At 70.3% G+C, this 56884-nt stretch carries 54 protein-coding genes, 2 tRNA genes and 1 pseudogene (2 of these 57 running past the window's edge); 31 read left to right on the forward strand and 26 right to left on the reverse strand.

All coding sequences use genetic code 11. The features are described from left to right. Nucleotides 1-427, forward strand: the final stretch of a protein-coding gene (locus ACFY9V_RS02075; RefSeq protein WP_391158770.1) for a helix-turn-helix domain-containing protein. 1028 nt of this gene lie to the left of the window's left edge; the window shows 427 of its 1455 coding nt (coding positions 1029-1455); its start codon lies off the left edge, out of view; its stop codon occupies nt 425-427. Nucleotides 428-483: 56 nt separating this feature from the next. On the opposite strand, the gene bla is transcribed toward ACFY9V_RS02075, so the two are convergent. Next, a complete protein-coding gene (gene bla / locus ACFY9V_RS02080; protein WP_391158773.1) occupies nt 484-1473 on the reverse strand; it encodes a class A beta-lactamase in 990 nt (329 codons plus the stop codon). Between the two features lie 303 nt (nt 1474-1776). Between bla and ACFY9V_RS02085 the strand changes: the two genes are divergently transcribed. Together ACFY9V_RS02085 and ACFY9V_RS02090 are read left to right on the forward strand one after the other, a co-directional pair. Further along, nucleotides 1777-2751, forward strand: a complete 975-nt coding sequence (locus tag ACFY9V_RS02085) for a LysR family transcriptional regulator (RefSeq protein ID WP_391158775.1) — start codon at nt 1777-1779, stop codon at nt 2749-2751. Beyond that, entirely contained in the window at nt 2748-3662 is a 915-nt protein-coding gene (locus ACFY9V_RS02090; protein ID WP_391158777.1) for a serine hydrolase, read from the forward strand. Before ACFY9V_RS02085 ends, ACFY9V_RS02090 begins: the two co-directional genes overlap by 4 nt. 72 nt (nt 3663-3734) lie before the next feature. Here the strand turns inward: ACFY9V_RS02090 and ACFY9V_RS02095 are convergent, their stop codons facing one another. The 3 genes and pseudogenes from ACFY9V_RS02095 to tgmA form a co-directional block, all read right to left on the reverse strand. After that, the gene (locus ACFY9V_RS02095) at nt 3735-4706 is read right to left on the reverse strand and encodes a methyltransferase (protein WP_391158779.1); all 972 of its coding nucleotides are present in this window, start codon (nt 4704-4706) and stop codon (nt 3735-3737) included. After that, nucleotides 4703-5263: pseudogene (locus tag ACFY9V_RS02100) on the reverse strand (MvdC/MvdD family ATP grasp protein). Before ACFY9V_RS02100 ends, ACFY9V_RS02095 begins: the two are co-directional and overlap by 4 nt. A 4-nt stretch (nt 5264-5267) precedes the next feature. Continuing rightward, nucleotides 5268-5537 carry a putative ATP-grasp-modified RiPP gene (tgmA, locus tag ACFY9V_RS02105; RefSeq protein ID WP_391158782.1) on the reverse strand — a complete coding sequence of 90 codons (270 nt, stop codon included), beginning with the start codon at nt 5535-5537 and terminating at the stop codon, nt 5268-5270. A gap of 155 nt (nt 5538-5692) precedes the next feature. Between tgmA and ACFY9V_RS02110 the strand changes: the two genes are divergently transcribed. The 3 genes from ACFY9V_RS02110 to ACFY9V_RS02120 all read left to right on the forward strand — a co-directional run bounded on the left by ACFY9V_RS02110 (nt 5693) and on the right by ACFY9V_RS02120 (nt 8206). After that, nucleotides 5693-6760, forward strand: coding sequence for a hypothetical protein (locus tag ACFY9V_RS02110; protein WP_391158784.1), 1068 nt, complete (start codon nt 5693-5695; stop codon nt 6758-6760). Nucleotides 6761-6825: 65 nt separating this feature from the next. Then, nucleotides 6826-7422, forward strand: a complete 597-nt coding sequence (locus ACFY9V_RS02115) for an ElyC/SanA/YdcF family protein (RefSeq protein WP_391159541.1) — start codon at nt 6826-6828, stop codon at nt 7420-7422. Between the two features lie 28 nt (nt 7423-7450). Further along, complete coding sequence (locus ACFY9V_RS02120) at nt 7451-8206, forward strand: WbqC family protein (RefSeq protein WP_391158787.1); 756 nt, start codon at nt 7451-7453, stop codon at nt 8204-8206. Between the two features lie 15 nt (nt 8207-8221). Here ACFY9V_RS02120 and ACFY9V_RS02125 read toward each other — a convergent pair. Continuing rightward, a tRNA-Ala gene (locus ACFY9V_RS02125) sits at nt 8222-8294 on the reverse strand. 106 nt (nt 8295-8400) lie between these two features. On the opposite strand from ACFY9V_RS02125, the gene ACFY9V_RS02130 reads away from it, so the two are divergent. Further along, nucleotides 8401-8964 carry a DNA-binding protein gene (locus ACFY9V_RS02130; protein ID WP_355336678.1) on the forward strand — a complete coding sequence of 188 codons (564 nt, stop codon included), beginning with the start codon at nt 8401-8403 and terminating at the stop codon, nt 8962-8964. 17 nt (nt 8965-8981) lie between these two features. Further along, nucleotides 8982-10352 carry a protein kinase gene (locus ACFY9V_RS02135; RefSeq protein WP_391158790.1) on the forward strand — a complete coding sequence of 457 codons (1371 nt, stop codon included), beginning with the start codon at nt 8982-8984 and terminating at the stop codon, nt 10350-10352. A gap of 106 nt (nt 10353-10458) precedes the next feature. Here the strand turns inward: ACFY9V_RS02135 and ACFY9V_RS02140 are convergent, their stop codons facing one another. From ACFY9V_RS02140 to ACFY9V_RS02160, 5 genes are all read right to left on the reverse strand, one after another. Next, nucleotides 10459-11850, reverse strand: coding sequence for a hypothetical protein (locus ACFY9V_RS02140; protein ID WP_391158793.1), 1392 nt, complete (start codon nt 11848-11850; stop codon nt 10459-10461). Then, a complete protein-coding gene (locus tag ACFY9V_RS02145) occupies nt 11847-13976 on the reverse strand; it encodes a VWA domain-containing protein (RefSeq protein WP_391158795.1) in 2130 nt (709 codons plus the stop codon). The genes ACFY9V_RS02140 and ACFY9V_RS02145 overlap by 4 nt, the downstream gene beginning before the upstream one ends. Nucleotides 13977-14205: 229 nt before the next feature. Beyond that, complete coding sequence (locus ACFY9V_RS02150) at nt 14206-14346, reverse strand: DLW-39 family protein (RefSeq protein WP_223187219.1); 141 nt, start codon at nt 14344-14346, stop codon at nt 14206-14208. Nucleotides 14347-15491: 1145 nt separating this feature from the next. Next, a complete protein-coding gene (locus tag ACFY9V_RS02155) occupies nt 15492-15998 on the reverse strand; it encodes a deaminase (RefSeq protein WP_391158797.1) in 507 nt (168 codons plus the stop codon). 36 nt (nt 15999-16034) lie between these two features. Continuing rightward, nucleotides 16035-16871, reverse strand: coding sequence for a GntR family transcriptional regulator (locus tag ACFY9V_RS02160; protein WP_391158800.1), 837 nt, complete (start codon nt 16869-16871; stop codon nt 16035-16037). Nucleotides 16872-17417: 546 nt separating this feature from the next. Here ACFY9V_RS02160 and ACFY9V_RS02165 point away from each other — a divergent pair. The 14 genes from ACFY9V_RS02165 (at nt 17418) to ACFY9V_RS02230 (ending at nt 28205) form a co-directional block, all read left to right on the forward strand. Beyond that, nucleotides 17418-17684, forward strand: a complete 267-nt coding sequence (locus tag ACFY9V_RS02165) for a DUF6284 family protein (RefSeq protein ID WP_391158802.1) — start codon at nt 17418-17420, stop codon at nt 17682-17684. Then, entirely contained in the window at nt 17681-18451 is a 771-nt protein-coding gene (locus ACFY9V_RS02170) for a DUF2637 domain-containing protein (protein ID WP_391158804.1), read from the forward strand. The genes ACFY9V_RS02165 and ACFY9V_RS02170 overlap by 4 nt, the downstream gene beginning before the upstream one ends. Beyond that, a complete protein-coding gene (locus tag ACFY9V_RS02175) occupies nt 18448-19089 on the forward strand; it encodes a diguanylate cyclase domain-containing protein (RefSeq protein ID WP_391158807.1) in 642 nt (213 codons plus the stop codon). The genes ACFY9V_RS02170 and ACFY9V_RS02175 overlap by 4 nt, the downstream gene beginning before the upstream one ends. Beyond that, the gene (locus ACFY9V_RS02180; RefSeq protein ID WP_391158809.1) at nt 19089-19475 is read left to right on the forward strand and encodes an RRQRL motif-containing zinc-binding protein; all 387 of its coding nucleotides are present in this window, start codon (nt 19089-19091) and stop codon (nt 19473-19475) included. The genes ACFY9V_RS02175 and ACFY9V_RS02180 overlap by 1 nt, the downstream gene beginning before the upstream one ends. 29 nt (nt 19476-19504) lie before the next feature. Beyond that, nucleotides 19505-19897, forward strand: a complete 393-nt coding sequence (locus ACFY9V_RS02185) for an ATPase (RefSeq protein WP_391158811.1) — start codon at nt 19505-19507, stop codon at nt 19895-19897. An 88-nt stretch (nt 19898-19985) separates the two neighbouring features. Further along, a complete protein-coding gene (locus ACFY9V_RS02190) occupies nt 19986-22262 on the forward strand; it encodes a cell division protein FtsK (RefSeq protein WP_391158813.1) in 2277 nt (758 codons plus the stop codon). A 244-nt stretch (nt 22263-22506) separates the two neighbouring features. Next, on the forward strand, nt 22507-22707 hold the full coding sequence (locus tag ACFY9V_RS02195; protein ID WP_391158815.1) for a hypothetical protein: 201 nt from the start codon (nt 22507-22509) through the stop codon (nt 22705-22707). Next, nucleotides 22704-22898, forward strand: a complete 195-nt coding sequence (locus ACFY9V_RS02200; RefSeq protein ID WP_391158817.1) for a hypothetical protein — start codon at nt 22704-22706, stop codon at nt 22896-22898. The genes ACFY9V_RS02195 and ACFY9V_RS02200 overlap by 4 nt, the downstream gene beginning before the upstream one ends. Nucleotides 22899-22919: 21 nt before the next feature. Further along, entirely contained in the window at nt 22920-23522 is a 603-nt protein-coding gene (locus ACFY9V_RS02205) for a hypothetical protein (protein WP_391158819.1), read from the forward strand. A gap of 4 nt (nt 23523-23526) precedes the next feature. Further along, entirely contained in the window at nt 23527-23931 is a 405-nt protein-coding gene (locus tag ACFY9V_RS02210; RefSeq protein ID WP_391158822.1) for a hypothetical protein, read from the forward strand. 88 nt (nt 23932-24019) lie between these two features. Further along, nucleotides 24020-24880 (forward strand): DNA primase, encoded by an 861-nt coding sequence (locus ACFY9V_RS02215; RefSeq protein ID WP_391158825.1) that lies wholly within the window; start codon nt 24020-24022, stop codon nt 24878-24880. Between the two features lie 2 nt (nt 24881-24882). Next, complete coding sequence (locus ACFY9V_RS02220; RefSeq protein WP_391158827.1) at nt 24883-26358, forward strand: ATP-binding protein; 1476 nt, start codon at nt 24883-24885, stop codon at nt 26356-26358. Between the two features lie 483 nt (nt 26359-26841). Then, nucleotides 26842-27006, forward strand: coding sequence for a helix-turn-helix domain-containing protein (locus ACFY9V_RS02225; protein WP_391159543.1), 165 nt, complete (start codon nt 26842-26844; stop codon nt 27004-27006). A gap of 2 nt (nt 27007-27008) precedes the next feature. Then, entirely contained in the window at nt 27009-28205 is a 1197-nt protein-coding gene (locus tag ACFY9V_RS02230; RefSeq protein ID WP_391158828.1) for a tyrosine-type recombinase/integrase, read from the forward strand. Between the two features lie 55 nt (nt 28206-28260). On the opposite strand, the gene ACFY9V_RS02235 is transcribed toward ACFY9V_RS02230, so the two are convergent. The 9 genes from ACFY9V_RS02235 to dnaA form a co-directional block, all read right to left on the reverse strand. Beyond that, nucleotides 28261-28337: transfer RNA gene (locus tag ACFY9V_RS02235), tRNA-Ile, on the reverse strand. Between the two features lie 83 nt (nt 28338-28420). Further along, a complete protein-coding gene (locus tag ACFY9V_RS02240; RefSeq protein ID WP_391042007.1) occupies nt 28421-29035 on the reverse strand; it encodes a DUF3566 domain-containing protein in 615 nt (204 codons plus the stop codon). A 3-nt stretch (nt 29036-29038) separates the two neighbouring features. Beyond that, entirely contained in the window at nt 29039-31690 is a 2652-nt protein-coding gene (gene gyrA / locus ACFY9V_RS02245) for a DNA gyrase subunit A (protein ID WP_391042009.1), read from the reverse strand. A gap of 41 nt (nt 31691-31731) precedes the next feature. Next, the gene (gyrB, locus tag ACFY9V_RS02250; RefSeq protein ID WP_355336774.1) at nt 31732-33732 is read right to left on the reverse strand and encodes a DNA topoisomerase (ATP-hydrolyzing) subunit B; all 2001 of its coding nucleotides are present in this window, start codon (nt 33730-33732) and stop codon (nt 31732-31734) included. Between the two features lie 325 nt (nt 33733-34057). After that, a complete protein-coding gene (locus tag ACFY9V_RS02255; protein WP_391042011.1) occupies nt 34058-34672 on the reverse strand; it encodes a DciA family protein in 615 nt (204 codons plus the stop codon). Further along, on the reverse strand, nt 34669-35799 hold the full coding sequence (recF, locus tag ACFY9V_RS02260; RefSeq protein WP_391158831.1) for a DNA replication/repair protein RecF: 1131 nt from the start codon (nt 35797-35799) through the stop codon (nt 34669-34671). Before recF ends, ACFY9V_RS02255 begins: the two co-directional genes overlap by 4 nt. A 52-nt stretch (nt 35800-35851) precedes the next feature. Continuing rightward, nucleotides 35852-36799, reverse strand: a complete 948-nt coding sequence (gene gnd / locus ACFY9V_RS02265; protein WP_355336773.1) for a phosphogluconate dehydrogenase (NAD(+)-dependent, decarboxylating) — start codon at nt 36797-36799, stop codon at nt 35852-35854. Between the two features lie 63 nt (nt 36800-36862). Next, the gene (gene dnaN, locus ACFY9V_RS02270; protein WP_355336671.1) at nt 36863-37993 is read right to left on the reverse strand and encodes a DNA polymerase III subunit beta; all 1131 of its coding nucleotides are present in this window, start codon (nt 37991-37993) and stop codon (nt 36863-36865) included. Nucleotides 37994-38804: 811 nt separating this feature from the next. After that, entirely contained in the window at nt 38805-40745 is a 1941-nt protein-coding gene (gene dnaA / locus ACFY9V_RS02275) for a chromosomal replication initiator protein DnaA (protein ID WP_391158832.1), read from the reverse strand. Between the two features lie 380 nt (nt 40746-41125). Between dnaA and rpmH the strand changes: the two genes are divergently transcribed. The 9 genes from rpmH to ACFY9V_RS02320 all read left to right on the forward strand — a co-directional run bounded on the left by rpmH (nt 41126) and on the right by ACFY9V_RS02320 (nt 47726). Then, complete coding sequence (gene rpmH / locus ACFY9V_RS02280) at nt 41126-41263, forward strand: 50S ribosomal protein L34 (protein ID WP_003975051.1); 138 nt, start codon at nt 41126-41128, stop codon at nt 41261-41263. Between the two features lie 19 nt (nt 41264-41282). Beyond that, nucleotides 41283-41681 (forward strand): ribonuclease P protein component, encoded by a 399-nt coding sequence (gene rnpA, locus ACFY9V_RS02285; RefSeq protein WP_391158835.1) that lies wholly within the window; start codon nt 41283-41285, stop codon nt 41679-41681. Then, nucleotides 41678-41995: a membrane protein insertion efficiency factor YidD gene (yidD, locus tag ACFY9V_RS02290; RefSeq protein WP_188282916.1), complete on the forward strand. Its 318-nt coding sequence runs from the start codon at nt 41678-41680 to the stop codon at nt 41993-41995. Before rnpA ends, yidD begins: the two co-directional genes overlap by 4 nt. Next, complete coding sequence (gene yidC, locus ACFY9V_RS02295) at nt 41995-43176, forward strand: membrane protein insertase YidC (protein WP_355336772.1); 1182 nt, start codon at nt 41995-41997, stop codon at nt 43174-43176. Before yidD ends, yidC begins: the two co-directional genes overlap by 1 nt. 13 nt (nt 43177-43189) lie before the next feature. Then, the gene (locus ACFY9V_RS02300; protein ID WP_355336668.1) at nt 43190-43708 is read left to right on the forward strand and encodes a R3H domain-containing nucleic acid-binding protein; all 519 of its coding nucleotides are present in this window, start codon (nt 43190-43192) and stop codon (nt 43706-43708) included. An 88-nt stretch (nt 43709-43796) separates the two neighbouring features. Beyond that, on the forward strand, nt 43797-44534 hold the full coding sequence (gene rsmG / locus ACFY9V_RS02305; protein ID WP_355336667.1) for a 16S rRNA (guanine(527)-N(7))-methyltransferase RsmG: 738 nt from the start codon (nt 43797-43799) through the stop codon (nt 44532-44534). A gap of 276 nt (nt 44535-44810) precedes the next feature. Then, nucleotides 44811-45935, forward strand: a complete 1125-nt coding sequence (locus ACFY9V_RS02310; protein ID WP_355336666.1) for a ParA family protein — start codon at nt 44811-44813, stop codon at nt 45933-45935. Then, a complete protein-coding gene (locus ACFY9V_RS02315) occupies nt 45932-47032 on the forward strand; it encodes a ParB/RepB/Spo0J family partition protein (protein WP_391158838.1) in 1101 nt (366 codons plus the stop codon). The genes ACFY9V_RS02310 and ACFY9V_RS02315 overlap by 4 nt, the downstream gene beginning before the upstream one ends. Nucleotides 47033-47108: 76 nt before the next feature. After that, entirely contained in the window at nt 47109-47726 is a 618-nt protein-coding gene (locus tag ACFY9V_RS02320) for a GNAT family N-acetyltransferase (RefSeq protein WP_355336664.1), read from the forward strand. 150 nt (nt 47727-47876) lie between these two features. On the opposite strand, the gene trxA is transcribed toward ACFY9V_RS02320, so the two are convergent. The 7 genes from trxA to ACFY9V_RS02355 form a co-directional block, all read right to left on the reverse strand. Continuing rightward, nucleotides 47877-48206: a thioredoxin gene (gene trxA / locus ACFY9V_RS02325; protein WP_355336663.1), complete on the reverse strand. Its 330-nt coding sequence runs from the start codon at nt 48204-48206 to the stop codon at nt 47877-47879. A 55-nt stretch (nt 48207-48261) separates the two neighbouring features. After that, nucleotides 48262-49245, reverse strand: coding sequence for a thioredoxin-disulfide reductase (trxB, locus tag ACFY9V_RS02330; RefSeq protein ID WP_355336662.1), 984 nt, complete (start codon nt 49243-49245; stop codon nt 48262-48264). A 135-nt stretch (nt 49246-49380) separates the two neighbouring features. After that, nucleotides 49381-50277, reverse strand: coding sequence for a hypothetical protein (locus tag ACFY9V_RS02335; protein ID WP_391158840.1), 897 nt, complete (start codon nt 50275-50277; stop codon nt 49381-49383). After that, nucleotides 50274-50945: an RNA polymerase sigma factor SigM gene (sigM, locus tag ACFY9V_RS02340; protein ID WP_355336660.1), complete on the reverse strand. Its 672-nt coding sequence runs from the start codon at nt 50943-50945 to the stop codon at nt 50274-50276. Before sigM ends, ACFY9V_RS02335 begins: the two co-directional genes overlap by 4 nt. Nucleotides 50946-51031: 86 nt before the next feature. Continuing rightward, nucleotides 51032-52759 (reverse strand): protein kinase family protein, encoded by a 1728-nt coding sequence (locus tag ACFY9V_RS02345; RefSeq protein ID WP_391159545.1) that lies wholly within the window; start codon nt 52757-52759, stop codon nt 51032-51034. An 831-nt stretch (nt 52760-53590) separates the two neighbouring features. Further along, nucleotides 53591-56170 (reverse strand): murein biosynthesis integral membrane protein MurJ, encoded by a 2580-nt coding sequence (gene murJ, locus ACFY9V_RS02350; RefSeq protein WP_391158842.1) that lies wholly within the window; start codon nt 56168-56170, stop codon nt 53591-53593. Between the two features lie 26 nt (nt 56171-56196). After that, nucleotides 56197-56884: the 3' portion of a DUF6049 family protein gene (locus ACFY9V_RS02355; protein ID WP_391158845.1), read on the reverse strand. 1670 nt of this gene lie beyond the right edge of the window; only the last 688 of its 2358 coding nucleotides appear in the window; its start codon lies off the right edge, out of view; the stop codon is at nt 56197-56199.

Consider the following 56884-nt stretch of genomic DNA (forward strand, 5'->3'; position numbering starts at 1 on the left):
CACCGTCCAGGGCACCGGCTCCGAGACCGTCGTCCTGGAGGCCCTGCACGTACGGATCGTCTCCAAGGCCGCGCCGCTCGCCTGGAACGACTACGCGATGGCCGTCGGCTGCGGCGGCAATGTCGGGACGGCGGACTTCGGCGTCGACCTCGACAAGGGCAGCCCGCACCTCACCCCGGAGAACGGCCAGCGCGACTTCCCGTACAGCGTCAGTGAGTCGGACCCCGAGGTCTTCCGCGTCACCGCCACCACCAAGGCGTACGACGTCCGCTGGGACCTGCTCCTGGACTGGTCGAGCGGCACCCGCCACGGCACCCTCCACATCGACAACAAGGGCGTCCCCTTCCGTACCAGCGCCGACGTGAACCGTCCCGGCTACGACTACCCGCCCGGCTACACCGACTGGATCAAGCGGGAGGGCGGCTGAGGCGAGGCGGGGGACGACGCGGTGACGTACGGACACGGGTGACGCGGGTGAGACCGTTACCGCGTCAGTGCTCCGAAGGCGACTTCGGCCGCCCGGGCGATGAGCGCGTCGTCGCGGGTCGCGTCCTCGGCCGCGCGGCGGGACAGGACGGCGAGGACGATCGGCGCGCCCCCGCCGGGCGGCCAGGCGATGGCGATGTCATTGCGGGTGCCGTACCCGCCGGTGCCGGTCTTGTCGCCGATCCGCCACCCGCGCGGCGCACCGGCCCTGATGGTGTGGTCCCCGGTCGTGTTGCGCACGAACCAGTCGGTCAGCACGGCGCGCTTGTCGGCGGGGAGGGCCGTCCCGAGGACGTACGCGCGCAGGTCGGCGGCCAGGGTGCGGGGCGTGCTGGTGTCGCGGAGGTCACCGGGGACGGCGTCGCTGAGCGCGGGTTCGTACCGGTCGCAGCGGGTGACGTGGTCGCCGAGCGCGCGCAGGGCGTCCTGGAGCCGCCGGGGGCCGCCGAGTTCGCGGAAGAGAAGATTCGCGGCGGCGTTGTCGCTGTACCGGATGGCCGCGTCGCACAGGTCGCGCACGCTCATTCCGGTGGCCACGTGCTTCTCGGTGATCGGTGAGTTGCTGACGATGTCGCCCCGGCCGTAGCGCACGACGCGGTCGAGCCGCCGCAGCGAGTTCTTCTCCAGAACGGCTCCGGCGAGCAGGGCCTTGCAGGTGGAGGCGTACGCGAAGCGTTCGTCGGAGCGGTGCGCGACGGTACGGCCGCTGCCGGTGTCGAGCGCGTGGACGCCGAGGGTGGCGTCGAACTTCTTCTCCAGGTCGGCGAAGGCGCGCCGCGTGGCGGGGTCGGCGGCGTTCGTCGCGCCCGGAGCGGGTCGCGTGGGCCCGGTGGGCCGGGTCGCGGGCGGGGACGTCGTCGTCGGCCGGGCGCCCGACCGGGTCGGGGCGGACGTTCCGGAGCCGCCGCAGCCGGTGATCGGCACGGCCGCGATCCCGGCGAGGGTGGCGAGCGCGGAACGGCGGGAGACAGGAGCGCGGGTGTCCATGGGGTGCGGGACTCCGTTCTGAGGGGGGTGGGTTCGCAGTTCTGAGGGGGGTGGGTTCGCAGTTCTGAGGTGGGTGGGTTCGCAGTTCTGAGGGGGGTGGGTTCGCACCCGGGGGGCCGCCGGTCGGCTCAGGAGGTGAGCCGGTCCTGGTGGCCGCAGACGGCCCACGGCGTCGGTGCGGGGGCACACCGTACGGTCGGCCCCTCGTCCCGGAGTCAAGCCCGCGACCGGGCCGTATGTCGAATATGCTCTTGATGTCGGATCGATTCACAGGCCGTATCGGCCCACGCCAGGGGGCACGGATTGCTGACGGAACGGCATCTGGAAATCTTCGTCGCGCTGGCGGAAGAGGGACACTTCGGGAGCGCCGCGCAGCGGGTCGGCATCACGCAGCCGCCGCTGTCGCAGGGCCTGCGACGGCTGGAGTCGCTGCTCGGCGTCCGCCTCTTCGACCGCGAGCGCGGGGTGTCCCTCACCGAGGAGGGCGCCCTGCTGCTGCCGCACGCCCGCCGGGCGCTGGCCGCGCTCGCGGAGCTGCGCGAGACCGGTGCACGTGAGCAGGCCGACGGCCGCCGTCTGCGCCTCGGGCTGGCCCCCGAGGTGCCCGCGCCCCTCGCGGCCGACGCGGCGGCCGAGGTCGCGGGCGCGCCGGTACGGACCGGTGAACGGACGCGCATCGGCGTGACGACGGCGCCGACGGCCGTACTGCTCAACGACCTCGCCGCCGGGCGGCTGGACATCGCCGTGATCCGGCACCCGTCCGTGCTGCACGGTCTCACGGCGGGCCGGGTGATCCTGCTGCCGACCTGGCTCCTCACCCCGGCCGGTCCGCACGTTTCTCACGGCGACGGTCACGGTGACGATGGCGGTGCCGGTGGCGGTGGCGCGCCGCCGCGGCTGCCCGTCGCCGTACGACCGCGGGCCGAGGCGCCCGCGGCCCACGACCTGTTCGTGGACACCCTGGCCAGCCGTGGCCGCCGGGTGGAGACGGTGGTGGTCTCCGACGAGCGCGCCGGGCTCGCACTGGTGGCGGCGGGCCAGGCGGTGCTGGTCACGGCGGACGACACGCTGACGGCCTCGGGGGTGGAGCGGCGCGCGGCGGCCGATCCGCCGCTTCCGCTGCGACTGCGGGTGGCCTGGAATCCGCGGCGGCCGGGGGCGGGGGAGACCGCGCGGACGGCGCGGCGGTTCGAGGAGAGCCTGGCCCGTGGCGTCGCGGCCCCTCACACCTCTGGGCACTCTCCGCACGGCGCCCCGGCCCGGCGGGTGGCGCCGTGAGCGGCACCCGGCACACGAGCGGGGTCGAGCGGGCCATCCGCGCCCTGTTCGACGACGCGGGCGTCCGCGGCTGGCTGCACGTGGCGGATCTGCGCCGCCCGTCCGACCAGGTGACGATCGACCCCGGCGAACGGCTGCCCATCGCCTCCGTCTACAAGGTGCCGCTGATGGCCGCCTTCTGCCGCCTCGCGGACGCCGGGCTGCTCGACCCGCGCCGCCCGGTGACGCTGGAGCCCGACGAGCGCGTCCCCGGCGCGACCGGCGTCTCCGTACTCCGCGACCCCGTCACCATGTCCCTGCGCGACCTGGTCGTCCTGATGATGACCATCTCCGACAACGCCGCGGCCGACGCCGTCCTCCGCGCGGTCGGCCCCGACGTGGTCGACGCCATGTGCCGCGAGCTGGGCATGCCCGACACCCGCGTCCACGGCGGCGCCGCCGGCACGTTCAGCCGCCTGGTCGCCGAGACGGGCGCCGCCTCCCTGGACGCGGCCCTCGCCCGCGTCGCCGACAACGACTCGGTCGCACCCCCTGGCGTGTACGACCCGGCCTTCACGGCGTCCGGCACCCCCGCCGACATCGCCGTGCTGCTCCGCGCGATCTGGACCGACGAGGCCGCCTCCGCCGCCCGTTGCGCCTTCATGCGCGACGTCATGCGCCGACAGCCCTGGACCCACCGCCTCGCCTCCGGCTTCCCCTACGACGACATCACCGTCTACGGCAAAACCGGCACCTTCGGCTCACTGCGCCACGAGGCGGGCGTCGTCGAATTCCCCGACGGCACCGCCTACACCGCCGTCGTCTTCACCCAGGCCGCCCGCTCCGACACCAAACTCCCGCGCGCCGACGCCGTCATCGGCACGGCGGCGCGACTGGCGGTGGAAGCACTACGCGCCACCCGCACCACCTGACCGCCCCCGGCCCCCAGGTACGACGGTGGGCCTTCGCGGTGTGGACGACTCGGCGGAGATCCTCACCACGCCTCAGGCGAGGACGTGTTCCCAGTTCAGGGCTGGCGTCCCTTCGATCCAGTAGCGGTGGGACGCCTGGGTGATGCGGAGCCGTACCGAGTTGATCTCAGGGTGTCCGGCGGCCTGCCAGGCGACGAGCGCGCCCTCGATCCTGTCCCAGAGAGGTACGGGGCCGCCCTGCCGGACCGTCCACCGGCCGTCCTGGGCGGTGAATTCCGCGAAGGACTCCCGGTCGGGGTCGAAGAGGTACAGCAGGCCGGTCCCGTCGCTCCGGACGGCGCGGACGAGATGTGCGCCGGGTGCGGCGAGTTGAGCGAGGAAGGCCGGCATCCAGTCGTCGAGGAGGGTCGGTGGCACCTTCGTCTTCCGCTCGCTGTCCACGTAGGCGGTGCGGGCGGACAGGTCGCCTGCCACCGGCACGACGGCTTGGGCACGTGCCTGCATGAACGACGAGCGGCCCAGGCCGTCGCCGGTGACGGTCCATGCGGAGAAACCGAGCGATTCCAGCGCGGTGTCCGCGCGCTCGGCCACCTCCGGATCGACCTCGACCGTGGTCACGTTCTCCGCGCCGAGGCCGTGGCACATCAGGGCGGAGGAGTAGCCGGTACCGGTGCCGATTTCCAGGACCCGGTGGCCGGGCTCCAGGTCCAGATTCTCGATCATCCGGACGACGGTGGCTGGGGTGGTGGAGGAGGAAGTGGGCACCCCGGCAACGGACTCGGCCGACTGGTCGGCGGTCAGGTGGCCGTCGAGCTGAGTGGTGAGGGTGTCGCGACCGTACGCGGTCCTGAGCCACTCGGTGGGCTCGGTGCCGGCCGCCGTGACGGGTTTCCAGAGGCCGCCCTCGTCGAGGAACACCCCGGGGCGGAGGAACACCTCGCGGGGTACGGCTTCGACGGCCGCGCGCAGCCAGGGCGAGATGAGGTCGCCGTGTCGAGCCAGCGCCGTGGCGAGGCGGCGGCGCTCGGGCGCGGAATCGGTCACGGGCTTTCTCCCTGTGCGAGCAGGTCGGCGAACGCGGAGGACATCGGGAGGCCGGTCTCGGTCGCCAGCCACCCCCACTGGCCGTTGGGATTCAACTCCAGCCACCAGTAGTCGCCCGCCCGATCCACGGCGAGGTCGAGTCGCTGTGCGAGGGCGAGCTGCGCGGGTTTGTAGTCGGCGGCGGCGATCCGCTGGGGATGGTTCACCCAGAGCGGGCCGTCCATCGCGTAGAGGAGACCGCCGAGCCCGAAGCGGACCTGCGCAGCCGCGAACCGGGCGTCGTCCGGGCGCAGATGGGAGAAGGCCGGTCACTCGGGGCGGCGCCAGTACACCGCGCGGACGCGGGCCAGGTCGGCTGTCCTCGACCGGGTGCGCAGCCGCCCGGCCATGGAGTCCGGGCGGGTGCCGAACCGGGTCGAGACCGTCAAGTCGGCACCGATGTCAGCAGGGTTGAACCTGACCACGGGCACGTTCCGCCGGTTGAGTTCGGTGATCACCATGTCGGCGGTCAGGTCGTCCGCCTCGGTCACCACCAGAACCGGCCTCTCCTCGGTCACGGCGTCAGTCCTGCTCGGAATCCTGGTCGTGACCCTGATCGTTCTTGGAGTCCGAGTTCGTGGTGGTCGACGTTTCGGTGCCCTTGCTGGTGCCGTGCGCGCCCATCTCGACCAGCAGACCGGCGCGATCGCGGAACACACCTAATTGCGTGCCGGGGTCGACGACGACCGTGGCATGCGGGCGCTGTGCGGTGGTCGGGTACGGGGCGAGACGGCCGACGCCCCACGGTGCGGTGGGCTGGGGCGCGAGTCGCTGCTCGGTTCGGGTGACCACGCTGATGACCTCCACGGCGGGACGAACGGATCGGGTCCTTCGAGCCTGCCGCGGCCCCATCCCGCCGGGAATGAACCGCCGTTGCACCTTTGTGGCACTTCCGTGGCCGCTCGCACACCGTCCGTGATTCCATGGCGGCGGGAGGTAGGCGCGCTGTGGTGAACGTGAGTCGATGGACGGGCCACGAGGCGGGCTTGCTGCGGCAGGCGCTGCGCATGAGTGTGCGCGCTTATGCGGCGCATCTCGGCGTCGGCATCCGCACCGTCTCGAAGTGGGAGAAGCTGGGCACGGACACCTGCCCCTGGCCCGACACGCAAGCCATTCTCGACACAGCCCTCGCTCGTTCCGACGCCGCCGTACAAGCCCGATTCGATCAGCTCATGGGTTCGTTCCCCGGTCGGCGACCGACCAGGACGCCCTCGCTCGCGGTCGCCGATTACGAGACCTGGACGGAGGATCTGGAGCGCGGCGCGGTGTGTCTCGACCGCCAGGACTTCTCCTTCGCCGCCAGCCTCCTGGAACGTTGGCTCGGTCGGGTCCGGACACGGGACCTGGACGATCGCGGCTTGTACCTCTACGGTCGCTCCCTGGTCCTCTCCGGCGACCTGCGCCGACTCCAGGGCACCCTTCAGGACTTGATGACCGCCAAGCGCCTCTACTGCGACGCCCACGCCGTGTTCACCGAACTCGGCATCCCCCGCCGGGCCGCGCAGATCGAACTCTCGCTCGCGGTCGTCACCGAGATGGCCGGACGGCTGGCCCCCGCCGCCACGCTTTATCAACAGCTCACCGACGACGAAAGGCTCGGCTCGACCGACCGCGCTCGCGCCCTGCTGTGGATCGGCACCGCCCTGTCCAAGCACGGCCGCAACGAGTTCGCCATCCAGGTCATGGCACAGGCAGCCGAGCGGTTCGAGGACCTGGACGAACCGGAGGACTGGGCGACCGCCCAGCAGAAGCTCGCGCTGGCGCACCGCGGCGTCGGCGATCTCACCCGGGCGCTGGCGTACATCGACACGGCCCGCAGCAACGGCCGTTTCGAGACCCCGCTCCAGCGCGTCCAGATCGACACCGCGCACGGTCACATCCTGCTCACCGACCCGGCCACCCGCAGTGCCGGCGACTCCGTGCTCGACCGGGCCTCCGACACCGCCACCCGGTACGGCCTGAAACACCAACTGCGGAGCATCAAGACCGTGCGTGAGAGCGAGGAGTACGCGTGACCAGCCAGGCACCGATCAGCGACGCGGACCGGGCCGACGCCCGCACCATCTGGGACTTCCACCAGATGGGCCACGAGCTGAAGCCCTGCTCCGCCGCGATCACCCTCGGCAGTCTCGACCTCGGTGTGGCCACCACCGCCGCTGACCTCTACCGCGCCGGCATGTTCCCGACCGTGGTCTTCACGGGCGACACCAGCGCAGCCACCCAGGCACGATTCCCGCGCGGCGAAGCCACCCACTACCGCGAGCACGCGCTCTCCCTGGGAGTGCCGGACGAGGCGATCCTGCTGGAGCCCAAGGCCACCAACACCGGTCAGAACATCGGCTTCTCCCGCGAAGTGCTGGAGAACGCGGGCATCCCGGTAACCACCCTCCTCCTGATCTCCATGCCGTACATGCAGCGCCGGGCCTACGCGACATGCCGCAAGGTGTGGCCCGAGGTCGAGCCGGTCTGCGTCTCCCAGCCTTTGCCGTACGACGAGTACGTCAGGACGCATGACGACGAGAAGCAGCTCATCGACATGCTCATGGGCGACATGGAACGGGTGATGGAGTACCCCAAGCGCGGATTCGCCATCGAGCAGCACGTCCCTGAAAGGGTCCGCGATGCCTTCGAACGCCTCCGCGCCGGTGGTTACGACACCTGGCTCCTGCCCGGCTGACCGAACCGCCTCCTTGCACGCACCGGCCGTGCGCTCGTGCGCGATCCATCAGCCCAACCTCCTGCCCCGCCTCTCCACACTGGCGAAGCTCTACGCGGCCGACGTATGGGTGGTCCTCGACGACGTCCAGTTCGTCCGTCGCGACTACCAGCACCGAGCCCGGCTCGCGGGGCTCCACCGCCCGGAGCAATGCCGGTGGCTGTCCGTGGAAACCCATCTCCCTTACGGGCGCGCAACATTGATCCGCGAGGCCCGACTCGTAGACCCGTCACGCGCCGCCCGGCGCCTCAGCCAGTTGCCCGCACAGCACTACCGCCTCAGCGGCTACTGGCCGTCACTGCAAGCCGCCCTCCAACCCGCAGTCCAGGCGGTCACTGAAACCGGTGGGACAGCGTCCGTCGCTGAATCCACCACCCGCGCCCTGCTGAACGTCCTGGACTGGCGCGGCTCCATCGTGCACAGCAGTGACCTCGCCGCGTCCTCGGACCGCTCGGCACGCCTGGCCGACCTCACGAGGGCGGTCGGCGCCGACACCTACCTCTGCGGCACGGGCGGCATGCGATACCTCGACCGAAGCCCCTTCGCCGAGCGGGGTCTCAGCGTCCACGCACTCCGTCCACCATCCTCCGAGGGCCTGTGGACGGGGGCGGCGACAGTGTCCGCCCTGTGGGCACTCGCCGCGTACGGCCCCCGCAACGTCAAGGCCGCGTTCGACGAGTTCCTCACAGCTCGTGTCCCGCACGCCAGCGGCCCCCTCGCCCGGACCGGGCGAGGGGGCCGCTGAACTGCGGGAACGCTGTGGAGCCTAGGAGATTCGAACTCCTGACATCTGCCTTGCAAAGGCAGCGCTCTACCAACTGAGCTAAGGCCCCGCTACGGGAGACAGCGTACCGGTTCCGGGGGCGGGGGCCGAACGGGTATGGGGGTGGGTCCGTAGGATGGGTTTGCTGGATTCGCGGGAGCAAATTGGGAGCGCGTATGGATGCGTCGGCGCAGGACTCGGCACGTCGCGCGCAGGAGGCGAGGGAGTTGCAGCGGGGGTGGTACGGGGAGCCGTTGGGGGATCTGTTCAGGCGGCTGCTGGCGGACCTGGGGCTGAACCAGGCGCGGCTGGCGGCGGTGCTGGGGCTGTCGGCGCCGATGCTGTCGCAGCTCATGAGCGGGCAGCGGGCGAAGATCGGGAATCCGGCGGTGGTGCAACGGTTGCAGGCGTTGCAGGAGCTGGCGTGGCAGGTGGCGGAGGGCCGGACGGGGGCGATCGAGGCCGCGGCGCGGATGGACGAGATCCGGGAGCTGGCCGGGTCGTCGGTGCTGGGCGGGACGACGACGCACTCGGCGGCCGGGGAACTCCCGGCGGCGCCCGCGCGCCAGGTGGTGCGGGGCATCCAGGACGTGCTGCGGTCGGTCGCGTCCGCGCAGGAGATCGAGCGGGCGGCGCACTCCCTCGCGCCCGCCCACCCGCAACTGGCAGAGTTCCTTCGTGTGTACGGCGCCGGGCGGACCGGTGAGGCGGTCGCGCACTACGAGGCGCATCAGGACTGAGGGGAGGGGCGCGCACCATGGGTGAGGTCTTCGCGGGCCGGTACGAACTGGTGGACCCGATCGGCCGCGGCGGCGTGGGCGCGGTCTGGCGCTCGTGGGACCGCCGCAGGCGCCGCTACGTGGCCGCCAAGGTCCTCCAGCAGAGCGACGCGCACGCGCTGCTGCGTTTCGTCCGCGAACAGGCGATGCGGATCGACCACCCCCATGTGCTGGCCCCGGCGAGCTGGGCGGCCGACGACGACAAGGTGCTGTTCACCATGGACCTGGTGCACGGCGGCTCGCTGTCGCACCTGATCGGCGACTACGGGCCGCTGCCGCCGCACTATGTGTGCGTGCTGCTCGACCAGTTGCTGTCCGGGCTGACCGCCGTGCACGCCGAGGGCGTCGTCCACCGCGACATCAAGCCCGCGAACATCCTGCTGGAGGCGACCGGCACCGGCACCCCGCACCTGCGCCTGTCGGACTTCGGCATCGCCATGCGCAAGGGCGAGCCGCGGCTGACCGAGACGGACTACGTGGTCGGCACACCCGGCTACTTCGCGCCGGAGCAGATGCTCGGCGCCGAGCCCGACGTCCCCGCCGACCTCTACGCGGTGGGCCTGGTCGCGCTCTATCTGCTGGGCGGGCAGAAGCCGGACGCGCAGGCGATCTCGGAGCGCTTCCTGACGATGGGCATGCCGCCCGCGCCCGTGGGGGTGCCGGAGCCGCTGTGGCAGGTCATCGGCGCGCTGCTGCAACCCGACCCGCGGGCCAGATTCCGTACGGCCACCGGCGCGCGCAAGGCGCTGGCCGCCGCCGTGGAGCTGATCGGGGAACCGGCCGCGGGCGACGAACCGGTGGAGGTCTTCGACCAGATCGGCCCGCTGCCCGAGGGCTTCGGCCCGGACGGCCCGCTGCCCGCCAAGTCCTCGCAGTCCGCGGAACGCGCGAGGCACGCGGGGCCCGCGGAACCGGAACCCGCCGCGCCCGCCGCCCCGGCCGTCCCGGAACCGGCCCGCGCCCTCACCACCGGCTTCCCCCTCGCCGCCCCGCAGACGACCGCCCCGCAGACGACCGCCCCGCAGACAGTCGGCCGGCAGACAACGGCCCCCGCCCCCGTACAGCCGGTCACCCACACCAGGACCCGCGCGGAGCCGTACACCCCCGCCCAGCCGCTCCCCCCGGCCGCGCCCATCGCCCGTACCGCCCCGACGCGCCCGCTGCCCGACCCGGCGGCCACCGGCCCGGCAGCCGCGGACCCCGCGGCCGGTCACAGCGCCGGTACGGTCTCGGCCCGCCTCCCGGTCCGCGCGCCCACGCCGGGCCCTTCGGCCAAGGTGGTCGTGCCGGTCCTCGTCGTCGCCGTCCTGTGCTTCGTCGTCGGCATCCTGGCCCTGCTGGCCTCCTAGAGCCGCCGGCCTCCGCGCGGAAACGGGTAACAGCCGCCCTCCAGGGAGAACGACTGTTACCGGCATCCGTACAAGAACCCGTACGAGAGCCCGTACAGGACACCCGCTACCAGGCAGGCGGCGGCCCGTACCCCGGCTGCGGCGGCACCGCGTCCGCCGTCCGCGCCGCCCGTCGCCGCGCGGCGACGAACCACACCACGAGCGTGAGCAGCAGCACCGTCCCGGCGCCCATGGCGCCGAAGGCGAGGAAGCGCAGCCCCGAACTGCCGGACGACCCGGACGACCCGGTGCCCGAGCCGTTCGCCGCCGAGACGTCGTGCGCGCTGACGCCGATGCCGGCCGCGCCCGGATCACCGTCGTACGCGGGCGCGGGCAGCGCCTCGCCCTTGACGTCCACCCGCAAGGTGACCGGCACCGCGCCCGTCACCGCCTTGGCCACATCGGGGTGCACGGTGACCGCGAAGTAGTACCAGCCCGCGTACCGCACCCGCACCACATCGGTGGCGCTGCCCGCCCTGTTGGCGTACGACACCGGCGCCAGCCGCTCGTTCAGCGAGGTCGGCGCGCCGGAGTAGGAGTGGTCGACGGAGTCGATCAGCTCGCGGACCGGGCTGTACGCCGTCAGCCGCACGCCCTGGCCGATGTACGTGGCGCTGTCGCCGTTGGCCGGAGCGCTGGAGAAGTCCGAGAAGACGGTGGCCTGCTGGCCCCAGTCGACCGGGACCTTGTAGAAGCGCGTCTCGCCCGGCAGCACCTTGTCCTTCCAGATGCCGGTCTTGACGGCCGCCGCCGTCTCGAAGCTCGGGCCGCCGCGGGCCTGCCGCGGGGTGCCCGCGGTCAGCGGGGTCGGCGACGCGGAGCCGAAGTTCGGCGCGGGCTGCGCCGTCGTCCCGGCCTTCAGCGCGGGTTCGAGGACGAAGCGCAGCTCCAGCGGCCACGCGCCGGGGTCGGACGTCCCTGCGCTCGTCCGGTGCACCGACAGCGTGTACTGGTTGGCCTCCTGGCAGGACGTGCCGACGCCCGCCACCCGCGCGACCGCCGAGCCGATCGGCCGGGTCGCGTCGTCGTCACGGAAGTTGGCGTCCCGGCTGTCGCAGGTGGTGCCGTCCGCGCTCTGGAGTTCAAGCTCCAGCCCGTCGTTGTACGCCACCCGCGAGCCGGTCGGCGGCAGCGCGAAGGCCGAGGCGTACGCCGAGGACGTGGCGTCGAGCGTGATCCCGTACATCCGGGTCTCGTTCGGCTTGATCATGTCCCGGTACGTGGTCGCGGCCTTCAACGGCGGCGCGTCCGCCGTGGTCTGCGCCCCCGAGACGGCGGTGCCCTCCGGCTTCCAGGTGGCCGGGGCCTCGGTGGGGACCCCCGTGGAACCGGCCGAGGCCGACCCCGACGCGGAGGACGGGGGCGCGGACGGTGACGCCGTGTCGGCCGCCGCCTGCCCCTGGAGCGCGGCGAGCGCGAGCACGCCCGCCGCCGCGGTGAACGTCAGTTGGCGCTTCATGCCCCACCCCTGTAGTCGTCGCCGGACTGAGTGCCCGGTTGAGTGCCGGACTGTGTGCCCGGCTGTGTGCCCGTCTGAGTGCCGGTCCGAGTGCCCGTCTGTGTGCCCGTCTGGGTGCCCGTCTGGGTGCCCGTCTGAGGGCCGACCAGCGTGTCCGCCTGCGCGCGGAACCGCTGACGGGCCCCGGCGCGGCGGATCAGCGCCGCCACCCCGACCCCGGCCAGCGCCACGGCGCCGCCCGTCCCCGCCGCGAGCAGATCCTTGCCCGTGACCGAGCCGATGCCGGACCCCGCGGCGGAGCCCGTACCGTCACCGTCACCGTCCCCCGCGGCCCGGCCCTTCGTACCGCCGTCGGCGCCGCTCGCGCCGTTCCGGTCGCCGCCCTGCCGGGCCAGCTTCGGCGCCTGGTACTCGGGGCCCGCCAGCTCGTCGCCGGTGACCGCGACCCGCAGGATGACGCCGACAGCGGCGTTCTTCGCCAACTGCGCCGCGTTCGGGCCGAGTCCGACCGCGATCCAGTAGTCGCCCGCACTGTGCACGGTGTCGGCCGGGTCGCCGACCGTCCAGCGGTTGGTCCAGGTCACCGGGACGGTACCGAGGCCGACCGACAGCGGCTTGCCGAAGTACGAGCGCTCGCCGCGGGCGTCGGAGGCGCTCTCGATCGGGAGCCTGCCGGGCGCGAAGGCCGAGGTGGTGACGAAGGTGGACGCGTGGGACGAGGAGTCGTCCAGGACCGGCTCGTTGGCGAATTCCGCCGCGTAGGTGAGCTGCTGGCCCCAGCCGAGGTGGACCTTGTAGTAGCGGGTCTGGCCGGGCAGCAGGTGGTCCCGCCAGACGCCGGTGCCGACCCGTGCGGCGTCGTTGAAGCCGGTGCCGCCGACGAGGTCCTTGGGCGTGCCGGTGACGGGCGCGGGCGCGGTCCCGTAATCGGTCCGCGCGGCGGCCGGTGTGGTGCCCGCGGGCAGCGGCGCCTCGGCGTCCAGCCGCAGTTCGACCGGCCAGCGGCTCCGGTCGGAGGCGGGCGCGCTCGTCCGGTGCACCGACAGCAGGTAGCGGCCCGCCTTGTCGCAGTCGTCCTTGTGGTCGGCGGACGGCACCCGGCTGACCGCGCCGGTCAGCGTCATCGCGCCCTCGTTCTGCCCGAAGTGCGCGGACTGCGTGTCGCAGGAGTAGGCGTACTTGCCCGTCCCCGTGAGCTTCAGCTCCAGGCCGTCGCCGTAGGTGACCGGCACGCCCGGCTGCGGGGCCGCGGTGACCGACGCGTCGGCGGTCGAGACGCCGTCCAGCGTGGCCGCGTACCAGCGCGTCTCGCCGGGGCCGATGGTGTCGAGGTACTGGCCGGTGCTGATCGAGGCGGCGTGCTCCGCCGAGTCGCCGCCGGTGATCCGGGTGCCCTCGAAGCGGTACGCGTCCGCGCTCAGTTGGGAGGCGCGCACGAGCTGGCGGGCGAGCGAGGCGGCGTCCGGCGCGTCGTAGTACGAGCCGTGCCCGGCGCGGGCGACGCACTCCAGCTCGTCGCGGGCCGCGCCTTTGACCTGGAAGCCGACCGTGTTGATCCGCAGGTCGATGCCGTCCTTGCCGTCGCCCGCGAGCCGCGCGGCCACGTCGCACGGCTTGGGCGCCCCGCAGTTGGACTCGCCGTCCGAGATCAGCAGGATCGTGCGCCGCCCGTCGGCGGGCAGGTCGTCGGCCGCCTTGGTGAGCGCGAGCGCCGTCGGGGTGTCCCCCTTGGGCTGTACGGCGTCCACCGCGCGCTTGACGGCGTCCCGGTCGAGCGGGGTGACCGGCTTGGCGAGCGAGGTGTCGTCGCAGCCGTGCGGCTTGCCCGCGCCGTAGACCCGCAGTCCGGTCGGGTAGCCGTCCGGCAGCGAGTCCACGACGGAGCCGACGGCCTTGCGGGCCGAGGCGATCCGGGTGCTGCCCGAGCCGTCGGGGCCCGCCATCGAGCCGGAGGAGTCCAGCACCATGATCAGGCTGCCGTCCTGGCCGACGGCCGGGGCGGCGGGTGCGGCCGGGGCCGCGGCGGCGGTTCCCGCGCCGGTCAGCACGGCCGCGCAGGCCAGGAGCAGCGCCCCGAGCAGCGCGGCGGTGGCGGCTGCCCGCCCCGGTGGTGGTCGTCGTTCCATGCCGTCACATCCCCCTCGCTCCACTTCATTTGCAAGAGCAAACCTAAGGATTTGCTCAGGCAAACTCAAGCGGTTCCTGTCACGGTCCCGCAACAGCCGAGCCGGGCTCGCCCACACGTCCCGGGAGCGGCCAAATCCCCCGACCCGCCCCCACGGCCCCCGGAAACAGCGAAGCCCCGGCGGCACTCACCCATGAGTGCGGCCGGGGCCCGAAGACAGTACGTACGGTTCACACGGTCGTGCTGGATCCCGCCGGAACCGTGTCGGTGGCTTCGGTCCACAGGTCCTGCTCGGCGCGGTCCGCCTGAATCTGTCGGTATACGAACAGTCCGGCGACGGCGGCCAGGGCGACCAGGAGAAACTTCTTCATCGCGTGACCTCCTCCTTGATTCCGTGGGGAGAGCTTCTGACGCGCCCGACTATACACAGCGGCCGATACCGAACGGTGACCTGTGCGGCCTTTCGTTCTACCCTCAACAGCGCGGCCTCACACCCCCCGTACACACCGAAGGCCCCCAACCGACTTGCGGTTGGGAGCCTTCACGCGGTGGGGCTACCAGGACTTGAACCTGGGGCCTCTTCCTTATCAGTTAGATACGTCACGTCGCGCCGACCGCCGAGGCAGGGCATACGCCCTGATCAAGCCGCTGCTTGAGCTTCGCAGCGTTCACCGCTGTCAATCGGTGTCAGCCGATGTTGATGTCGGCTGCTGATGTCGATGGCCTAGCGGTGCCGTACCGCAACGGCCACTCCCACCACAGCCGCCGCCGTACCGAGCGGAGCGGCCAGCGTCGGCAGGACCGCAACCGCACCGCCGCTGGCTACCGCCATGCCGATGATCCAGTAAGAGCGCAAGGAGGGTCGGCGCCTCTTGGACCCCTTGCTTCGAGTTGACGGGTCCGAGTCGCTGGGTAGGGTCATAGGTGACCTTTGCTAGAGGGTCAGGGCGGCTCCCGTTCCCGCGGGGGCCGTCTTTTTTACGGCCGCGCCCTGTTGCCAACGATCGTGACAGGTTGCGAGGGCCACTCCAAACGAGCTATCCACAGCCTGTGTGGATAAATGGGCCCCACGTTGGGGATAAAGGGCCGTTTTCTGTGCATGAACCTGTGGAAGTGGCTGTGGACAAGACCAACTCAAAACAGACAAGTGCGCGTTGACCTGCGATTTTCTCCTCTACACCCTGTGCAGGAGAAAAACTTTTCTAGTTACCCAGCGTGAGCCAAAAAAAGCCCTCAATAGATATCAAAGAGGACACCGAACATGTAGGACTTTAGCGACATAAGGCGCATACTAAAGACTCTCGCCTAGGGCATCATTGCCCCGGTTAAGGCCAGCCTTGACGCCTGGCATGTTTCCGTGCTGGGAATCCGAGTTGGAGGGCTCATCCACTTCGGTCGACGGCAGGCGTTCCCGCCGGTACCGATGGACGTTCAAGCAGACCCCTGTGGCGGCTGACAACACTTGAGTACCGCCAGCCACCACATAGGTCGGCAACCCACCATCGCGTGAGTGGAATCAGAACTTGGGCACGACTGGCTCAGCCAGTTGATCCGCCCAAGACCGCAGGACGTCGGCAGCCTGCTCCCCTAGTTCTCCGCCCGCTACGTCCTCTTGCAGGGAACGGCGTTCCGCTGGATAAGTCAGCTCCCGGTAAAGCTGCAAATCCTCGAACCCATTCGCCGCCACATCGTGACTGGTGGCACCGAATACGATACGCGGCAACCGCGCCCAATAGCAGGCGACTAGGCACATGGGACACGGCTCACTACTGGCGTACATGACGCCATCCTCGAACAGGTGGCGCCGCAGATTTGCGCCGGTGTTCCGGAGTGCCATGACTTCGGCGTGTGCCGTTGGATCGGAAAGCTCTACGACACTGCTCGTACCTTCGCCGACGACTTCACCACCAATGACGACGATCGCACCGAATGGCGTCTTCCCCTGATCTTCGAGCGAGTGTCGAGAAATCTCGATCGCGCGCTTCAAGAATCCTTGATCGGTCTCAGTGAGATTGGTCGACACTGTCGTGTCCCTTCCGCGTTGTCACCCGAAGCGATGCTAGGACATTGATCCGGACTTCTTAGGCCACGGCTTGAGCGGCGTGATGAACCGAAGCTCAGTGCGGTCTGCCGGATACTCGGCGTCTGAGATCTCTACGACGCGGTCGTTCGCGTCAAGCGAGATCCTGCGGCAAATGATGAGTGGCACACCCTCCGGGAGTCCCCATTGCTGCGCCTCAACCGTGGTCGGCATGCGGCCGGTCACTTGATCAACCACGCACATGATTTCAATTCCAACGGTGGATAGCTGATGCTGAGTTCCGCCGGGCCACGGCTCATTATTCTCGTCCAGAAGAGCCGGATTGGCGCTGATGAGATCAACCGGAATGTACGCCGTACTGAACGACAGCAGATGATCCGTACGGGAATCCTTAGACACGTACCGCCGACGCAACAAAGAATCCGAAGTGGTGATGCCGAACAGTTCGGCAAGTTCGGCAGTAGCCGGGATCGTCTCGTAGTCCGAGGTGAATACCTGATCGTGAATCGACATGCTGAGATTCGTCTCAGCCTCGCCGACATCTGCCCGCTCCGTTTCCGGGCGACGCGCTAGATCCTTCTCTGCCTGGTGGCGCTCCGACGATCGCACCACCCGGCCCGGCGGGATGCGGACCACGGGCGCCTTGCCTCGCCCTGTGGTGATCAAGCCCTGCGCCTTCAGCAGAGCGACCGCCGACCGAGCCGAGTTCATCGACGTTTCCCAACGCTCGCAGATCTCACCGAGCGTCGGCAGGGATGCGCCGGGGGCCAGCTCGCCGCGCTCGATCTCCATGCGCAGGTCGTCAGCAATCCGAAGGTGGATCGGCGCTTGTACCGCCGTGGGCTGAGGTTCCATGCCTCCCAGCATCCCAGTTCGAGGGTTTGTGGGCAAACCTCTTGCGCGCCGCGATTGCTGCCGCTACCGTCATCAGCAGTTCGCAGGTTTGCCCACAAACCCACGAACTAGGTTCGACTCAACTCCACAGTGTGATCTACCGCAGTACGACGGCCGTGAGGACACCGGCCGAGGCGTGTGGAGACCAGTCGGGAAGTTCCCTGGTGGGACAGGCCGACTCAAAAGAACGGACCTGCCCTGAGGGCACTTACGCCGCGCGATGAGACCGGGAGACGACTCCCCGGGAGAGCGGGACTGAGGGACAGGTTCATGTCGCGTACGGCGGGCACGCCGACTCCCGATCAAGTCGGTCCGCGCGGCGGCAGTGACCGCGCACCTCGTACGTTTCGCAGCCCTGTGTTGCCCAGACGTCCCCGGCTCCGGCCGGGGGCGGTGGGGAGCGTCGGGAAGCTTTCCCCGCTTCGGTCCTGACGGCCGGGCGGCTCCGGAGGTGCAACTCCGGAGCCGCTTGTTCGGGCCGTTCCGCCTGCGAGAGAGGCACGACCCATGAGAAGTATCTTCCCTGATCACGACCGTGGCACCGCCACGGACCTTGACCGTGAGCCGACTGCCGCTGAGCTTGCCGCGATCGACGCTGAGATGCCGGTCATCGCCGCGGACATCGACCTGTTGGACGCGCGAATCATGGTGCTGGACCGTCAGCCGACCGAGCTGGACGCGCGGCGTATTCGCCGTGCCGAGCACCGGCTAATGACCGCCCGCCGCAACCTGGCGAACACCTCCCGGGATCTCCCGGCCGGGGGTGCGGCATGAACCGGCAGGCGAAGACGCTCTTGGTGGGCGCGTTAGTGGCCGTGGTCGCCCTTGCGTTCCGAGTGTCGTGGAACGCACAGCGCGACATCGCCCGGACCGTCGGCGCGGACGCAACGGCGGCGCTGCTGTACCCGTTCGTGGTGGACGGTCTGATGGCGCTCGCGCTGGTGGCCACCCTCGTACTGACCGGCACGGACCGGAAGTTCGCGCTGCGGGTGCTGGCCGGGTACACGGCCGCGTCGCTGGTTTTGAACTACGTGCACGGTCTGGTGCCTGCTCTGCACAACGGCACGGCCGGGCGCATGCAGCTCGCCGACTGGGCACCGGCCAATTGGTCGCTGGTGTTGCTGGCCACGTCGCTGCCGGTCGGGTCGATCTTCTTCGGCTCCGACCTGGTGGCGAAGATCCTGCACCACCGGCCCGCCGACACCGCGCCTATTGCCGAGGCGCCCACACCGGCCGCACTGCCGGTTGTCCCGGCCGTGCTGTCGGCGCCGGAGGCGAAGGCTGCGCCGCGTAGGCGTCCGGCCAAGCCCGCGGCCACGATGCCGACTTCCGGGCGGCGCAGCGTTGACGATGTGCTCGCCGACGCCCGGACCGCCACCGCCGACTGGCCAGTGACCGAGCTGACGGCGGACCGTATCCGGACCACGGTCAAGTGCGGTGCCGGGCACGCCCGGACCGTCCGCGACGTGCTGCGAGCCGAGCGCGCCACTACCCCGGATCTGCCCGCGGTTCCTGCGGAGTCCGAGGCAGTGGCGGCATGAGCACGCTGCTCACGACGCTTGCCGCCGCGGTGCCGTTGGCGGCGGGGTGGGCGGTTCATCTGGTGTGGCTGCGCGGCCGGTTGGCCACGGCTCGCCGTGACCCGCTAACCGGCCTGCTCACCCGCGACGGCTTCACCCGCCGCGCCACCGCACTGGTGCGCGACGAACGCGCCGTGGTGGTGCTCGCGGACGTTGACCGCTTCAAGCACGTCAACGACACGTTCGGGCACCCGGCCGGGGATGCACTGCTGAAGGCGACCGCTGACCGGCTCGCCCACTACACCGGCACCTCCGGGGTTGCCGGGCGGCTGGGTGGCGATGAGTTCGCCGCAGTGCTCATCGACCGGCACGGCACCATCGGCGACCTGCTGACCGTACTTGGCGGTGTGCTGGCCCGCCCCGCCCCCGGCGGTGACGACACCGTGCAGACCACCGTCTCGCTCGGCTGGGTCCGTGCCGGGGACTTCCCCGGCGAGGATCTGCCCGGCCTGCTGCGACGGGCGGATGAGGCGATGTATGCCGCCAAACAAGCCCGTGCGCGCGTCCGCCGGGCCGGTATCGGCTCGCTGTTCGCCACGGTTGCCGGTCGCCGTTCCGGGCGCCGCGGCGCCCGCACCGGCCACGGGCAGGTGGCCTGATGTCCCCGGCGTTCGGCTCCTGCTACGACCCGACCGGCGCCACGTGGGGGATACCCACGTATCCCTGGCGGCTCGCCCCGGACGGCATGGCCACCCGCCGCCAGCTCCGGGCGAAGGGCTTGCGGCCGGGCGGTCAGCCGGTCGCGGCACAGATCATGCGCCGCTCGCGCCGCCGCAAGACCGGTTACGCGGTCGCCTACCTCTACCGCCTCGACCTGGCGAAGCCGGTGCGGGCGATGACGCCGGCCAAATGGTCCGCGCACGCCGCCGCCATGACCGCGCGCCGCACCTGCCCGGCCTGCCGCACTGATGCCGGATACGTCATCCCGCTCTCGCTCGGCATGTGCGTGCCCTGCGCCTACCCCGACGAACAGCGCGCCGCCTGAACTTCCCCCAATCTTCTAGGAGTTCCGCTGTGCTCACGCAACCCGTCGATGTCGAGATCGTCTCGTTCGGCTTCCTGCATGCCCCCGCACCGGCCGCACACATCGTGCTGGACCTGCGCCATCACTTCCGCGACCCGCACATCAATCCCGCCCTGCGGGAGCTGACCGCGGACGACGAACCGGTGCGTGCTGCCGTGGCGGCAACGCCCGGCATTGACGTGCTGCTCAACGCCACGCTGACCGGAGTGCTCGGCTTCCTCACCGGTCCCAGTACTGGTCTGGTGACCGTCGCGGACGGCTGCGCCGGGGGGCGACACCGGGCGCCCGCGTTCGCCATGACCCTGGCCGACCGGCTGCGCTTCATCGGGCTGACCGTTCAGGTCACCCACCGCGACATGCACCGGCCCGTCGTCCAGCGCTGACCCCGATCACCACCCGCGGGCCCGGCCGCTCACTTTCCACGGCCAGTGACCGGGCCCGCTCCCTCTCCCATTTCTGGAAGGACCTTCAGTGAAGCACCCCGACAACGAGCACAACGACAACAACGAGCGCGACCTGTTCGCGCGACTGGAAGCCGACCTGGCGGCCGACTTCGGCGGTGAGGTGGTCGATCTCGACAGGGCCCGTTCCGTCCGCGACGCGTCGGCCGACACCGACCCGACCGCTCCCGAATCCGAGTCGGCTCCGTCGCCCGACCCGGTGCCCGACTCCAGCGCGGACCGGTCGGCGGACTCGGTTCCCGACGCGTCGGCCGACCCGGCCGCGGCCGTGATGGTCGATGGTCCGGCCCTCGTCGGTCCGGGATACCTGGGCCGGTTGATGGGGGCGAAGCGGCGGGACACGCTGCCGGTGTGGCTGCGGTCCGCCGCGGAGTTCCGTACCGCGCTCGGCTGGGCTGCCGGGCACTATGCCCACCTGGTGGCGTTCCACGGAATCCGCTGCCCGTATTACGGTGCGCGGTTTGCCGTGCAGGCTCCGCGCGGCGCGGCGAAGTTCACCGGCGCCACCCTGCGGTGGGCCGCCGACCGTGAGGGCGAGCCGGTGCGGCTCGCCGCGGTCCGGCGCGAAGACGCGGGCGAGTACCTGAAGTTGTCCCGGCAGCGTGACGGCCGGGTGCGGCTGCGTACCCTGATCGCGGCGCTGGGTGCCTTCATCGGCCTGGGGTCGGCTCTGGCGATGTACGTGCTGGCCCCGGACTGGCTGCTTGCCGTCTCCACGGGCGCGGTGGTGCTGGCGCTGGGCGCTCTGGGCACACCGGCGGATGCGCCGGTGGTCAGCCGTGCGGTGGACCTGCCCAAGACGACCAAGCTCACGTCCGACATTGTGCTCCGTGCGCTGGGGGCGTTGGGGATTCCGGCGATCAATCAGGCGCAGGGCAAGGGGAGGGACGGGTTCGCCTTCACCGCCCCGATCACCCGCGACGGGCCCGGCTGGCGCGCTGAGGGCGACCTGCCGTACGGGGTGACCGTCACCGATGTGATCGAGCGCCGCGACCGGCTCGCTTCCGGGCTCCGGCGTCCGCTGGGGTGTGTGTGGCCTGAGGCGGTGCCGGATGAGCACACCGGACGGCTGGTGATGTGGGTGGGTGATCAGGACATGTCCACCGCCCGCAAGCCCGCGTGGCCCCTGCTCAAGGGCGGTTCGGTGGATCTGTTCAAGCCGGTGGCGTTCGGGACCGACCAGCGCGGGCGGTGGGTGGAGATCACCCTCATGTACATCGCGGCCGTCATCGGTGCAATCCCGCGCATGGGCAAGACGTTCCTTCTCCGGCTACTGCTGCTCATCGCCGCCCTGGACGTGCGCGCTGAGCTGCACACCTACGACCTCAAGGGCACCGGCGACCTCGATCCGGTCGGCGAACGCGTCAGCCACCGGCACCGCGCCGGGGACGATGACGACGACATCGAATACGCCCTGGCCGACCTGCGCGAGGTGCGGGCGGAGCTGCGACGCCGGGCGAAGATGATCCGCTCGCTGCCGCGGGACATCTGCCCCGAGTCCAAGGTCACCAGTGACCTGGCGAACAAGCCGGGCCTGGGCTTGCACCCGATCGTGATCGGGGTCGATGAGTGCCAGGTGTGGTTCGAACACCCCAAGCACGGGGCGGAGTTCGAGGAAATCTGCACCGACCTGGTCAAGCGCGGCCCCGCCACCGGGATCGTGCTGCTGCTGGCCACCCAGCGCCCGGACGCGAAAGCCCTGCCGACCGGCATCAGCGCGAACGCGTCGGCGCGGTTCTGCCTGAAGGTCATGGGCCAGTTGGAGAACGACATGGTGCTCGGCACGTCCAGCTACAAGCGGGGCATTAGGGCGACGATGTTCTCCTGGAAGGACAAGGGCATCCACTACTTCGTGGGTGAAGGCTCCGACGCCCGCATCGTGTCGTCGGTCTACGTCGATGCCCCGACCGCCGACGCGATCGGCCTGCGCGCCCGCAAGCTCCGCGAGGTGGCCAACACGCTGTCCGGGCACGCGCTTGGCGACGCCTTCGAGCCGGACGCCGGTGCGGGCTATGACCTGCTGCGCGACATCCTCGCGGTAGTCCCGGCGGAAGAGCCCAAGGTGTGGTCCGAGACCGTCACCGCCCGGCTCGCCGAACTGCGCCCCGACGTCTACGGCGGCTGGGATGCCGAGCAACTGGCGTCCGCGCTCAAGCCGTTCGGTATCGCCACCGTGCAGGTGTGGGGCAAGACCGACACCGGGAAGGGCGCCAACCGCAAGGGCGTCGAACGCTCCCGCATCCTCACCGTGATTGCGGAGCGTGACGGAAACCGGGACGCGGGCTGAAGCTGTCCGCCGCTAGACCTAGCGGCACACCCCGCTAGGTCTAGCGGCACCTCTAGACCCCTATCCGGCCGTTGAGCTGGCACCTAGGTTCTAGCGGCCCACCTGCGAAAACACCCTCACCGCCCGGAAAGGGCACCTGATGACCCTCATCCTCGCCGCTAGTCTCCTCACCCTCGCTGTCACTGTCGGTTACGCCGGTGTGTGTGCGGTCTCGCCGTTCGGGACCTGCCGCAAATGCTCCGGCATGGGCCACGGCACCAAGGTCAACCGCCGCGGCAAGGTCAAGCGCGGCAAGGACTGCCGCCGCTGCAAGGCCACCGGCAAGCGCATACGCACCGGCCGCCACCTCTACAACCTCTGGCGCACCACCTACGACCGCGGCACCACCGAACCGCCCGCCACGGCGCCCGCCCGCGCCTTCGCCCGCCAGGGAGACCCCCGATGATCCTGTCCGTCTCCGCCGTGCTGCTCTTCGGCGTCGCCTCCGTCTTCGCGGTCCGCTCCAAGTCCGCCAACGTGCTCGCCGCGGCCGTGCTGTTCCTGTTCGGGTTCTACGCCGCCGCCTCCGGCATGGCCGGACCCATCAACGACTTCATGACCAGCGCCGCCCACACCCTCGCGCAGATGCGCACCTAACACCGGATCGGAGAGACCGTCATGAACGAACCGATCACCTACCGCCACTGGGCCGCCGACCTCGCCCCCAAGGCCGTGCCCGCGCTGGCCACATCGACCGTGCTGATCCTGGCGCGGATCTGGAACGCAGGCGGCGCCCAGCACTCCATCGGTGACGCCTCAGTGATGGGCGTGCTCGCTATCGGCGCCGCCTTCGCCGGGAACGCCCTCGCCCGCGGCGAGAGCGGGGAGCCGGTTGCCGCCGCGGTCGGCTTCACCGCGGCCGGGACGTTCGCGCTCGCCGGGGTTGCCGCCTACACCGAGAGCCTGCCTTTGCCGTTGCTGCTGTGGTCGGTGGCCACCGTGCTGGCCTACGTGCTCGCGCACCGGCACTGGCGCGACCACCGCCGCGAAGCGACCGCTTACGAGCGGGCCACCGTTGACCGGCGCGAGACGCAAGCCCATGTCGAGACTGTCGAGATCATCCGCGCCCGCGCCTCCGTCGAAACCGCGCAGGCAGGTGGCCAGTACGCCACTGCCCTCGCCGCGGCACTCACCGCCCGCGCCGCCCTGTCCGGCTACGACCCCGCCGCGCTCGCCGCGGCCGGACTGCCCGAACTGCCCGCCACCGCCAAGGAGCGCTGATCCCGTGATCGAGCCTCACACCGGGGAGGGCTTTGACGCCCCCGCCCCCGAAACTGCGTATGCCGGTGCGCCCGCGATCGTGCGGGAGATCAGCAACGTTCTGGCCCTGACCACCCGCCTGCACCGCGCCGACGATCGGGACACCGCGACCGAGCGGGAACAGCGCCTGCGCAAGGCGGCGCTGCTGGACCGCATCGCGCTGTTCGAAGCGACCGAGTACGCGCCCGGCGTCGCGGCCGAGGCCATCGCCATGGCCGAGGCGGGGGCGCGCAAGCTCGCCGCCTACGACACCGAACACGACACCAGCACCGGGCCGATCGGTCCCGGCTCGCCCGAATGGGACCCCTCCCACCGGCCCTACGTCCGCCAGGAATACGCCGCCTGGGCCCGGCAGCACACCGGCACCTGATTCCGCCCGGTACGGCCGCTCCGTCTCGCCAAAGTCGCGCGGCCGTACCGGATTCCAGGTCCCATCCAAGAGAACTGGAGACCCCAGCATGACCCAACTCACCACCATGCGGCCACGGTCCGACCGGCCGTTACAGCTCGCCGCAATCCGGCTCGCGGCTGACGGCCTGCCCGTGCTGCCGCTGCGCGCGGGCAAGGTGCCGTTCGGCAACTGCCCGGCATGCACCAAGAACGTGTGCGGTGGTCGGCCGAACATGAAGACCCCCGGCCCATGCGTCTGCGCGTACCCGTGCCACGGCTGGGCTGCCGCAACCACCGACCCGGACACCCTCAACTCCCCCGCGTGGGGTCAGGCGTGGGGGCGGGCGGCGGCGGTGGCTTACCACCCCGGCGGCGCTGGGCTGACTGTGGTCGACCTCGACAACGCCGACGCCATCACCTGGGCCCGGAAGACGCTGCCCGCAACGTGGGCCGTGCCCACGACGCGGGGCGAGCACTGGATCTACCAGGGCGTCATGTCCTCCGCGAACACGGTGCGGCTCGGCGTGGACATCAAGTCCGCCATGGCCTACGCCCGTTGGCTCGGGCCCGGAACTGGCACGGCGGCGCCCCTGCCGGACGCCGTGCGGGCCCTGGTGGTGAAGGCGCCCGCACCGGTCCGGCCGGTCACCGCGCCCGTACCGGCCGGTGGCGGGGTATGCCGCCACCGCACCCCCGCCTACCTGGAACGCGGCATCGTCATGGCCGAGCAGCAGATCGGCGCCGCGTCCAGCGGGGTGCACACCACGGTCTACCGGACGTTCCTGGCGGTGCTTTCCGCACATGGCCGGTGCGGCTGCCTCACCGAAGCACACACGGCACGGCTGTTCGCCGCAGCGCAGGCCAAGGGCGAAACGTCTCGCCACTGCACCGACGCATGGACCAACGCCCGCACCCGGCTGGGGGTGTAGCCGTGTCCGACGACGACAACAACCCCGCCCGCAAGGTCATCGCGGACTACGCGCAAGCCCACTTCCGGTACTTCCGCACCGCCGACGGCACCGTCTACGCACAGCGCAACCGCCACCCGGTGGCCCGGCCGATCCGCTCGCAGGGCACCACCGGCAGCCACCGGCAGGAACTCATGGTCGGCCTGTTCCGCGACGCCGTCGGCGTCTTCAACGGGAGCGCCCTCAAAGAGGCGCTGGACCTGATTGAGGCGCTGGCGCTGTCGGAAAACGTCCAGCCGGTCCACATCAGGGTTGCCCCCGGATTCGACGGGGCCACGTGGCTGGACCTCGGACGGAATGACGGGCAGTCGGTCCGTATCCACCCCTCAGGGTGGGACATCCTCACCCCCGATCCGCGGGAGGTGTGCTGGCGCCGTACGCAGCTCACCGGCGAACTCCCTCTCCCGGCCAAGGACACCGACGGCAAGGGAATCGATCTGCTGCTGAGGCTATGCAACTTCGCCACCGCCGAGACCGAGTGCCTTGCCATCGCGTGGCTGATCGGCTGCCTCGGACCCTCCGTCCCGGTACCAGCACCGTTCCTCACCGGCCCGCAGGGCGCGGGGAAGTCCACCGCGGGTCGGATGCTCATCCGGATCATTGAGGGCATGAGCGGGGACCTGCGCCGCGCCCCCAAGGATGAGGAGAACCTGATTGCCGCGGTGGCGGCCGGTTGGGTCACCGCGCTGGACAACCTGTCCCACATGACGCCGGACCTGTCCGACGCGATGTGCTGCATCGTCACCGGCGCCGAGAGCGTCAAGCGGGCCCTGTTCACCGATGGAGACGTGTTCCGCGCCCGCTACCGCCGCCCCCTGCTACTCACCGGGATCGATGTCGGCGTCATCCGTCCTGACCTCGCCGAACGCCTCCTCCCGCTCCGGCTGGAGCGGCCCACGGTGCGGCGCACCGAGGCGGAACTGTGGACCGAATACGCCGAAGCCCTACCGGTCGTCCTCGGGTCGCTGCTGGACCTCACCGTCAAGGTGCGGGCAGTGACCGCGGAAACACCGACCGATCTGCGGATGGCGGACTTCGCCCACCTGTGCGCGCAACTCGACGCCGCCACCGGCCTCGGAGCGCTCAATGCCTACCGGGCGAGTCTGGACGACCTCAACGACGACGTGATTGAAGGCGATTTGCTCGCCCAGACCGTCCTCACCCATGCCGAGAACATCGCCCCGGGCACGCCGGATCGGATGACCTCAACCGAGTGGCTGGCCTGCCTCAGCCGCCTCTACGCGGGCGAGGAACTGCGCACCCTGCCCAAAGGGTGGCCGACCACGGGCAAGGTGCTCTCCGACCGTCTCAAGCGCCTTCAGCCCACCCTCGCCGCCCGCGGCGTCCTCATCGATTCCGGCCGCACCAAAGAGGGCCGCTACCTCGAAATCACCCGACCCGCACCACCGGCACCGCCCGAGCAACAGCAGGCGTTCTGACAGGCGTTCACCCGGACAGGCAAGAAGAGCACCACGGCGCGCGTGCTCTTCTTGCTGTTCGGCGCGACCGCGCCGCCCAAGGGTCGCGCCGCGAAGCGGCTCCTTCATCACGTCTGGAGGCACCCCGCACAGACCACAGACACCCCCTCATTTGTCCTAAGAGGGAAACCGCTGCGTCACCTGCGTCACCAGACCCCAAAACCCGCCTCTGAGCTGCGGGAACAGGGGTGACGCAGACGGAAAGGTCTGCGTCATCCTGCGTCACCTGCGTCACCCGATGACGAAGCCAGTGACGCAGCGGTGACGCACGCCCCTGCCGCTGCGTCACCCAAACCCGCAGGTCAAAGACCCGGGCGACGCAGGTGACGCGGTGACGCAGAAATCCCAACCTCGGACAGGCGCGACCTCAGCACGCCCCTGAACACTCCTGCCGGACCACCGCGCGAAGGAGTCGCCGTGACCACCGCTCCTCTCCCGGAAGCCATGACCGTGCCCGAGGTCATGGCAGCTCTCCGGATCAGCCGCCCGAAGGTCTACGACCTCATTCGCTCACGCGCCCTCGTGAGCTTCACCATCGGCCGCGCCCGCCGCATACCTGCGGAAGCGCTCGCCACGTACATCCGCACCCGAACCGAAGACGAGGAATGAGCATGGCCAAGCGTCGCCCCAATGGGGCAGGCACCATCACGAAGCGCACAGACGGCCGCTATCAGGGTGCGGCCTACGTGACCACCACCAGCGGTCAGCGGAAGCGAGTCTTCCGCTACGGCAAGACATACGACGAAGTCGCGGAGAAGATCGCCAAGCTTCTGGAGAACGACCGTGGCGGTGTCCCTGTCCCGGATCGAGCCTGGAAGCTCGGGGAATGGCTGGACTACTGGCTTGAGCACCTGGTCAAACCGAACCGGGAACCGACCACGTACAACAAGTACGAGTCGATGTCACGGCTCTACCTCAAGCCCAAGCTGGGCAAGAAATCCCTGACCAGGCTCACCCCGGTAATGGTGCGTGCCATGCTCGCCAACCTCCGGGCGGAGATCCCTGACCGGAAGTCCACGCAAGCTGAGGTGTTGCGCACCCTGCGGAACGCACTCACGCGGGCCATGCAAGAAGAACTGGTCGGCCGCAACGTGGCCCGGCTGGTGGACATGCCGCAGGCGCCGCCGGTGAAGAAGAAGCCGTGGTCAGCAGCCGAGGCGATTCAGTTCCTCCGCACGTGCCGACCGCACCGCCTGTACGCCGCTTTCGTGCTGGTGTTGGTGCTAGGGCTGCGCCGAAGCGAAGTGCTCGGTCTGCGGTGGCAAGACGTGGATCTCGAACACGGCCAGTTCACGCCGACCATGCAAGTGCAGCGCGTCAAGGGCGAGAACGGTCAGCCGAGCACGCTCGTGCTTAAGAAGCTCAAGACCGAGTCGTCCCAAGCGGCCCTGCCTCTGCCTGCGTTCTGTTTGGAGGCGCTTGCCGAGCGGCGGTATCTCCAAGAGCTGGAACGGAGGGCAGGGGGCGCTGAGTGGCGGCAGGAGAAAGACGCCGATCTCATCTTCTCCGAGCGGAACGGCGGTCCGATCGAGCCGCGCGGTTTCTCGCTGAGCTTTGAGCGGCTGGTGAAGCGCTCTGGCGTGAGGCGGATCACGGTCCGGCTGGCCCGGCACACCTGCGGGACGCTGCTGGCCTTCCTCAAGGTGCACCCCAAGGTGGCGCAGGCGATCCTCCGTCACAGCCAGATCAGCATGACGATGGACATCTACACGCACGTGGTGGATGAGGACCAGCGGGCCGCTGCCGTGAAGCTCGCGGAGCTGCTGAAAGGGCACGGCCCGGTTGCCGGACAGATTCCGGACAACTGATGTCAGCCGTAGATGTCAAAGGCCCCTCACCGTTGCCGGTGAGGGGCCTTTGCGCTGGTGGGGCTACCAGGACTTGAACCTGGGGCCTCTTCCTTATCAGGGAAGCGCTCTAACCGTCTGAGCTATAGCCCCGCGCTGCACCGAAAGATTAGCGCACCCTGGGCCATGTCCCAAAATCGGTATCCGCCGCCCCGACCTGCCGCCCTGACGGACGGCTACTCGTCCTCCGCCAGCGTCAGCTCGACACCGCCGACGAAGCCCGCCGAGAGGTTGTAGACGAAGGCGCCGAGCGTGGCCAGCGCGGTGGCCAGGATGACGTCGATCACGGCGATCACACAGGTGATGACCATCACCCGGGAGAGCGACAGGAACGACACCAGGTCGAAGCCGCCGCTGCCGCCCTGCTCGGACGTGGTGGCCTCGCTGATGGTGTCGCCGACGGTGCTGAAGACGCCGATCGCGTCCAGCACCATCCACAGCACAGCCACGGCGATGATCGTGCAGATGCCCAGTGCGATGGAGAGCAGGAAGCTCACCTTCATCACCGACCAGGGATCGGCCTTGGCGATCCGCAGCCGCGCCTTGCGGGTGCGCGGCACCGACCGGGCCGCGGGACGCGGCCTGCGCACCCCCGCGGCGGCGGGCGAACCCGGCGTCGGCGGAGGTGTGGCGGGTGCCGGCGGCGCGTACGCCTGCGCCGGCTGGTGCGGCGGCGGCTGACGCGTGTCAGTCACGGTGTATCCCCCCTCTTGCGGGCCGTTGAGGTTGGCCGAGCCATGGGCACCCCCGGTCCTGCCCGCCCCACCTGCGGCGCCCGTGGCTCCACTCACGGCTTACTCCTCCGCTTCACCGGTCTCGGGCTCCAGGCCCGCGACCGCTCCGTCGTCCTCACCGGCTTCGGCCACGATGGCCGACTCCGGGTCGTCGTCCGCTTCGGCGTTCCGCGCGATGCCGACGACGGCGTCCCGCTTACCGAGGTTGATCAGTTGGACGCCCATGGTGTCACGGCCCGTCTCCCTGACCCCGTTGACCCGCGTACGGATCACCCCACCGCTGAGCGTGATGGCCAGGATCTCATCGGTCTCCTCGACAACCAAAGCGCCGACCAGAGAACCGCGGTCCTCCACGATCTTCGCCGCCTTGATACCGAGTCCGCCGCGCCCCTGGACCCGGTACTCGTCCACCGATGTGCGCTTCGCGTACCCGCCGTCCGTGGCGGTGAACACGAACGTACCGGGCCGGACGACATTCATCGAGAGGAGTTCGTCACCTGGACGGAAACTCATGCCCTTCACGCCCGAGGTGGCGCGGCCCATCGGGCGCAGCGCGTCGTCGGTGGCGGTGAAGCGGATGCACTGCGCCTTACGGCTGACGAGCAGCAGATCGTCCTCCGCGGAGACCAGCTCGGCGCCGATCAGCTCGTCGGAGGTGCCGAGCACCGCGCCCTCGCCGTCCGCGTCGCCGTCCACCGCGCCGGACTCGCGCAGATTGATCGCGATGACACCGCCCGCGCGCGGCGAGTCGTAGTCCTTCAGCGCGGTCTTCTTCACCAGTCCGGCCTTGGTGGCCAGCACCAGGTACGGCGCCGCGTTGTAGTCCTTGATCGCCAGGATCTGGGCGATCCGCTCGTCCGGCTGGAAGGCCAGCAGATTCGCCACGTGCTGGCCGCGCGCGTCCCGCCCGGCGTCCGGCAGCTCGTACGCCTTGGCCCGGTAGACCCGGCCCTTGTTGGTGAAGAACAGCAGCCACTGGTGGGTGGTGGTCACGAAGAAGTGGTCGACGATGTCGTCCTGCTTCAGCTTCGCGCCGCGTACGCCCTTGCCGCCGCGCTTCTGCGACCGGTAGTCCTCGGTCTTGGTGCGCTTGACGTAGCCGCCACGGGTGATCGTGACGACGATGTCCTCCTCGGCGATCAGGTCCTCCATGGACATGTCGCCGTCGAAGGGCACCAGCTTGCTGCGCCGGTCGTCGCCGAACTTGTCGACGATGGCCTGGAGCTCCTCGCTGATGATCTGCCGCTGCTTCTCCGGCGAGGCGAGGATCGCGTTGTACTCGTTGATCTTCTGCTGCAACTCGTCGTGCTCGGCGATGATCTTCTGCCGCTCCAGGGCGGCCAGCCGGCGGAGCTGCATCTCCAGGATCGCGTTGGCCTGGATCTCGTCGATCTGGAGCAGGCCCATCAGGCCCTCGCGCGCGACCTCGACGGTGTCGCTGCGCCGGATCAGCGCGATGACCTCGTCGATCGCGTCCAGCGCCTTGAGCAGACCGCGCAGGATGTGGGCGCGCTCCTCGGCCTTGCGCAGCCGGAAGCGGGTCCGCCGCACGATGACCTCGACCTGGTGGTTCACCCAGTTGCGGATGAACGCGTCCAGCGACAGGGTGCGCGGCACGCCGTCGACCAGCGCCAGCATGTTGGCGCCGAAGTTGGACTGGAGGTCGGTGTGCTTGTACAGGTTGTTCAGCACGACCTTGGCGACCGCGTCCCGCTTGAGGACGATGACCAGCCGCTGGCCGGTGCGCGACGAGGTCTCGTCACGGACGTCGGCGATGCCGCCGATCTTGCCGTCCTTCACCAGGTCGGCGATCTTCTGCGCCAGATTGTCCGGGTTGGTCTGGTACGGCAGCTCGGTGACGACCAGGCACTGCCGGTTCTGGATCTCCTCGACCTCGACGATCGCGCGCATCGTGATCGAGCCGCGGCCCGTACGGTAGGCGTCCTCGATGCCCTTGCGGCCGACGACCAGGGCGCCGGTCGGGAAGTCCGGGCCCTTGATCCGCTCCATGAGGGCGTCGAGCAGCTCCTCGGGCGTGGCGTCCGGGTTGGCCAGGCACCACTGGGCGCCGTCGGCGACCTCGCGCAGATTGTGCGGCGGGATGTTCGTCGCCATGCCGACCGCGATGCCCGCGGAACCGTTGATCAGCAGGTTCGGGAAGCGCGCCGGGAGGACCGTCGGCTCCTGGTTGCGGCCGTCGTAGTTGTCCTGGAGGTCGACGGTCTCCTCGTCGATGTCCCGGACCATCTCCATGGACAGCGGCATCATCTTGCACTCGGTGTACCGCATCGCGGCGGCCGGGTCGTTGCCCGGGGAACCGAAGTTGCCGTTGGAGTCCACCAGCGGCATCCGCATCGACCACGGCTGCGCGAGTCGGACCAGCGCGTCGTAGATCGAGGAGTCACCGTGCGGGTGGTAGGTGCCCATCACGTCGCCGACGACGCGCGCGCACTTGTAGAAGCCCTTCTCGGGCCGGTAGCCGCCGTCGTACATCGCGTACAGCACGCGGCGGTGCACCGGCTTGAGGCCGTCCCGCACGTCCGGCAGCGCGCGCGAGACGATGACGGACATCGCGTAGTCGAGATAGCTGCGCTGCATCTCGGTCTCGAGCCCGACGGGCTCGATGCGCAGGCCACCCGACTCGTTGCGCTCGTCCATCTCGGACGGGGGTACGTCGGGCACAGGGGGAACGTTGGAGGTGTCGTCGGCCATCGCTGTCGATTAGTCCTTTCACACGGCCAGTGGGGGCCGACTCAGATGTCCAGGAACCGGACGTCCTTGGCGTTGCGCTGGATGAAGGAGCGGCGGGCTTCCACGTCCTCGCCCATCAGCACCGAGAACAGGTCGTCGGCCTGGGCCGCGTCGTCGAGCGTGACCTTGCCGAGCACCCGGTGGTCGATGTCCATCGTGGTGACCCGCAGCTCCTCGGCGTTCATCTCGCCCAGACCCTTGAAGCGCTGGATCGAGTCCTCGCGGATGCGCTTGCCGGCCTGCTTGCCGATCTCCACCAGCGCGTCCCGCTCACGGTCGGAGTACGCGTACTCGAAGTCGTCCCGGCCCCACTTGATCTTGTACAGCGGCGGGCGGGAGAGGTAGACGTGCCCGGCCTCGACCAGCGGCCGCATGAAGCGGAACAGGAAGGTCAGCAGCAGGGTGTTGATGTGCTGGCCGTCGACATCGGCGTCCGCCATCAGGATGATCTTGTGATAGCGGAGCTTGGAGATGTCGAAGTCCTCGTGCACACCGGTGCCGAAGGCCGAGATCAGGGCCTGGATCTCGGTGTTCTGGAGGATCTTGTCGATCCTCGCCTTCTCCACGTTGAGGATCTTGCCGCGGATCGGGAGGATCGCCTGGTACTGCGGGTTGCGGCCGGACTTCGCGGAGCCGCCGGCCGAGTCGCCCTCGACGATGAAGATCTCGCACTTCGTCGGGTCGTTGGACTGGCAGTCGCTCAGCTTGCCGGGCAGCGACGCGGACTCCAGCAGCCCCTTGCGGCGGGTCAGGTCCCGCGCCTTGCGGGCCGCGACCCGGGCGGTGGCCGCCTGGATCGACTTGCGGATGATGTCCGCGGCCTCGTTGGGGTTGCGGTCCAGCCAGTCGGTCAGGTGCTCGTGCACGACCTTCTGGACGAACGTCTTCGCCTCGGTGTTGCCCAGCTTCGTCTTCGTCTGGCCCTCGAACTGCGGCTCGCCGAGCTTGACGGAGATGATCGCGGTCAGACCCTCGCGGATGTCCTCGCCCGCCAGGTTGTCGTCCTTCTCCCGGAGGAACTTCTTCTCGCGCGCGTAGCGGTTGACCAGGCCGGTCATCGCCGCGCGGAAGCCCTCCTCGTGCGTGCCGCCCTCGTGCGTGTGGATCGTGTTCGCGAAGCTGTACACACCCTCGCTGTACTGGGTGTTCCACTGCATGGCGACCTCGACCGACAGCAGCCGCTCCTTGTCCTCCGCCTCGATGTCGATGACGGTGGGGTGGATCAGCTCGCCCTTGCGCGAGTTCAGGTACTTCACGTAGTCCACGAGGCCGCCCTCGTAGTGGTACGTGACGGTGAGCGGCTTGCCCTCCTCGTCCACGTGGTCGGCGCGCTCGTCGGTCAGCGAGATCCGCAGGCCCTTGTTGAGGAACGCCATCTCCTGGAAGCGCCGCGACAGCGTCTCGAAGGAGTAGTCGGTGGTCTCGAAGATGTCCGCGTCTGCCCAGAAGGTGACCGTGGTGCCGGTCTCGTCGACCGCCTCGTTCTTCAGCAGCGGCGCCGTCGGCACACCCAGCTTGTAGTCCTGCGTCCAGCGGTGGCCCTCGGTGCGCACCTCGACCGCGACCCGGGAGGACAGCGCGTTGACCACGGAGACGCCGACGCCGTGCAGACCGCCGGAGACCGCGTAACCGCCGCCGCCGAACTTGCCGCCCGCGTGCAGCACCGTCAGCACGACCTCGACGGCCGGCTTGCCCTCGGAGGGGACGATGCCCACCGGGATGCCGCGGCCGTTGTCCACGACGCGCACGCCGCCGTCTTCGAGGATGGTGACGTCGATGGTGTCCGCGTGACCGGCCATCGCCTCGTCGACCGAGTTGTCGACGACCTCCTGGACGAGGTGGTGCAGGCCCCGCTCACCGGTCGAACCGATGTACATACCGGGGCGCTTGCGCACCGCTTCGAGACCCTCGAGCACGGTGATCGCGCTGGCGTCGTAGGACTTGCTGGAATTCTCGTTGGGGTTGCCGGAATCGGCCACGAAGCGCCCTTTCTGGCACAGCACGAGCCGTCTCCCGCGGGGCGGGATCGGCTGCGTCTTCGACATGTTCCGCTGGTGTCCCCCTGTCTGCTGCCAGGGGAGGGCGGTCTGCCTATCAGTCTACCGGTAGCGCCGACATGAATGGGGCTTTGGCGGTACCTGAGTTCCCATGTGCCGTCCCGAACCGCCGCCGCCCGACTCCCTACACGCGGCCCTGGTGCCAAAACCGCTCACACGGGCGTCCAGGGCTTCCGGCTGTCAACCCCCGGCTACGCTGAGCAGGGTCGGCGCGAAGTCGCTACGGGCGCCGTACGAACGCGCTCCCCGCCGTACGCGCACCGGCGCGTTCTCAGCCGTACGTGTCGCCGGGGCCGACGCTGCCGGGGGCGCGCAGCCGTCCGTACGAGCGGGCCGGGCCCGCGGGGCCGAGCACCTTGATCAGCTTCACCGTGCCGTGGCCGAGATCCGCGTTGAGCCGGGCCACCAGGGTCGGCGCCAGCAGCCGGAGCTGGGTCGCCCAGGCGGTCGAGTCGCACTGGACGGTCAGGACCGAGTCCTCCTCGTCGTACCGCGCGGGCGCGCAGTGCAGCGCCACCTCGGGGCCGACGAGCTGCGGCCAGCGGCCCATCACCCCGCCCACCGCGGCCGGGGCCTCCCAGCCGCGCTCGGTGATCAGCCGGTTGATCGCGGCGCCCAGCGGCAGCGGGTCGCGGCCGTCGGCGCGCGCGCCGCTGCGCAGCCCGCCGCGCCTGGCCTGCTTCTTCTGCACGGCCGCCGCGCCACGGGCCCTGGCCTGCTCCTTCGCGGCGCGCAGCGCGACCCGCGCGAGGTCGACGCCGGTCTGCTCGGGGAGCGTGCCGGACGGTGTACCCGCGGGCGCTGCCGGAGCGGTGTCGGCCGCGCCGTCCGCCGGGAGTGCCGTGCCGCCCGCGCCCCTGGCCCGCTTCGCGCCGCGCTCGCTCATACCCGCTCCACCGTCCCCTGCTCCACCGCGAACCGGGCCCCCACCAGGACACCCGGCACATCGTCGTCCACCGCCGCCGTCACCAGCACCTGCTCGCCGGGCGCGACCAGCTCCGCCAGCCGCTCGCGCCGCTTGGTGTCCAGCTCGGCGAAGACGTCGTCCAGCACCAGCACCGGCTCGCCGCCGTCGGAGCACAGCAGTTCGTACGACGCCAGGCGCAGCGCGAGCGCGTACGACCAGGACTCGCCGTGGCTGGCGTAGCCCTTGGCGGGCATCGGGCCGAGCTTGAGCAGCAGGTCGTCGCGGTGCGGCCCGACCAGCGTCACCCCGCGCTCGATCTCCTGCTTGCGCGCCTCGCCCAGCGCCTCCAGCAGCCGCCCGTACAGGTCCTCGCGGCCCTCGGCCCCGGCCATCCTCTCGCCCATCGAGCCCCGGTATTCGAAGCCGACCGGGCCGCCGCCGGGGGCGAGCTGTTCGTACGCCTTGTCGGCCAGCGGCTGGAGCGCGGCCACCAGGTCCAGGCGCTGCGCGAGCAGTTCCGCGCCGACCCGCGCCAGATGCTGGTCCCACACGTCGAGGGTGGACAGATCGCCGCCCTTGCCGCCGTGCCTGCGGGCCATCGCGGCGGACTTCAGCAGGGTGTTGCGCTGCTTGAGCACCCGGTCGTAGTCGCTGCGGACCCCGGCCAGGCGCGGGGTGCGGGCGGTGATCAGCTCGTCGAGGAAGCGGCGGCGCTCGGTCGGGTCGCCCTTGACCAGCGCCAGGTCCTCCGGCGCGAAGAGCACGCTGCGGACGATGCCCAGCAGGTCGCGTGGGCGGCCGGGCGCCGAGCGGTTGATCCGGGCGCGGTTGGCCCGCCCCGGATTGATCTCCAGCTCCACGAGCTGCTGCCGGTCGCCCTGCACGACCTGGGCCCGGACGACCGCGCGCTCGGCGCCCATCCGGACCAGCGGCGCGTCGGTGGAGACCCGGTGGCTGGACAGCGCCGCCAGATAGCCGACGGCCTCGACCAGATTGGTCTTGCCCTGCCCGTTGGGCCCCACGAAAGCGGTGACGCCCGGGTCGAGGGGGACCTCGGCCCGGGCGTAGGAACGGAAGTCGGCGAGCGAAAGGTGCGCTACGTGCATCGCGTGCTGTGGCGCGGGACCGCGCCGACCTCCCTGCTGTCTGGCTTTCGTACTACTCGGCGGCGGTGACCGCGTGCCCGCCGAATTCGTTGCGGAGCGCGGCGATCATCTTCATCTGCGGCGAGTCGTCCTGGCGGGACGAGAACCGGGCGAACAGCGACGCGGTGATGGCGGGCAGCGGCACGGCGTTGTCGATGGCGGCCTCGACCGTCCACCGGCCCTCGCCGGAGTCGTCCGCGTGGCCGCGCAGGGCGCCCAGGTGCTCGTCCTTGTCGAGCGCGTCCACGGCCAGGTCGAGCAGCCAGGAGCGGATGACCGTACCGGACTTCCAGGAGCGGAAGACCTCGCGGACGTCGGTGACCGAGTCCACCGCCTCCAGCAGCTCCCAGCCTTCGGCGTAGGCCTGCATCATCGCGTACTCGATGCCGTTGTGGACCATCTTGGCGAAGTGGCCCGCGCCGACCTTGCCCGCGTGCACGGCGCCGGCGTCGCCCTCGGGCTTGAGCGCGTCGAAGATGGGCTGCGCCTTGGCGACGTCCTCGTCCTTGCCGCCGTACATCAGCGCGTAGCCGTTGGCCAGGCCCCAGACACCGCCGGAGACGCCGCAGTCGACGAAGCCGATGCCCTTGGCCGCCAGCTCGTCGGCGTGCCGCTCGTCGTCCGTCCAGCGGGAGTTGCCGCCGTCCACGACGAGGTCGCCGGGGGAGAGCAGTTCGCCCAGCTCGTCGATGGTCGACTGGGTGGCCGCGCCCGCGGGGACCATGACCCACACCACGCGCGGTCCCTTGAGGGAGTCCACAAGCTCCTGGAGGCTGTGGACGTCGGCGAGATCCGGGTTCCGGTCGTACCCGATGACGGTGTGCCCGCCGCGGCGGATGCGCTCGCGCATGTTGCCGCCCATCTTGCCGAGACCGATGAGACCGAGCTCCATCGCAGATCCTTCGTTCGAAGCGTGTCTGACCTGAGCCGAGCCTACGACGGCCCGCTGTGACCGGCTCAGCCGGACGGTGTGTCCGGCGGGCGGGGGCGGCCCCGGCGGCCGTCAGCCGGCCGCCAACAGCCGTCAGCCGGACAGCCGGACCGGCATGATCAGGTACTTGTACGCGTCGTCCGCCTCGGCGTCGAGCGCGGGACGGCCGCTGAGCAGCGCGGGCTTGGTCGAGGTCGTGAAGGAGAGCTGGGCGACGGCGGAGTCGATCGCGCTGAGGCCGTCGAGCAGGAAGGTCGGGTTGAAGGCGATCGAGATGTCGTCGCCCTCCAGCTTGGCGTCGACGCGCTCCACAGCCTGTGCGTCGTCGCTGGAACCGGCCTCCAGGGTGAGCACGCCCTGCTCGAAGCTGAGCCGCACCGGGGTGTTGCGCTCGGCGACCAGGGCCACGCGCTTGACGGCCTCGACGAACGGCGCGGTCTCGATCACCGCGACCGAGGCGAACTCGGTCGGGAAGAGCGTGCGGTACTTCGGCAGGTCGCCTTCGAGCAGCCGGGTCGTCGTACGGCGACCGGCGCCCTCGAAGCCGATCAGGCCCTCACCGGCGCCGGATCCGGCGAGCGCGATGGAGACGGTGTCTCCGCTGGTGAGCGACTTGGCGGTGTCCAGCAGCGTCTTGGCGGGCACCAGGGCGACGGCGGAGATGTCGGCCTGCTCGGGCTTCCACAGGAACTCGCGGACCGCGAAGCGGTAGCGGTCGGTGGCGGCGAGCGTGACGGTGTCGCCCTCGATCTCGATCCGCACACCGGTGAGCACCGGGAGCGTGTCGTCGCGGCCCGCGGCGATGGCGACCTGGGAGGCGGCGGCGGCGAAGATCTCGCCGGGCACCGTGCCCGAGGCGTCGGGCATCGCGGGCAGCGCCGGGTACTCCTCCACAGGCAGGGTGTGGAGTGTGAACCGCGAGCTGCCGCAGACCACGGTCACGCGGATTCCGTCGGTGGAGATCTCCACCGGGCGGTTGGGCAGGGCCCGCGAGATGTCGGCGAGCAGCCGCCCCGAGACCAGGACCGTGCCCTCCTCCTCGACCTCGGCCTCCACCGACACCCGTGCCGAGACCTCGTAGTCGAAGCCGGAGAGGCTGAGCTTGCCCTCCTCCGCCTTCAGCAGGAGCCCGGCGAGGACGGGCACCGGGGGACGGGCCGGGAGGCTACGGGCTGCCCAAGCCACTGCCTCGGCGAGTACGTCGCGCTCCACCCGGATCTTCACCGGAACCGCCTCCTGCTTGTTGCTGGCTGTCGGGGAACAGTCTGACGCACAGCACCGACAGTCGGTGCGGGTTGGCGTCAAGCCGCGACACGAGCCGCAGGGCGGGTCCGGGCCGAGTTGTGCACACCCCCCGCTTCGAAGCAGGTTCCCATCTATCTCTACGTAGTCGTAGTAATAGGGGTTGTGGATACCGTGGATAAGTGGTTCCGGTGCAGGTCAGACCCTGTTTTTTATCCACCGGGCCTGTGGGCGGGGCATGGGGACAACCAGGGGGTCCTGTGGACGGCCGGAAGTTGTGCACACCCGATTCACAGGTGACCCCGGGTTCTCCCCAGCGCTGTCCCCAGAAATACCCAGGTTCTCCCCAGGCCAACCCACCACCTTGGTGTGACGCCTTTCACTCTTCCGTGGGACCAGGCGCGTTTCGTTGCCGAACAGTGGACAGAGATGTGGAGAAACGATCCCATGCTGTGCACAACGAGCCCCAACCTGTGGGCGAGCGGTGGACAACGCGAAGTGACCCCCAAGAGGTGTCCTTTCTGTCCACAGTCTGTGGATTCGGGTTGCCCACATATCCACACCCGGCTGAGCTGGGCGTACCTCCGTTGCGGCACCCGGCCTGTGGAGACTTTCTGGACAACTCCGGTGTCCCCAGGGTGTGGACGGTCCATTTGCCACAGTCCTGTGGAGAACTGCCCCTCGGCGTACGGGAATCGAACAGGGCGCGGCGCGGCGGACAACGCGAAGCGCCCCGGGAAAGGTCTCCCGGGGCGCTCGGAGGGGCTGTGCGCGGCGCTTCTCCGCGCGCGGCTCAGCTCTTGATGCGGTTGGTCAGCTCCGTCACCTGGTTGTAGATGGAGCGCCGCTCGGCCATCAGGGAGCGGATCTTCCGGTCGGCGTGCATGACCGTGGTGTGGTCGCGGCCGCCGAAGAGCGCGCCGATCTTCGGCAGCGACAGGTCCGTCAGCTCGCGGCACAGGTACATGGCGATCTGCCGGGCGGTGACCAGGACGCGGCTGCGCGAGGAGCCCGACAGGTCGTCCACGGCCAGCCCGAAGTACGCGGCGGTCTCGGCCATGATGGCCGTCCCGCTGATCTCGGGCACCGAGTCCTCGCCGCCGGGGATCAGGTCCTTCAGCACGATCTCGGTGAGCTGGAGGTCGACCGGCTGCCGGTTGAGGCTGGCGAAGGCGGTGACCCGGATGAGCGCGCCCTCCAGCTCGCGGATGTTCCGCGAGATCCGGGACGCGATGAACTCCAGCACCTCGGGCGGGGCGTTGAGCTGCTCCTGCACGGCCTTCTTGCGCAGGATCGCGATCCGGGTCTCCAGCTCGGGCGGCTGGACGTCGGTGATCAGGCCCCACTCGAAGCGGTTGCGGAGCCGGTCCTCCAGGGTGACGAGCTGCTTGGGCGGCCGGTCGGAGGAGAGCACGATCTGCTTGTTGGCGTTGTGCAGGGTGTTGAAGGTGTGGAAGAACTCCTCCTGCGTCGACTCCTTGCTCGCCAGGAACTGGATGTCGTCGACGAGCAGGATGTCCATGTCCCGGTACCGCTTGCGGAACGCGTCCGCCTTGCCGTCCCGGATCGAGTTGATGAACTCGTTGGTGAACTCCTCGGAGCTGACGTACCGCACCCGTGTCCCCGGGTACAGGCTCCGCGCGTAGTGCCCGATCGCGTGCAGCAGGTGCGTCTTGCCGAGCCCCGACTCCCCGTAGATGAAGAGCGGGTTGTACGCCTTGGCCGGGGCCTCGGCGACGGCGACCGCGGCCGCGTGCGCGAAGCGGTTGGACGCGCCGATCACGAAGGTGTCGAAGAGGTACTTGGGATTCAGCCGGGCGGTCGGCTCGACGGCGCCGCCGGAGGAGGAGCCCGATTGGCCCGAGTGGTTCTGGCGGCCCGAGGGGTCGGAGTGCCCGGAAGGCCCCGAGGGCCCGTCGAGCCGGCCGCCCGACAGATTCGGCGACGCGTGCCGCCCGGTGGACTGCTGCTGCTGGTCCGGCCGGCCCTGGCCCTGCTGCCGGTCCTGCTGCTGGTAGCCGCCGGACTGCGGCGCGTAACCGCCCTGTGGGGACTGCGGGTACGCCTGGTGCGGTACGACCGGGTAGCCGTCGTGCGTGTCCTGTCGGTACCGGTGGCTCTGCTGCTCCGGGTACGGCTCGCGGTCCTGGAAGCCGCCGCTGTTCTGCGCGGGCAGGGTCCAACTGTCGGTACGCGGCTGCCGCCAGCCGTCGTCGCTCTGCCGCGGCGGCCACTCGTCGGGGCCCGCGTGCCTGCCCTGGCTCTGCTGCTCGGGGTAGGCGCGGCGCATCCGCATGCCGTCGTCCCCGAGGTCGCCGCCGTGCCGGTCGTCCCGCATGCCGTCGCGGTGGTCGTCGCGCAGCTCGTCCCTGTGGTCCGCGCGGTGCCCGTCGCGGCGGTCGTGCCGCTCGTGCTGCTGCTCGTACGGGTCCTGGTCGTGGTCGGCCGGGGCCGGCTCCTGGTCGCCGCCGGACGCGACGGCGATGGCGATCCCGACAGGGTGACCGAACTCACGGCTCAGCACCTCGGTGATCAGCGGCAGCAGCCGCCCCTCCAGGACGCTCTTGGCGAATTCGTTGGGCGCGGAGAGGACGGCGGTGCCCGCGACCAGGGCCAGCGGCTGGGTGCGCTTGAGCCACTCCGCGTCCTTGGGCTTCAGGTCCTCGCTGTCCACCAGCAGTTTCTGGAGTACGCGCGGCCACACTGCGGCAAGATCGGCGGTTACGTCAGCCACAGGGCACGCTCTCTCGTCGCTTAATGGTGCAAGTGCGGGCAACTCCCGCGAAAGTGTGGTCCTGAAGACAGGCGGGAAGAGTTGGGAGTTCAGCCACGGTAGTCAGGGGGTAGGCGCGGTTCAAGTCGTTGTCCACAGGGTGTGTACAAATGCCGGGCCCGCGACCGCCGGGTTTGACCGGATGGCCTAGCCGCGCGTACCGTATCGAGGTCGAGTTGTCGATGGCTGCTGCCGCCTGCCTACCGATGGGCGAGGGTCTTCCGGAAGTCCCCGGATGATCGTCAAGCGGTGCACCTGATCTGTTCCGCGAGATTCTTCGTGGGCGCACGGTGACAGCCAGGCGACGCCCCGCCGGACACGATTTTCCCTGGAGCCCCCGAGTGAGCAAGCGCACCTTCCAGCCGAACAACCGCCGTCGTGCGAAGACCCACGGCTTCCGTCTGCGTATGCGCACCCGCGCCGGCCGCGCGATTCTCGCGACCCGCCGCAGCAAGGGCCGCGCCCGCCTGTCCGCCTGATCGTCACAGGTCTCATGCCGTGCTGCCCACCGAGAATCGGCTGAGGCGGCGCCAGGACTTCGGAGAAGCGGTTCGCCGAGGACGCCGAGCGGGTCGACCGCTGCTGGTGGTCCATCTGCGCAGCGACATCACGGACCCGCATGTGCCGGGGGGGAGCACTCCCCCGGTGCGTGCGGGTTTCGTCGTGAGCAAGGCGGTGGGTGGCTCGGTGCAGCGCAATCTGGTCAAGCGCCGACTGCGTCATCTGGTCCGCGAACGCCTGTCGCAGCTGCCCCCCGGTAGCCTGGTAGTCGTACGAGCGCTACCCGGAGCCGGTGGCGCTGACCATGCGGAGCTGGCCCACGACCTGGACGCCGCCCTCGAGCGGCTGCTGGGTCGCGACACCCGAGGCGAAGCCGAGGGGAGGGTGTCTCGATGAAGTACCCGCTGCTGGCACTGATCAAGCTGTACCAGTGGACGATCAGTCCGCTGCTCGGCCCGGTCTGCCGGTACTACCCCTCGTGCTCCCACTACGGGTTCACGGCCATCGACCGGCACGGCGCGATCAAGGGCACCGCCCTGACCGCGTGGCGCATCCTGCGCTGCAATCCCTGGTCGCCGGGCGGCGTGGACCATGTCCCGCCGCGCAAGCGGCCGCCATGGCACGATCGGCTGCGCCGCGCACTGCGGGGCGGCTCCGACGGGCCCGTCACGCCCGAGCCCACCGGACCCTCTCACGCCCAAGGAGCCTGATCGTGGGGATTCTGAACCCCCTCTACGACGCTGTCTCGTGGATCATCGTCCAGTTCCACTCGTTCTACAGCCTGATCTTCGACAAGGACAGCGGCTGGGCGTGGGGTCTGTCCATCGTCTCGCTGGTGGTCCTCATCCGGATCTGCCTGATCCCGCTGTTCGTCAAGCAGATCAAGTCGACCCGGAACATGCAGGCGCTCCAGCCCAAGATGAAGGCGATCCAGGAGCGCTACAAGAACGACAAGCAGCGCCAGTCCGAAGAGATGATGAAGCTGTACAAGGAGACGGGTACCAACCCGCTCTCCTCGTGCCTGCCGATCCTGGCGCAGTCCCCGTTCTTCTTCGCGCTGTACCACGTGCTGAGCAACATCGCCAAGGGCCACGAGGTCGGCGTGATCCACGCCAACCTGGTCGACAGCGCCAAGAACGCGCACATCTTCGGTGCCCCGCTGGCGGCGAAGTTCCTGGACAGCGCGGCCAAGGTCGAGTCGCTGGGCGCCACGCAGACCAATGTGCGCATCGTCACGGTGATCATGATCCTCATGATGTCGGCGTCGCAGTTCTACACGCAGCGCCAGCTCATGACGAAGAACGTCGACATGACGGTGAAGACCCCGTTCATGCAGCAGCAGAAGATGCTGATGTACGTCTTCCCGGTCATCTTCGCCGTCATGGGTATCAACTTCCCCGTCGGTGTCCTCGTCTACTGGCTGACCACCAACGTGTGGACCATGGGCCAGCAGATGTTCGTGATCCGGCGTAACCCCACCCCCGGCAGCCTCGCGTTCCAGCAGCGCCAGGAGCGGCTGCGCGCCAAGGGCAAGCTCGTCGAGCCCCCGGAGGAAGTGGCCGCCAAGGAGGCCGTGGAGGTCGCGCGCGCCAACCGCACCCAGCCCAAGCGGCAGCCGAAGTCCAAGCGCCAGACGACCCCCACGGGCACGGGCGCCGGCGGCGGCGCGGCGGGCGGCACCGGTGGCGGCGGCGCTCCCAGGGCGGGCGGTGGAGCCCCGCGGGCGGGCGCTCCCAAGGCCGGTGCCCCGAAGGCGAGCGGCGGCTCGGCAGGCACAGGCAGGACAGGCGGCGGTACGAAGCAGGGCGGCGCTCCGGGCAAGCAGGGCGGTTCGCCCGGCAAGCAGTCCGGTGGCAAGTCCAAGCCGACCAACCTGTCGAAGAAGAAGTAAGAGGAGCCCAGGCGTGAGCGACGTCAACACCACCACCGCACCCGACAACGGCTCGGCCGCGACCCTGAACCGGCTGGAGCAGGAGGGTGATATCGCCGCCGACTACCTGGAAGGTCTGCTGGACATCGCGGACCTCGACGGTGACATCGACATGGATGTCGAGGGCGAGCGCGCGTCGGTGTCGATCATCGGTGACACCGGCACCCGTGATCTGAACAAGCTGGTCGGCCGGGACGGCGAGGTGCTGGAAGCCCTCCAGGAGCTGACCCGGCTCGCGGTGCACCGGGAGACCGGTGAGCGCAGCAGGCTGATGCTGGACATCGCCGGGTTCCGGGCGCGCAAGCGGGCCGAGCTGGCGCAGCTCGGCGCGAAGGCGGCGGCGGAGGCCAAGGCCAGCGGTGAGCCGGTGAAGCTGGACCCGATGACGCCGTTCGAGCGCAAGGTCGTGCACGACGCCGTGGCCGCCGCGGGCCTGCGCAGCGAGTCCGAGGGCGAGGAGCCCCAGCGCCGGGTGGTCGTACTCCCGGTCTGACCGGACGCTGTGTGGTACTGCTCTGTCGGCCCCGTCTGTTCGCAGGCGGGGCCGAACCTTGTGAGTGACCTAGGAAAGGACAGCCCCCGTGACGGAGGCAGCAGCGGAGCTTCCCGCGCCGCCCGAGCAGGCCAGGACGGTCTTCGGTGACCGGTTCGCCGACGCCCTGCGCTATGCCGAGCTGCTCGCGGACGCCGGGGTGCGCCGCGGCCTGATCGGCCCGCGCGAGGTGCCCCGCCTGTGGGAGCGGCACCTGCTGAACTGCGCGGTGCTCTCCGAGGTCATCGACGAGGACGTGTCCGTGTGCGATGTCGGCTCGGGCGCCGGCCTGCCGGGTATCCCGCTGGCGCTGACCCGGCCCGATCTGCGGATCACGCTGCTGGAGCCGCTGCTGCGCAGGACCACGTTCCTCGAAGAGGTCGTCAAGGTGCTGGGGCTGAGCAATGTCACCGTGGTGCGCGGCCGGGCCGAGGAGATGATGGGCAAGCTGCCCCCGGTGGACGTGGTGACCGCGCGCGCCGTGGCGCCGCTGGAACGGCTCGCGGGCTGGGGCCTGCCACTGCTGCGCCCGCACGGTGAGATGGCGGTCCTCAAGGGCGACACCGCGCTGGACGAGCTGAAGGCGGCCAGGGCCGCGCTCGACCGGCTGGGTGCGGTCGACACCTCCGTGGTCCAGGTCGGCGAGGGCATCGTGGACCCGCTCTCCACCGTCGTACGCGTCCTGGTCGGCGAGAGCCCCGGCGGGGTACGCGCCGCGACCCGGCGGGCGAAGGCCGCGCGCGCGAGCCGTAACCCGCGGGGCGGCGCTCCCCGCCGTCGCCGCTGAACCGTCGTTCCTCGAACGGTCCCGCGCCGAACCCTCCCTCTACGCCATACAAACGGCCAAACAGACATAACCCGGAGTGTCTGCGGAGTTAGCGGTCCGGCGCTGTGCATCGTGTTCCACGTGAAACGTCGCTCGCTGCTACCAGGAGTCCTCAGCCGCGGCCGAGCCGCGGCCGAGGCACACGCCAACAAGCCCTCCAAGACGCCCCAGTCGGTGGATAGATCTACGGCTTCATCCACAGGCAGCCAAGTCTCGCTGGTTCATCACCCCTCCGGCATGGCAGGCTCTTCTCATAGCGAGCCTGAAGTCGAGGAGTGTGAGTCCTTGCGGTCCGACGCCAACATCGCGGGACCGATGGCCGATCCGGTCCCCGGTCCCCGCACAGCAGAGTTTGCCGGGGGCCCGATTGCCGTGCCCCCGGGGTTCGGAGACGGTGTTTCACGTGAAACATTGCCTCCCATGGATGACACCCCGATCGGCCGCGCCGCGCAGTTGGCCGTCGAGGCACTGGGACGCGCCGGGGAAGGACTTCCCCGGCCGGCCCAGACCCGGGTGATGGTGGTCGCCAATCAGAAGGGCGGGGTCGGCAAGACCACGACCACGGTGAATCTGGCGGCGTCCCTGGCGCTGCACGGCGCCCGGGTGCTCGTGGTCGACCTGGACCCGCAGGGCAACGCCTCCACGGCGCTGGGCATCGACCACCACGCCGAGGTCCCCTCGATCTACGACGTCCTGGTGGAGAGCAAGCCCCTGTCCGACGTCGTGATGCCGGTCCCCGATGTGGAGGGCCTGTTCTGCGCGCCCGCCACCATCGACCTGGCGGGCGCCGAGATCGAACTGGTCTCCCTGGTCGCCCGCGAGAGCCGGCTCCAGCGGGCGATCGAGGCGTACGAGCAGCCGCTGGACTACGTCCTGATCGACTGCCCGCCCTCGCTCGGCCTGCTGACCGTCAACGCGTTGGTGGCCGGAGCCGAGGTCGTCATCCCGATCCAGTGCGAGTACTACGCGCTGGAGGGGCTGGGCCAGCTCCTGAAGAACGTGGAACTGGTCCGCGCGCACCTCAACCCGAAGCTGCATGTGTCGACGATCCTGCTGACCATGTACGACGGACGGACGCGCCTCGCCTCCCAGGTCGCGGAGGAGGTGCGCACGCACTTCGGCAAGGAGGTGCTGCGGACCAGCATCCCGCGGTCCGTCCGGATCTCCGAGGCGCCCAGCTACGGCCAGACCGTACTGACCTATGACCCGGGCTCCAGCGGCGCGCTGTCGTATCTGGAAGCCGCCCGGGAGATGGCCCTGCGCGGAGTCGAGGCGTCCGTCGCCGTCGAGTACGACCCGCAGGGTGACTACACCCAGCACGATGAGCAGAACCCGCACAGCATGTCGGAGGGGATCCAGTGAGTGATCGACGCAGAGGGCTCGGCCGTGGTCTCGGCGCGCTGATCCCGGCCGCGCCGCAGTCGACGGGCGGCGCCCAGGGCACCGCACCGGTACTGACGCAGGAACGCGGCGTCGCCGCGGCCAAGGTGGCCGGACTGGTGGACCGCAGAGTCCCCGAGGCCGCGCCGCCGCCCGTGGTGGACATCCCTGTTTCACGTGAAACAGAGCCGGACCTCTCCGACGCGAAGAACCCCGTACCGGGTGCCTACTTCGCGGAGCTGGACCTGGACTTCATCACGCCGAACCCGCGCCAGCCGCGTGAGGTCTTCGACGAGGACGCCCTCAACGAACTGATCACCTCCATCAAGGAGGTCGGTCTGCTCCAGCCGGTCGTCGTGCGTGAGATCGGCAAGGACCGCTTCGAGCTGATCATGGGCGAGCGCCGCTGGCGGGCGTGCCGCGAGGCCGGCCTGGAGCGGATTCCGGCGATCGTCCGGGCGACCGACGACGAGAAGCTCCTCCTGGACGCCCTCCTGGAGAACCTGCACCGGGCCCAGCTCAACCCCCTGGAGGAGGCGGCGGCGTACGACCAGTTGCTCCGCGACTTCTCCTGCACCCACGAGCAGTTGGCGGACCGGATCGGGCGCTCCCGCTCGCAGGTCTCCAACACGCTCAGGCTGCTGAAGCTGTCCGCCCCGGTGCAGCGCCGGGTCGCGGCCGGAGTGATCTCCTTCGGCCACGCGCGGGCGCTGCTCTCGCTGGACGACCCCGAGGAGCAGGACAAGCTGGCCCACCGGATCGTCGCCGAAGGGCTGTCGGTGCGCGCGATCGAAGAGATCGTGACGCTGATGAACAGCGACCCGAAGCCCACCAGGAAGAGCGCGGCGCCCCGGGCCGGGCGTCGGGTCTCCCCGGCCCTCACCCACCTCGCCTCCCGGCTCTCCGACCGCTTCGACACCCGGGTGAAGGTCGACCTGGGGCAGAAGCGCGGAAAGATCGTCGTGGAATTCGCGTCGATAGAGGATCTGGAGCGCATCCTCGGGGCGATGGCCCCGGGCGAGGGCAATGTGCTGGAGAACCGGCTCGAAGAGGAAACCGAGGACGAAGACGGCGAGTGACGCGGGCGCACCCCGGCGTTCGCGCCGGGGTGTACGTGGGCAGTTCGGTTCACGGCAGAGATGGGGTTCAGGCCACATGGGACGTCGGCTGGCACCACTGACACTCGACAATCTCCCGGACCTCCCCAAGCCCTGCCGCAGTTGCGTCTTCTGGGAACTGGACCCGGTCAGCGGCGAAGCGGCCGTCCAGGCGGGCAAGCCCGAGCTGGAGAAAGAGGCGTGGATCTCCGCCGTTCTGCTGGAGTGGGGTTCCTGCGGACGGGTCGTCTACGTCGACGAGGTGCCCGCGGGCTTCGTGCTCTACGCGCCTGCCGCGTATGTGCCGCGCTCCCTGGCCTTCCCGACCAGCCCGGTGTCGGCGGACGCCGTCCAGCTCATGACCGCGCGCATCCTGCCCGGCTTCCAGGGGCAGGGCCTCGGCCGAGTCCTGGTGCAGACCGTCGCCAAGGACGTCATCCGGCGGGGCTTCAAGGCGATCGAGGCGTTCGGCGACGCCAAGTGGACCGCCCCCTCGTGCGTCCTGCCCGCGGACCATCTGCTCGCGGTCGGCTTCAAGACGGTCCGCCCCCACCCGCGCTATCCCCGGCTGCGGCTGGAGCTGCGTTCCACGATCTCCTGGAAGGAGGACGTCGAGATGGCCATCGACCGCCTCCTGGGCGCCGTCCAGAAGGAGCCTGCCCTCCGGCCCCTGTGAGCCGCTGTCACTCCTCACGGCCGCGCCGGGCACCCGGACCGGACATGCGAGAGGGCCGACCCCGGATCGGGGGTCGGCCCTCTCGTGTTCCACGTGGAACAGCGTCCGCCGGTGAAGACGTCCGCCGGTGAAAGCGTCAGCCGGTGAGCGTCAGCCGATGAAGTCGGACAGGTCGCGCACGATGGCGGCCTTCGGCTTGGCGCCGACGATGGTCTTCACGACCTCGCCGCCCTTGTAGACGTTGAGCGTCGGGATGGACATCACGCCGTACTTCGCCGCGGTGACCGGGTTCTCGTCGATGTTCAGCTTGACGATGGTGATGTTCTCCGCGTGCTCCTCCGCGATGGCCTCCAGCGAGGGGGCGATCTGGCGGCACGGGCCGCACCACTCCGCCCAGAAGTCCACCAGCACGGGCTTGTCGCTGGCGAGCACCTCCTCGGCGAACGTCTCGTCGGTCACGTGCTTGGTGTTGCCGGCCACGGCGGTCTCCTCAGGTCGTGATGTGTGCGTGTCGGGGGTGAGGGATGGAAGCGGGTCAGACGGCGGCCTTGTCGGCCGACGCGTCGGCCGTCTCGGCCTTCTCGGCGTCGGCGAGGGCGGCCAGGTAGCGCTCGGCGTCCAGCGCGGCGGAACAGCCGGTGCCGGCCGCGGTGATCGCCTGACGGTAGGTGTGGTCCACGACGTCTCCCGCGGCGAAGACACCGGGGACGTTGGTCCGGGTGCTCGGCGCCTGGACGGTGAGGTAGCCCTCGCCGTCGACGTCGAGGACGCCCTTGAACAGCTCGCTGCGCGGGTCGTGGCCGATCGCGATGAACAGCCCGGTGACGGGCAGCTCCGAGGTCTCGCCGGTCTTCGTGTTGCGCAGGGTCAGACCGGAGAGCTTGCCGTCGCCGTGGATCTCGGCGACCTCGCTGTCCCAGACGAAGGAGATCTTCGGGTCGGCGAAGGCACGGTCCTGCATCGCCTTGGACGCCCGCAGGCTGTCCCGGCGGTGCACGATCTTCACGGACTTGGCGAAGCGGGAGAGGAAGGTCGCCTCCTCCATCGCGGTGTCGCCGCCGCCGATCACGGCGATGTCCTGCTCGCGGAAGAAGAAGCCGTCACAGGTGGCACACCAGGAGACGCCGCGGCCGGAGAGCTGGTCCTCGTTGGGGAGGTTCAGCTTGCGGTGCTGCGAGCCGGTGGTGACGATGACGGTCTTGGCGCGGTGGACGGTGCCCGCCGAGTCCGTGACGGTCTTGATGTCGCCGCCGAGGTCGACCGCGACCACGTCGTCCGGGACCAGCTCGGCGCCGAAGCGCTCGGCCTGGGCGCGCATGTTGTCCATGAGGTCCGGGCCCACGATGCCGTCGCGGAAGCCGGGGAAGTTCTCCACCTCGGTGGTGTTCATCAACGCGCCGCCGGCGGTGACCGACCCCTCGAAGACCAGCGGGTTGAGGGATGCGCGCGCCGTGTAGAGCGCCGCGGTGTACCCCGCGGGCCCCGAGCCGATGATGATCACGTTACGGACGTCGCTCACGGGTGTCTTCCTCGTCTCTGCGGACAACTGCGGGGGCCCTGGCTGGACTCTCGTCCTGCCTAACGGATCCTACGGGTCCAGCATTCCCCGGACGGCGCGGCGCACGCCGTACGCCACGCCCCCCGGACGAACGGCTCAGCGCGGGTAGGTGCTCCGGAAGAGGACCGCGCCGGGACTGGTCGCCGTACAGGCGGCGCTGACCACGAACGCGTCGACCGCCGAGGCGTCACTCGGGTGCGGCAGCACCACAAGGTAGGAGTCCGTCCCGTGGAAGGACTCGCGCTCGGCGGCCAGCGCCGGGCCGGTGCGCTGGGTGGCCTTGAGCACACACGGGGGGACGGTGGGCACCGCCTTGTCCGGGCTCATGGTGGCTCCCTCGCTGCTGACGCCGGGACCGCTGAGCATCGGGGAGTCGGACTCCCCGGCCGCGTGGTTCGGCGCCGCCTCATCGAGCAGCTCCCGCACCTGGACCGCGATCGGGTCGGCGGCGGTGTCCGCCTTCTTGCTGCTGGCGGTCGCGTCGCTCTGCGAGGTTGTGTCGTCGCCGACGTGATAGATCGTGACGCCCAGGCCGACGATGACCACGGCGGAGGCGGCGACGAGCAGTCCGCGCCGCCACCGCCGACCGGTGCGGCCGGGACCGGTGGACCCGGAGGCATGTCCGTCGGGACCGGTCGATGTTCCACGTGGAACATGCGTCGGTGTCGGTGTCGGTGTCGGTGTCGGTGTCGGTGTCGGTGACGGCCGCGATGTTCCACGTGGAACATCGGGCGTGGTGGCGTCGAGGAGCGCTTCGGCGGCGAGCGCCGCGTCGATCCGTCCGGCGATGTCGGCGGGCATCCGCTGCGGTCCCGGCAGGGTGCCGAGCAGTCCCCTGATCTCCTCCAGGGAGTCCCGGACGTCGGCGCACAGTGAACAGCCCGCGATGTGCTCGGTGACCTCCGTGGCGCGCTCGGGGCGGAGCAGCCCCTCGGCCAGGTCGGAGATCTCGGCGACCTCGGGATGCGCGTCGTGGTCCGCTGTCGATGTCACCGCTGTTCACCTCCGCCCTGTTCCGGTCCCGTCTCTGGGACGGATGTCCCCTCCGCCCGGTTCCTTCCCCCGCCGCGATCGGCGCTATCCACGCCCTGCGCGCGCAGATGGGTGACGAGGGGAAGCAGTTTCGCCCGGCCTCTGGCACACCGGCTCTTGACCGTACCGGTGGGCACATCGAGCACCGCGGCGGCTTCGGCGACCGAGTAGCCCTGCATGTCGACCAGGACCAGTGCGGCGCGCTGGTCGGGCGGCAGCGTGGTGAGGGCGGCTATCAGCTCGCGGTGGAGTTCCCCGCGCTCGGCCGGGACCTCGGCCGACTCGTGGGGTTCGAGCAACGCCTCGAAGTTCTCCTCGTCGGCCACCGGGGCTGTCCTGCGGGAGGCGGCCTTACGGGCCCGGTCGAGGCAGGCGTTGACCGTGATGCGGTGCAGCCAGGTGGTGACGGCCGACTGGCCGCGGAAGGTATGGGCGGCCCGGAAGGCGGACACCAGCGCGTCCTGGACGGCGTCAGCGGCTTCCTCGCGGTCCCCCAGGGTGCGCAGGGCCACCGCCCACAGCCGGTCCCGGTGGCGGCGCACCAGCTCGCCGAAGGTGTCGGGATCGCCCGCGACATGACGGGCCAGGAGATCGGCGTCGGCGACATCGCCGAGCGGGTTTGCCTCCAAGGCCGTTCTCCCCCGTCCCCTGCCCCTGTGGGTCTCGCCGTGGGTGTCCCCGCGGCCGTCGCCGCGGGGTCAGCCCGTCTCCGGGATCAGCCCGTCACGCTGATCTCGGAGATCCTGCCACGGAAGTGACCGGTCTCGGCAGGCGCCAGACGCGTCATCCACACCAGCACGTAGCGCGAGGTGAGATCGGCGCTCGGCTTGAACGTCACCGAACTGCCCGAGCCCTGGGCCACCTTGGTGAAGGCGTCGAAGGTGGTCGGCATCGCGGAGGTGCCCTTGGGCGCGGCCAGGAGCTGCGCGGTGACGTCGCCCACGAAGTCGACCTTCACCGTGCTCACGTGCTTGGCGCTGCCCAGGTCGACGATGACGCCGACACCCGGCTTGAGATTGCCCAGATCGGCGCCCAGGTAGTAGTTCGTCTCCCAGTACGTGGAGGGGTCGCCGTCGAACGCCTTGGGGAGATCCTTCGGATTCTCGCTGCCGTCGCCGAGCGGGTCGAAGTCCTTCAGCCCGGCGATCTTGATCGGGACCGGGGCCTTGCGCGTCGGGTCCTGGCTCGCCTTCTGGCCGGTCGTCGGGTGACTGGTCGGCCGGTCCTCACGCGACTTGAGGGTGTCCGCGAGCTGCCAGCTCCCCAGGCCGATCGCCACGATCACCAGTGCCGAGACCGCCCATTTCAGTGCCCGGCCGGTACGGCCGGGCAGAGCGGGCGGCGGAGCGGGGGCCGCGACCGCGGGCGGCTGCGGCGTACCCGGTGGCGCGGGCGGCTGGCGGAAGGCGGCGACCGGGTAGACCGGCGGTGCCTGCTCCGGCGGCCGGATGCGCGGGATGCCCGCGACGGCCTTGGCCAGCTCCTCGGGAGTGGTGCAGGGCGGGTCCTGCCGGGAGGCGGTCGCGCCGTCGTTGACGAGCGCGCGCATGGCCAACTCGGACAGACCGCGGTGGACGCCCGCGCGGACCTGGTCCGGTGCGACCAGGCCGACGCCCTTGGGCAGCCCCGCCAGACCGTGCGCGTCCTCCTCGTACGGCCAGCGCTGCGTGAGCGAGGCGTAGAGCAGCGCGCCGATCGCCTCGGTGTCCTGCCGCTGCGGACGCTCGGAGTTGAGCCCGCGCAGTGCGGCGGCGACCGCGAGGCCGCGGATGCGGTACTGCCCGGAGACCGTACGCAGCACGGCGCCGGGGTCGAGACGCAGGTGCGCCAGGCCCTCACGGTGGGCGGCGGCCATGCCCTGGGAGACCTGGCTGACCATCTGGTACGCCTCGTGCGGCTCCATCGCGCCCGCGGCGAGCAGGTCGGCCAGCGAGGAGGCGTCGGGCAGCCACTCGTGGATGACGTACACCAGGTCGTTCTCCTCGACGGCGTCGAGGACCTGGACGAAGCGCGGGTCGCCGAGGAGGGCGGCCGACCGGGCGGCGGCCAGCACCTGGCGGGCCCGCCGGTGGTCGGCGGGCAGGATGTGGATGCCGACCGCCCTGCGCAGCTTCTCGTCGACCGCGCGCCAACTGCTGAAGCCGTCGATCCGGGTGACGCACTCGGCGAGCTGGTAGCGCCGGGCGAGCTTGTGACCGCTGTGCAGCTCGGGCTGCGCGCTGCGGACGGGCCTGGGCGCCGTGGTGGCGCTGCCGCCGCCCTTGGCGGGGCCGGCGGGCCGCCGGCCGTCGGCGGGCGCTGTGGAGGCGGCTGTGGGGCTTCCTGGGGCGGCCTCGGTCGCCGGGCGGTCCCCGTCCCCGGTCTTCTCGTCGGGGGCGAGCGTGGCGGTGCCCCCGGAGCCGGACGTCGAGGGCGCGGGGGACGGTGCGGACGGGGCCTTCACGGAGGCGACCGGCGTGCCCTTGGCGGGCGTCCCCTTGGCCGACGTGCCCTTGGCCGGTGTCCCCTTCGCCGGGGTGCCCTTGGCGGGAGTGCCCGTCCCGACGGGCGCGGTCGCGGAAGCCGCCTTGGCACCGTTCGTCGAAGCGGACGCCTTGGGGCTCCGGCCGTCCTTGACGGTCTGCTTGGCGGCCCTCTTGGCCGGGGCCTTGGCCGCCGACGTCGTCGCCGACGCCGTCGCGGGCTTGGCCGGTGCGGCGGCGTTGGCGGAGGAGGTGCCCGAGGAGGTGCCCGAGGGCGCGGGGGAGGTCGTGGTGGAGGCTCGGGCGGCGGTGGGGGTCTCCTCCGGTGACGGGGGCACCGCGGGCAGCACGGCGGTCGTCAGTTTCGTCGTCGCCGTCGGCGAGGACGCGGGGGCCGTCACGGGCACGGGCGCGGTCAGTTCGGCGGTCGCGGCCACCGCGGTGTCGACCACCACGGTCTCGCTGGTCGCGCTGTCGCCGTCGACCGCGGCCGACATCGAGGTTTCGGCGGTGGTCTGCGTGCCGTCCGACCCGTCCTGGGATCGTGTGCCGGAGTCGGCGCTGCTGCTGGTCTGGTCGTCCGTCGTCGTCCCGTCGGATGTGGCGCCGTCCTGCTGGGCGGCGAGCGGGGGCTCGCCACCCTCATTGGCCACTCCGACGGCGGCCGTGCTCCGATCCGCCACCGTCGTTCCTGCCTCCCCATCCATTGCGCGATCCCACATCGAGCCGATGACAATTGTGCCCACAGTCCGGCTCTATGCACGACACACAGCGAACCGTGATGGTTGCCCGCCGCTTCGCGACGGGTTCGTTCAGCGCCCGAGCCGTCCTCGCACCATGCCGATCATGGCGGTCATCTCCTCGATCCTCATCCGCTTGGCCGCGAAGAGGAAGATTCCGAGCAGCAGGCCGCCGCCCACCACGAGTGCGGCGAGCGAGCCCACGGCGCCGCTGCCCAGCGCCCCGAGCACGGCGTAGACGGCCAGCCCCGCGATCAGCGCGGCGGGCACGCAGGCGCCGGTCAGCCGAGCGTAGGTGCGTACCACCCGCTTGCCGTCCAGGTCGCCGTCGAGCCGCGAGCGCAGCCGCTTGGCGGCCACCCCGACGCCCACGGCGTACGCGAGGCCGTACGCGGCGGCCATGCCGACCACGGCCCAGCGGGCGGGCAGCACCACGAAGCAGATGGCCGCCGCCGCCGCGTTGACCGCGGCCACGATGACCGTGTTGTAGAAGGGCGTGCGCGTGTCCTCGAAGGCGTAGAACCCGCGGAGGATCACGTACTGCACGGAGAAGGGGATCAGTCCGGCGCCGAAGGCCATCAGGATGAATCCGATGTTGCGCGCGGAACCGGTGCCGGTGCTCGCGTAGAGCAGGCTGCACATCGGGACGCCCAGGGCCAGGAAGGCGAAGGCGGCGGGCACGATGGCCACCGCCGAGGTGCGCAGACCGTAGGAGATGTCGTCGCGCACCGCGGAGACGTCGTTGTCCGCCGCGGCCCGCGAGATCCGCGGCAGCACCGCGGCCATCACCGAGACGGTGATGATCGCCTGGGGCATCTGCCAGATCAGCAGCGCGTTGTTGTACGCCGTGATGCCGGTGCCCTGGTTGCCGCTCTTGTCGGCGTTGGCGCCCGCCCAGGTGGCGAGCTGGGTGACGACGATCAGGCCCGCCTGGTTCGCCAGCACGAAGAAGAACGTCCACTTGGCGAGCTTGGCGGCCTTGCCGAGGCCGTGGCCGCGCCAGTCGAAGCGCGGCCGGAACTTGAAGCCCGCGTCCCGCAGGTACGGCAGCATCGCCAGCGACTGCACGGTCAGACCGAGCAGCGTGCCGATGCCGAGCAGCCGCGCGCCCTCGGGAGTGATGGTCGTCGCGTCCATCCGGGTGGTGCTGTAGGCGCCGTACACCCAGATGAACATGCCGAAGCTGAAGATCACCACGATGTTGTTGAGGACCGGCGTCCACATCATCGCGCCGAATTTGCCGCGCGCGTTGAGCACCTGGCCCATCACCACGTGCACGCCCATGAAGAAGATGGTCGGCAGGCAGTAGCGGGCGAAGGTGATGGCGATGTCGTACGTGTCGGGGTTGTCGGCGATCTTCGCGGACATCAGCCGGATCAGCAGCGGGGCCGCGATCACGGTGACGGCCACGATGCCGCCGAGCACCACCATCACGACCGTCAGCAGCCGGTTCGCGTACGCCGTACCGCCGTCGTCGTCGTCCTTCATCGCGCGGACGAGCTGCGGGACGAAGACGGAGTTCAGACCGCCGCCGATGGTGAGGATGTAGATCATCGTCGGCAGCGTGTTGGCGACGGCGTACGAGTCGCCGAGGGTCGCCACGCCGATCGCGGCGGCGATCACCAGGGTGCGGACGAAGCCGGTGAGGCGGGACACCAGGGTGCCCGCCGCCATCAGCGCGCTGGACTTGAGGATGTTGCCCGCGCGCGTGTTGGAGGTGGCCTCCGCCGCGCGCGGCGGCCTGGCGGCCATCGGCGGCGCGGCCGGGATGATCGGGATCTGCCCGGTGGCGTCCAGCGCGGACACCGGCTCGCCGATGTACGAGGGCGTGTACGCGTACTGCACGGGCTGCTGTGGCTGGTTCGGGTACGGCAGATTCGCGTAGCCGTACCGCGGGTCGGCGTACCGCTGGTCCTGGTAGGCGGCCTGCCCGTACGCCGGATTCTCGTACGCGGGCTCGGCGTACCCCGTCTCGGCGTTGTCCGCGGGCGCGGGCGCCTGCCCGTACGCCGCCGGGTAGCCGGGCGCCTGCTGCTGGTGCTGCGGCGGATAGCCGTAGCCCTGCTGCGGCTGCTGCTGCGGGTACGCGTACCCCTGCTGGGGGTGCTGCGGCTGCTGGTACTGGGCGGGACCCGGCTGCTGGTACGGCTGCTGCTGTTGCCTGGGGTCCTGCGGCGGCGCGTACCCCTGCTGCGACTGCGGGGCCTGCTGCTGGGGCTGCTGGGCCTGCGGGGCCTGGGGCTGTTGCGGCTGCTGCGCAGGCGCGCCGCCGCCGCGCTGGTCGCGGAAGAGGTGATCGAACGCGTCGTACCCCGGGTCCTGCTGGCCCTGGCCGCCCTGCTGCCCCTGGGGCGACCCGCCGACCAGGTCGTCCACGCCGACGTACTGGGTCGCGGAGTTGTCGCCGTACGGCATCTGGGGGTACGCCGAAGGCTGCTGCTGCGGATACTCCTGCCCGTACGGCGGCGGCGGGTGCGCGGCGCGGTCGTACAGCGCCTCGCCCACCGGGTCCTGCGCGGTGGGGTCCTGCTGCTGGTACGGGTCGTAGGCGTAGGTGTTCTGCAGATACGGGTCAGGGGGTGAGGGACGCTGCTCGGGCGATGGAGGCATCTGGCCCGCAGAGTCGCGATCACCGTCATACGGCGCGTTCATCAGTGCCCCACCTTATTGTCCGCCGGCTATCCCTCCACCTTCTCACCCGTCGGGGACAGCTCAACGCTTTCCCGACCGGTGTCCTCGGTGTCAGTGCCAGGGTCACCCGGCTGCCCCGGATCACCGTCCTCCTGCCCGCCGCCGTTGTCCCCGTCCTCACCGTCCCCGCCGTCTCCGCCGCTGTCCGCGGCTGCCTGCCGCTTCCGCTGACGGTAGATGCGAACGCCCGCGAGCACCAGAAGGAGCAGACCGGCGGCGATGATCAACATCACCAGATCGGTGACCTTGGTGATCTTGACGTCGAACTCGACGGCGTTGCTGTTGCGGTAGAGCACGCCCTGCGCGGTGAAGAGCGCCGCGGTGACCCTGACCTTGCCGTTCGCGCTCGCCGACGTCTGGAACTTCAGGGTACGGGTGTGGCCGCCGTCGATCGCGATCGGCTGCTGCGGGTCCTTGATCTCCAGCCGGATGTCGGTGTTCGACGTGAGACGCAGCACAAGGTTGGTGATCGGCTGGTTCAGCTCGTTCTTCACTGTCACCGGAATGGTCCCGCTGCGGCCGGAGAGGGTGAGGGTGGTCTTGGGCAGGATGCGGACCGCGTTGATCAGGTCCTGGAGGTAGCCGCCGATCGAACTGCGGAACTCGGTCGCGTCGGCGGGGTCGCCGCGCCAGCCGGCCGACATGGCGCGCAGCACCGAGTTGCCGAAGGGCACC

It is taken from the genome of Streptomyces sp. NPDC008317, from assembly GCF_042955955.1.
Taxonomy (GTDB): Bacteria; Actinomycetota; Actinomycetes; order Streptomycetales; family Streptomycetaceae; genus Actinacidiphila.

Excerpts from the sequence above, each read along its gene's own strand:
- ACFY9V_RS02115 (WP_391159541.1), top strand. The coding sequence starts at position 6,826 with ATGGGCCACGAGCTGAAGCCCTGCTCCGCCGCGATCACCCTCGGCAGT.
- murJ (WP_391158842.1), bottom strand. The coding sequence starts at position 56,170 with ATGAACGCGCCGTATGACGGTGATCGCGACTCTGCGGGCCAGATGCCT.
- ACFY9V_RS02150 (WP_223187219.1), bottom strand. The coding sequence starts at position 14,346 with ATGAAGAAGTTTCTCCTGGTCGCCCTGGCCGCCGTCGCCGGACTGTTC.
- ACFY9V_RS02130 (WP_355336678.1), top strand. The coding sequence starts at position 8,401 with ATGGATGCGTCGGCGCAGGACTCGGCACGTCGCGCGCAGGAGGCGAGG.
- ACFY9V_RS02160 (WP_391158800.1), bottom strand. The coding sequence starts at position 16,871 with ATGGAACCTCAGCCCACGGCGGTACAAGCGCCGATCCACCTTCGGATT.
- ACFY9V_RS02170 (WP_391158804.1), top strand. The coding sequence starts at position 17,681 with ATGAACCGGCAGGCGAAGACGCTCTTGGTGGGCGCGTTAGTGGCCGTG.
- ACFY9V_RS02140 (WP_391158793.1), bottom strand. The coding sequence starts at position 11,850 with ATGAAGCGCCAACTGACGTTCACCGCGGCGGCGGGCGTGCTCGCGCTC.
- ACFY9V_RS02145 (WP_391158795.1), bottom strand. The coding sequence starts at position 13,976 with ATGGAACGACGACCACCACCGGGGCGGGCAGCCGCCACCGCCGCGCTG.
- ACFY9V_RS02320 (WP_355336664.1), top strand. The coding sequence starts at position 47,109 with ATGGGACGTCGGCTGGCACCACTGACACTCGACAATCTCCCGGACCTC.
- ACFY9V_RS02175 (WP_391158807.1), top strand. The coding sequence starts at position 18,448 with ATGAGCACGCTGCTCACGACGCTTGCCGCCGCGGTGCCGTTGGCGGCG.
- gyrA (WP_391042009.1), bottom strand. The coding sequence starts at position 31,690 with ATGGCCGACGACACCTCCAACGTTCCCCCTGTGCCCGACGTACCCCCG.
- ACFY9V_RS02195 (WP_391158815.1), top strand. The coding sequence starts at position 22,507 with ATGGGCCACGGCACCAAGGTCAACCGCCGCGGCAAGGTCAAGCGCGGC.
- ACFY9V_RS02225 (WP_391159543.1), top strand. The coding sequence starts at position 26,842 with ATGACCGTGCCCGAGGTCATGGCAGCTCTCCGGATCAGCCGCCCGAAG.
- bla (WP_391158773.1), bottom strand. The coding sequence starts at position 1,473 with ATGGACACCCGCGCTCCTGTCTCCCGCCGTTCCGCGCTCGCCACCCTC.
- ACFY9V_RS02205 (WP_391158819.1), top strand. The coding sequence starts at position 22,920 with ATGAACGAACCGATCACCTACCGCCACTGGGCCGCCGACCTCGCCCCC.
- ACFY9V_RS02310 (WP_355336666.1), top strand. The coding sequence starts at position 44,811 with ATGGCAGGCTCTTCTCATAGCGAGCCTGAAGTCGAGGAGTGTGAGTCC.
- ACFY9V_RS02180 (WP_391158809.1), top strand. The coding sequence starts at position 19,089 with ATGTCCCCGGCGTTCGGCTCCTGCTACGACCCGACCGGCGCCACGTGG.
- ACFY9V_RS02230 (WP_391158828.1), top strand. The coding sequence starts at position 27,009 with ATGGCCAAGCGTCGCCCCAATGGGGCAGGCACCATCACGAAGCGCACA.
- ACFY9V_RS02200 (WP_391158817.1), top strand. The coding sequence starts at position 22,704 with ATGATCCTGTCCGTCTCCGCCGTGCTGCTCTTCGGCGTCGCCTCCGTC.
- yidD (WP_188282916.1), top strand. The coding sequence starts at position 41,678 with ATGAAGTACCCGCTGCTGGCACTGATCAAGCTGTACCAGTGGACGATC.
- ACFY9V_RS02215 (WP_391158825.1), top strand. The coding sequence starts at position 24,020 with ATGACCCAACTCACCACCATGCGGCCACGGTCCGACCGGCCGTTACAG.
- recF (WP_391158831.1), bottom strand. The coding sequence starts at position 35,799 with ATGCACGTAGCGCACCTTTCGCTCGCCGACTTCCGTTCCTACGCCCGG.
- ACFY9V_RS02135 (WP_391158790.1), top strand. The coding sequence starts at position 8,982 with ATGGGTGAGGTCTTCGCGGGCCGGTACGAACTGGTGGACCCGATCGGC.
- ACFY9V_RS02255 (WP_391042011.1), bottom strand. The coding sequence starts at position 34,672 with ATGAGCGAGCGCGGCGCGAAGCGGGCCAGGGGCGCGGGCGGCACGGCA.
- ACFY9V_RS02165 (WP_391158802.1), top strand. The coding sequence starts at position 17,418 with ATGAGAAGTATCTTCCCTGATCACGACCGTGGCACCGCCACGGACCTT.